Source organism: Ensifer sp. R1-3, assembly GCF_056739175.1.
Genome location: NZ_CP096515.1, coordinates 3,195,001 through 3,251,699 on the forward strand (window position 1 = coordinate 3,195,001; position 56,699 = coordinate 3,251,699).

The 56,699-nt window shown below is 62.9% G+C and carries 51 protein-coding genes, 1 tRNA gene and 2 rRNA genes (2 of these 54 only partly in view); 33 read left to right on the forward strand and 21 right to left on the reverse strand.

Translation table 11 applies throughout. The annotated features are described in order from the left end of the window. From M1D43_RS15180 to M1D43_RS15190, 3 genes are all read left to right on the forward strand, one after another. Positions 1-1,972, forward strand: a 23S ribosomal RNA gene (locus M1D43_RS15180); it begins 889 nt to the left of the window's first position. 223 nt (positions 1,973-2,195) lie between these two features. Beyond that, positions 2,196-2,310: ribosomal RNA gene (gene rrf, locus M1D43_RS15185) — 5S ribosomal RNA — on the forward strand. A gap of 193 nt (positions 2,311-2,503) precedes the next feature. Next, positions 2,504-2,580 (forward strand) — tRNA-Met (locus tag M1D43_RS15190). A 115-nt stretch (positions 2,581-2,695) separates the two neighbouring features. Here M1D43_RS15190 and M1D43_RS15195 read toward each other — a convergent pair. Continuing rightward, positions 2,696-3,643 (reverse strand): sugar-binding transcriptional regulator, encoded by a 948-nt coding sequence (locus M1D43_RS15195; protein WP_153320523.1) that lies wholly within the window; start codon positions 3,641-3,643, stop codon positions 2,696-2,698. Positions 3,644-4,024: 381 nt separating this feature from the next. Here M1D43_RS15195 and M1D43_RS15200 point away from each other — a divergent pair, with 381 nt between their 5' ends. The 14 genes from M1D43_RS15200 to M1D43_RS15265 all read left to right on the forward strand — a co-directional run bounded on the left by M1D43_RS15200 (position 4,025) and on the right by M1D43_RS15265 (position 17,370). After that, entirely contained in the window at positions 4,025-5,653 is a 1,629-nt protein-coding gene (locus M1D43_RS15200; RefSeq protein ID WP_153313497.1) for an ABC transporter substrate-binding protein, read from the forward strand. A 93-nt stretch (positions 5,654-5,746) separates the two neighbouring features. Continuing rightward, entirely contained in the window at positions 5,747-6,760 is a 1,014-nt protein-coding gene (locus tag M1D43_RS15205) for an ABC transporter ATP-binding protein (RefSeq protein ID WP_153320524.1), read from the forward strand. Continuing rightward, entirely contained in the window at positions 6,757-7,755 is a 999-nt protein-coding gene (locus M1D43_RS15210; RefSeq protein WP_003535735.1) for an ABC transporter ATP-binding protein, read from the forward strand. Before M1D43_RS15205 ends, M1D43_RS15210 begins: the two co-directional genes overlap by 4 nt. Then, on the forward strand, positions 7,752-8,678 hold the full coding sequence (locus M1D43_RS15215) for an ABC transporter permease (RefSeq protein ID WP_003535733.1): 927 nt from the start codon (positions 7,752-7,754) through the stop codon (positions 8,676-8,678). Before M1D43_RS15210 ends, M1D43_RS15215 begins: the two co-directional genes overlap by 4 nt. 17 nt (positions 8,679-8,695) lie before the next feature. Continuing rightward, on the forward strand, positions 8,696-9,577 hold the full coding sequence (locus M1D43_RS15220) for an ABC transporter permease (RefSeq protein WP_010970321.1): 882 nt from the start codon (positions 8,696-8,698) through the stop codon (positions 9,575-9,577). A gap of 12 nt (positions 9,578-9,589) precedes the next feature. After that, a complete protein-coding gene (locus M1D43_RS15225) occupies positions 9,590-10,357 on the forward strand; it encodes a glycerophosphodiester phosphodiesterase family protein (RefSeq protein ID WP_153313495.1) in 768 nt (255 codons plus the stop codon). A gap of 67 nt (positions 10,358-10,424) precedes the next feature. Next, positions 10,425-11,339: a TIM barrel protein gene (locus M1D43_RS15230; RefSeq protein ID WP_127595871.1), complete on the forward strand. Its 915-nt coding sequence runs from the start codon at positions 10,425-10,427 to the stop codon at positions 11,337-11,339. Between the two features lie 390 nt (positions 11,340-11,729). Beyond that, positions 11,730-12,557: a transporter substrate-binding domain-containing protein gene (locus M1D43_RS15235; RefSeq protein ID WP_318853664.1), complete on the forward strand. Its 828-nt coding sequence runs from the start codon at positions 11,730-11,732 to the stop codon at positions 12,555-12,557. Between the two features lie 66 nt (positions 12,558-12,623). Continuing rightward, positions 12,624-13,904, forward strand: coding sequence for an NAD(P)/FAD-dependent oxidoreductase (locus M1D43_RS15240; protein WP_003535723.1), 1,281 nt, complete (start codon positions 12,624-12,626; stop codon positions 13,902-13,904). Positions 13,905-13,921: 17 nt separating this feature from the next. After that, positions 13,922-14,893 carry an amino acid ABC transporter permease gene (locus tag M1D43_RS15245; RefSeq protein WP_028004499.1) on the forward strand — a complete coding sequence of 324 codons (972 nt, stop codon included), beginning with the start codon at positions 13,922-13,924 and terminating at the stop codon, positions 14,891-14,893. Further along, on the forward strand, positions 14,883-15,764 hold the full coding sequence (locus M1D43_RS15250; RefSeq protein ID WP_027993765.1) for a DMT family transporter: 882 nt from the start codon (positions 14,883-14,885) through the stop codon (positions 15,762-15,764). The genes M1D43_RS15245 and M1D43_RS15250 overlap by 11 nt, the downstream gene beginning before the upstream one ends. A 14-nt stretch (positions 15,765-15,778) precedes the next feature. After that, positions 15,779-16,534 (forward strand): amino acid ABC transporter ATP-binding protein, encoded by a 756-nt coding sequence (locus M1D43_RS15255; RefSeq protein WP_003535712.1) that lies wholly within the window; start codon positions 15,779-15,781, stop codon positions 16,532-16,534. Between the two features lie 138 nt (positions 16,535-16,672). Further along, positions 16,673-16,918, forward strand: coding sequence for a type II toxin-antitoxin system Phd/YefM family antitoxin (locus tag M1D43_RS15260; protein WP_107608453.1), 246 nt, complete (start codon positions 16,673-16,675; stop codon positions 16,916-16,918). Continuing rightward, complete coding sequence (locus M1D43_RS15265) at positions 16,915-17,370, forward strand: PIN domain-containing protein (RefSeq protein ID WP_127595865.1); 456 nt, start codon at positions 16,915-16,917, stop codon at positions 17,368-17,370. Before M1D43_RS15260 ends, M1D43_RS15265 begins: the two co-directional genes overlap by 4 nt. Before the next feature lie 27 nt (positions 17,371-17,397). Here M1D43_RS15265 and M1D43_RS15270 read toward each other — a convergent pair whose 3' ends face one another. Next, on the reverse strand, positions 17,398-18,210 hold the full coding sequence (locus tag M1D43_RS15270; protein WP_003535707.1) for a fructoselysine 6-kinase: 813 nt from the start codon (positions 18,208-18,210) through the stop codon (positions 17,398-17,400). Between the two features lie 79 nt (positions 18,211-18,289). Further along, positions 18,290-19,303, reverse strand: coding sequence for an SIS domain-containing protein (locus M1D43_RS15275; protein ID WP_153313493.1), 1,014 nt, complete (start codon positions 19,301-19,303; stop codon positions 18,290-18,292). Positions 19,304-19,521: 218 nt separating this feature from the next. Between M1D43_RS15275 and M1D43_RS15280 the strand changes: the two genes are divergently transcribed. After that, on the forward strand, positions 19,522-20,253 hold the full coding sequence (locus tag M1D43_RS15280; RefSeq protein ID WP_003535703.1) for a GntR family transcriptional regulator: 732 nt from the start codon (positions 19,522-19,524) through the stop codon (positions 20,251-20,253). A gap of 191 nt (positions 20,254-20,444) precedes the next feature. Here M1D43_RS15280 and M1D43_RS15285 read toward each other — a convergent pair whose 3' ends face one another. Further along, entirely contained in the window at positions 20,445-22,439 is a 1,995-nt protein-coding gene (locus M1D43_RS15285; protein ID WP_028004498.1) for a putative bifunctional diguanylate cyclase/phosphodiesterase, read from the reverse strand. A gap of 426 nt (positions 22,440-22,865) precedes the next feature. On the opposite strand from M1D43_RS15285, the gene M1D43_RS15290 reads away from it, so the two are divergent. Beyond that, positions 22,866-23,909, forward strand: coding sequence for a class I SAM-dependent methyltransferase (locus tag M1D43_RS15290; RefSeq protein WP_003535701.1), 1,044 nt, complete (start codon positions 22,866-22,868; stop codon positions 23,907-23,909). Positions 23,910-24,013: 104 nt separating this feature from the next. Here M1D43_RS15290 and M1D43_RS15295 read toward each other — a convergent pair whose 3' ends face one another. The 6 genes from M1D43_RS15295 to M1D43_RS15320 all read right to left on the reverse strand — a co-directional run bounded on the left by M1D43_RS15295 (position 24,014) and on the right by M1D43_RS15320 (position 32,237). After that, the gene (locus M1D43_RS15295; protein ID WP_107608448.1) at positions 24,014-25,213 is read right to left on the reverse strand and encodes a tetratricopeptide repeat protein; all 1,200 of its coding nucleotides are present in this window, start codon (positions 25,211-25,213) and stop codon (positions 24,014-24,016) included. Positions 25,214-25,354: 141 nt separating this feature from the next. After that, the gene (locus M1D43_RS15300) at positions 25,355-25,849 is read right to left on the reverse strand and encodes a hypothetical protein (RefSeq protein ID WP_003536777.1); all 495 of its coding nucleotides are present in this window, start codon (positions 25,847-25,849) and stop codon (positions 25,355-25,357) included. A 98-nt stretch (positions 25,850-25,947) separates the two neighbouring features. Then, positions 25,948-27,300 (reverse strand): HlyD family type I secretion periplasmic adaptor subunit, encoded by a 1,353-nt coding sequence (locus tag M1D43_RS15305; protein ID WP_003536776.1) that lies wholly within the window; start codon positions 27,298-27,300, stop codon positions 25,948-25,950. 2 nt (positions 27,301-27,302) lie between these two features. Beyond that, on the reverse strand, positions 27,303-29,390 hold the full coding sequence (locus tag M1D43_RS15310; RefSeq protein WP_192923416.1) for a type I secretion system permease/ATPase: 2,088 nt from the start codon (positions 29,388-29,390) through the stop codon (positions 27,303-27,305). A 103-nt stretch (positions 29,391-29,493) separates the two neighbouring features. Next, positions 29,494-31,548, reverse strand: a complete 2,055-nt coding sequence (locus M1D43_RS15315; RefSeq protein ID WP_153313490.1) for a hypothetical protein — start codon at positions 31,546-31,548, stop codon at positions 29,494-29,496. 137 nt (positions 31,549-31,685) lie between these two features. Beyond that, positions 31,686-32,237, reverse strand: coding sequence for a hypothetical protein (locus M1D43_RS15320; protein WP_010970305.1), 552 nt, complete (start codon positions 32,235-32,237; stop codon positions 31,686-31,688). A gap of 1,010 nt (positions 32,238-33,247) precedes the next feature. Between M1D43_RS15320 and M1D43_RS15325 the strand changes: the two genes are divergently transcribed. Continuing rightward, positions 33,248-34,036: a helix-turn-helix transcriptional regulator gene (locus M1D43_RS15325; protein ID WP_013844875.1), complete on the forward strand. Its 789-nt coding sequence runs from the start codon at positions 33,248-33,250 to the stop codon at positions 34,034-34,036. 92 nt (positions 34,037-34,128) lie between these two features. On the opposite strand, the gene hppD is transcribed toward M1D43_RS15325, so the two are convergent. Continuing rightward, positions 34,129-35,241, reverse strand: a complete 1,113-nt coding sequence (gene hppD / locus M1D43_RS15330) for a 4-hydroxyphenylpyruvate dioxygenase (protein WP_153313489.1) — start codon at positions 35,239-35,241, stop codon at positions 34,129-34,131. Positions 35,242-35,371: 130 nt separating this feature from the next. On the opposite strand from hppD, the gene M1D43_RS15335 reads away from it, so the two are divergent. Further along, positions 35,372-35,851, forward strand: a complete 480-nt coding sequence (locus M1D43_RS15335; protein WP_003536762.1) for an Lrp/AsnC family transcriptional regulator — start codon at positions 35,372-35,374, stop codon at positions 35,849-35,851. A 22-nt stretch (positions 35,852-35,873) separates the two neighbouring features. Here M1D43_RS15335 and M1D43_RS15340 read toward each other — a convergent pair whose 3' ends face one another. Beyond that, positions 35,874-36,320, reverse strand: a complete 447-nt coding sequence (locus tag M1D43_RS15340) for a MarR family winged helix-turn-helix transcriptional regulator (RefSeq protein WP_010970303.1) — start codon at positions 36,318-36,320, stop codon at positions 35,874-35,876. 79 nt (positions 36,321-36,399) lie between these two features. Between M1D43_RS15340 and hmgA the strand changes: the two genes are divergently transcribed. From hmgA to purU, 4 genes are all read left to right on the forward strand, one after another. Further along, complete coding sequence (gene hmgA, locus M1D43_RS15345) at positions 36,400-37,761, forward strand: homogentisate 1,2-dioxygenase (protein ID WP_153313488.1); 1,362 nt, start codon at positions 36,400-36,402, stop codon at positions 37,759-37,761. Positions 37,762-37,841: 80 nt separating this feature from the next. Beyond that, complete coding sequence (locus tag M1D43_RS15350; RefSeq protein ID WP_003536759.1) at positions 37,842-38,858, forward strand: fumarylacetoacetate hydrolase family protein; 1,017 nt, start codon at positions 37,842-37,844, stop codon at positions 38,856-38,858. An 11-nt stretch (positions 38,859-38,869) separates the two neighbouring features. Then, positions 38,870-39,523, forward strand: a complete 654-nt coding sequence (gene maiA, locus M1D43_RS15355) for a maleylacetoacetate isomerase (protein ID WP_318853662.1) — start codon at positions 38,870-38,872, stop codon at positions 39,521-39,523. A gap of 163 nt (positions 39,524-39,686) precedes the next feature. After that, positions 39,687-40,571: a formyltetrahydrofolate deformylase gene (gene purU, locus M1D43_RS15360; RefSeq protein WP_003536756.1), complete on the forward strand. Its 885-nt coding sequence runs from the start codon at positions 39,687-39,689 to the stop codon at positions 40,569-40,571. A gap of 331 nt (positions 40,572-40,902) precedes the next feature. Here the strand turns inward: purU and lpdA are convergent, their stop codons facing one another. Genes lpdA through M1D43_RS15380 form a run of 4 tightly spaced genes read right to left on the reverse strand, consistent with a single transcriptional unit; the run spans position 40,903 to position 45,835 of the window. Beyond that, positions 40,903-42,297: a dihydrolipoyl dehydrogenase gene (gene lpdA / locus M1D43_RS15365; RefSeq protein WP_153313069.1), complete on the reverse strand. Its 1,395-nt coding sequence runs from the start codon at positions 42,295-42,297 to the stop codon at positions 40,903-40,905. Positions 42,298-42,303: 6 nt separating this feature from the next. Next, complete coding sequence (locus M1D43_RS15370) at positions 42,304-43,584, reverse strand: dihydrolipoamide acetyltransferase family protein (protein WP_127595831.1); 1,281 nt, start codon at positions 43,582-43,584, stop codon at positions 42,304-42,306. A gap of 3 nt (positions 43,585-43,587) precedes the next feature. Beyond that, positions 43,588-44,601, reverse strand: coding sequence for an alpha-ketoacid dehydrogenase subunit beta (locus M1D43_RS15375; protein WP_107608431.1), 1,014 nt, complete (start codon positions 44,599-44,601; stop codon positions 43,588-43,590). Position 44,602: 1 nt separating this feature from the next. Beyond that, positions 44,603-45,835, reverse strand: a complete 1,233-nt coding sequence (locus tag M1D43_RS15380; protein WP_027992202.1) for a 3-methyl-2-oxobutanoate dehydrogenase (2-methylpropanoyl-transferring) subunit alpha — start codon at positions 45,833-45,835, stop codon at positions 44,603-44,605. A gap of 180 nt (positions 45,836-46,015) precedes the next feature. Here M1D43_RS15380 and M1D43_RS15385 point away from each other — a divergent pair, with 180 nt between their 5' ends. Continuing rightward, positions 46,016-46,138: a hypothetical protein gene (locus M1D43_RS15385; protein ID WP_267880367.1), complete on the forward strand. Its 123-nt coding sequence runs from the start codon at positions 46,016-46,018 to the stop codon at positions 46,136-46,138. Positions 46,139-46,159: 21 nt separating this feature from the next. Here the strand turns inward: M1D43_RS15385 and M1D43_RS15390 are convergent, their stop codons facing one another. Next, on the reverse strand, positions 46,160-47,497 hold the full coding sequence (locus M1D43_RS15390) for an NAD(P)/FAD-dependent oxidoreductase (RefSeq protein ID WP_153313068.1): 1,338 nt from the start codon (positions 47,495-47,497) through the stop codon (positions 46,160-46,162). Between the two features lie 170 nt (positions 47,498-47,667). Here M1D43_RS15390 and M1D43_RS15395 point away from each other — a divergent pair, with 170 nt between their 5' ends. After that, positions 47,668-48,063, forward strand: a complete 396-nt coding sequence (locus M1D43_RS15395; RefSeq protein WP_014526986.1) for a winged helix-turn-helix domain-containing protein — start codon at positions 47,668-47,670, stop codon at positions 48,061-48,063. Between the two features lie 12 nt (positions 48,064-48,075). Here M1D43_RS15395 and modC read toward each other — a convergent pair whose 3' ends face one another. The 3 genes from modC to modA all read right to left on the reverse strand — a co-directional run bounded on the left by modC (position 48,076) and on the right by modA (position 50,802). Then, on the reverse strand, positions 48,076-49,149 hold the full coding sequence (gene modC, locus M1D43_RS15400; protein ID WP_107608429.1) for a molybdenum ABC transporter ATP-binding protein: 1,074 nt from the start codon (positions 49,147-49,149) through the stop codon (positions 48,076-48,078). Continuing rightward, the gene (gene modB, locus M1D43_RS15405) at positions 49,146-49,838 is read right to left on the reverse strand and encodes a molybdate ABC transporter permease subunit (protein ID WP_003528801.1); all 693 of its coding nucleotides are present in this window, start codon (positions 49,836-49,838) and stop codon (positions 49,146-49,148) included. Before modB ends, modC begins: the two co-directional genes overlap by 4 nt. Positions 49,839-50,016: 178 nt before the next feature. Next, positions 50,017-50,802: a molybdate ABC transporter substrate-binding protein gene (gene modA, locus M1D43_RS15410; protein ID WP_107608428.1), complete on the reverse strand. Its 786-nt coding sequence runs from the start codon at positions 50,800-50,802 to the stop codon at positions 50,017-50,019. A 202-nt stretch (positions 50,803-51,004) separates the two neighbouring features. Here modA and ung point away from each other — a divergent pair, with 202 nt between their 5' ends. The 6 genes from ung (at position 51,005) to M1D43_RS15440 (ending at position 56,263) form a co-directional block, all read left to right on the forward strand. Next, positions 51,005-51,730 carry a uracil-DNA glycosylase gene (gene ung, locus M1D43_RS15415; protein WP_003528805.1) on the forward strand — a complete coding sequence of 242 codons (726 nt, stop codon included), beginning with the start codon at positions 51,005-51,007 and terminating at the stop codon, positions 51,728-51,730. Positions 51,731-51,851: 121 nt separating this feature from the next. Beyond that, on the forward strand, positions 51,852-52,622 hold the full coding sequence (cobF, locus tag M1D43_RS15420; protein ID WP_107608427.1) for a precorrin-6A synthase (deacetylating): 771 nt from the start codon (positions 51,852-51,854) through the stop codon (positions 52,620-52,622). Between the two features lie 125 nt (positions 52,623-52,747). After that, on the forward strand, positions 52,748-54,115 hold the full coding sequence (gene cobG / locus M1D43_RS15425) for a precorrin-3B synthase (protein WP_153313065.1): 1,368 nt from the start codon (positions 52,748-52,750) through the stop codon (positions 54,113-54,115). A 2-nt stretch (positions 54,116-54,117) separates the two neighbouring features. Then, a complete protein-coding gene (locus M1D43_RS15430; protein ID WP_003528811.1) occupies positions 54,118-54,750 on the forward strand; it encodes a precorrin-8X methylmutase in 633 nt (210 codons plus the stop codon). Further along, positions 54,747-55,502: a precorrin-2 C(20)-methyltransferase gene (locus tag M1D43_RS15435; RefSeq protein WP_107608425.1), complete on the forward strand. Its 756-nt coding sequence runs from the start codon at positions 54,747-54,749 to the stop codon at positions 55,500-55,502. Before M1D43_RS15430 ends, M1D43_RS15435 begins: the two co-directional genes overlap by 4 nt. After that, positions 55,499-56,263, forward strand: coding sequence for a precorrin-3B C(17)-methyltransferase (locus M1D43_RS15440; RefSeq protein ID WP_003528817.1), 765 nt, complete (start codon positions 55,499-55,501; stop codon positions 56,261-56,263). Before M1D43_RS15435 ends, M1D43_RS15440 begins: the two co-directional genes overlap by 4 nt. Here the strand turns inward: M1D43_RS15440 and M1D43_RS15445 are convergent. Beyond that, on the reverse strand, positions 56,227-56,699 hold the 3' portion of the coding sequence (locus tag M1D43_RS15445) for a cobalt-precorrin-6A reductase (RefSeq protein ID WP_127595813.1). It continues 328 nt past the right edge of the window; the window shows 473 of its 801 coding nt (coding positions 329-801); the start codon falls outside the window, past its right edge; its stop codon occupies positions 56,227-56,229. The genes M1D43_RS15440 and M1D43_RS15445 overlap by 37 nt on opposite strands.

Genomic DNA, 56,699 nt, shown 5'->3' on the forward strand with positions numbered 1-56,699 from the left:
CAAACTCGGAAATAGCTGGTTCTCCGCGAAAACTATTTAGGTAGTGCGTCGACCGAATACCCTCGGGGGTAGAGCACTGGATGGGCTATGGGGACTCACCGTCTTACTGATCCTAACCAAACTCCGAATACCGAGGAGTACTAGTCGGCAGACACACGGCGGGTGCTAACGTCCGTCGTGAAAAGGGCAACAACCCTGACCTCCAGCTAAGGTCCCCAAGTCATGGCTAAGTGGGAAAGGATGTGAGGATCCCAAAACAACCAGGATGTTGGCTTAGAAGCAGCCATCATTTAAAGAAAGCGTAACAGCTCACTGGTCTAAATAAGGGTCTTTGCGCCGAAAATGTAACGGGGCTGAAGCCATGCACCGAAGCTGAGGATGTGGTCGTAAGACCGCGTGGTAGCGGAGCGTTCCGTAAGCCAGTGAAGGGATACCCGTGAGGGGTCCTGGAGGTATCGGAAGTGCGAATGTTGACATGAGTAACGATAAAGAGGGTGAGAGACCCTCTCGCCGAAAGACCAAGGGTTCCTGCTTAAAGTTAATCTGAGCAGGGTTAGCCGGCCCCTAAGACGAGGCGGACACGCGTAGTCGATGGGAACCACGTTAATATTCGTGGGCCTGGTGGTAGTGACGGATTGCTCAACTTGTCCGGACTTATTGGATTGTCCGGGCGGGGACGCGGTTCCAGGAAATAGCTCCACCGTATAGACCGTACCCGAAACCGACACAGGTGGTCAGGTAGAGTATACCAAGGCGCTTGAGAGAACTATGTTGAAGGAACTCGGCAAATTGCACGCGTAACTTCGGAAGAAGCGTGACCCTTTTCTACGCAAGTAGGATGGGGTGGCACAGACCAGGGGGTAGCGACTGTTTATCAAAAACACAGGGCTCTGCGAAGTCGCAAGACGACGTATAGGGTCTGACGCCTGCCCGGTGCTGGAAGGTTAAGAGGAGGGGTGCAAGCTCTGAATCGAAGCCCCAGTAAACGGCGGCCGTAACTATAACGGTCCTAAGGTAGCGAAATTCCTTGTCGGGTAAGTTCCGACCTGCACGAATGGCGTAACGACTTCCCCGCTGTCTCCAACATAGACTCAGTGAAATTGAATTCCCCGTGAAGATGCGGGGTTCCTGCGGTCAGACGGAAAGACCCCGTGCACCTTTACTATAGCTTTACACTGGCATTCGTGTCGGCATGTGTAGGATAGGTGGTAGGCTTTGAAGCGGGGACGCCAGTTCTCGTGGAGCCATCCTTGAAATACCACCCTTATCGTCATGGATGTCTAACCGCGGTCCGTCATCCGGATCCGGGACAGTGTATGGTGGGTAGTTTGACTGGGGCGGTCGCCTCCGAAAGAGTAACGGAGGCGCGCGATGGTGGGCTCAGAGCGGTCGGAAATCGCTCGTCGAGTGCAATGGCATAAGCCCGCCTGACTGCGAGACTGACAAGTCGAGCAGAGACGAAAGTCGGTCATAGTGATCCGGTGGTCCCGCGTGGAAGGGCCATCGCTCAACGGATAAAAGGTACGCCGGGGATAACAGGCTGATGACCCCCAAGAGTCCATATCGACGGGGTTGTTTGGCACCTCGATGTCGGCTCATCGCATCCTGGGGCTGGAGCAGGTCCCAAGGGTTTGGCTGTTCGCCAATTAAAGCGGTACGTGAGCTGGGTTCAGAACGTCGTGAGACAGTTCGGTCCCTATCTGCCGTGGGTGTAGGAATATTGACAGGATCTGTCCCTAGTACGAGAGGACCGGGATGGACATATCTCTGGTGGACCTGTTGTCCTGCCAAGGGCATAGCAGGGTAGCTATATATGGAAGGGATAACCGCTGAAGGCATCTAAGCGGGAAACCCACCTGAAAACGAGTATTCCCTTGAGAACCGTGGAAGACGACCACGTTGATAGGCCGGGTGTGGAAGTGCGGCAACGCATGAAGCTTACCGGTACTAATCGTTCGATTGGCTTGATCGTTCTTGTTGCCTATGCTCATCGAAGATGAGCATCGCAACTTTCTTTGTCCTCACGCGCGTAGCGCTGCGGACGGCGCGCGCCACAAGGCGCGACGCGCTCTGCGCTTGCGGCCTCACGGCCGGGGCGACAGACAGAAGACGTGTTCAAAAGAAGTGAAAAACTTCACCAGCTTCTCAAAATCGGTTCGAGCCTGCACCGCAGGCTCAATCTTGCGCTTTGCCGACCTGGTGGTTCTGGCGGGGTGGCTGCACCCGTTCCCATTCCGAACACGGCCGTGAAACGCCCCAGCGCCGATGGTACTTCGTCTTAAGACGCGGGAGAGTAGGTCGCTGCCAGGTCTGCAAAACGCAGGATAAACAAAACCGAACATCTTCTCTCACAAGCCGGACCGGCCGATACAGACCGGCCGCCGAACAAGCGGCCTTTCGATCGCCAGACCGAACCAAAACATACGAGATTTGCTTCGCAAAACTCGGCGAGATTTTGGCTCGCAAAACTCAGACGAGATTTTGCTTCGCAAAACTCGGATAACGCGGGGTGGAGCAGCCCGGTAGCTCGTCAGGCTCATAACCTGAAGGCCGCAGGTTCAAATCCTGCCCCCGCAACCAAACACACACACATATACACGCCAAAAGGCCCGCAGCAGCGGGCCTTTTGGCGTTTGAGGGCCTCCCAGCGCCGAAAGGGCGGCCGTTTTGCAGCGTCGTTTCCAGTCGATGTCCATCACCTTTCCTCCGCGCGCTGCAGCATCGCCATGGCGGTCTCGGCGTCGGTGATCATGATCGTTGGCAGCCTTGCCCGTGCCAGGGCCAGGAGAATGTCGTGCTTGTGCGAACCGCCCGAGGCAATGATGCGGCAGGGGATGCGGCGGTAGTCGTCGAACTCGGGCGAGAGCACCTGACGGTTGAGCGGGTGATCGACGGGGTTGCCTTCGGCGTCGATATACCGGCCGAGGAGATCGCCGACCGCACCGCGGGCTATGAGTTCGCTCACCTTCGTCCCTTCCGGAAGGCCATAGCGCACCTGCAGGGAGTGCTGCGACATGTCGCCGGCGCTGAGATAGGATATGTCGACGTCGCAGATCTGGCGGAAGGTCTTGCGGAACACCGACTGCGCAATCAGGGCCTCGCGCGATTGCGGAGTTTCGGCATAGATAGGCGCGACGAAGTAGTGGCATTGCGCCTTCAGCACCTCCGCGAAGCCGCGGACGATCTCGAAGGTGTTGATCTCCGAACCATGCGTCAGCCCGCCCATCATCGATCGGACATCGATCCGGGGTTCGTTGGCGGGCGTCATATGCTGCATCGTCTCGCGTAAGGTCGCTCCCCAGCCAACTCCAATGGAGTGTGGTTTCCGCGTCTGGATCAGGCGATCGAGATAGGCGGCGGCGCCGCGCCCGATGACCGCGTGGAGAAGGCGCGGATCGGCCGGGGTGGGCATGACCACGGCATCATCCAATCCGAAACGGTCGCGCAGCCGCGATTCCAGCTCGACACTCTCGACAAGGGGTGAACTAAAGTTGATCCGGACGATGCCCTGCTCCAGCGCCGCGGCAAGAAGCTCGTTCACCCTCCGGCGTGTGAGACTCATGCGCTCGCCGATCTCGGCCTGCGTCAGTCCTTCCACGTGGTAGAGCCAAGCGGCCTTGGCCATCAGTCTCTGCTGCCCCATGCACCCCCCCTGCAACGCTGCGCGTCTGGTCAGACGCATGTCATCCTTAATCGGGCAAGGCGACATGGAGAAGAGTTACATACGTCACATCAGTGTTACACATGTGAACTAATTGGCGTCTGACGACATTCGGTTGGACGCTTACCCCCAATGACTGCAGCTTCATTCATCATCGCTTTCCACTGCACGCCGACAGGGCGCGGAGTTGCGCAAGCGATGTCTCCTAGGGACCTCTGTCGGCAAGACCGTCCACAGTTTGGTCGTCGAGCCCCTGTCACGAAAGTTTCACCCAAACATCAGGAAGACGACGTCTGGCGGAACTACATCCGACGCTGAACAGCATCCGCGCGGGTGCTCGATTCCATCCAAAAGGAGAGTCTCATGCTTTCAATCAACCGCCGCGCCGCGCTGGGCCTCATGGGCGCGACTGCGGGCAGCTTGGTCCTGCCGCGCTTCGCGTTCAGCCAAGGCAAGCGCCCATCCGTCACCATCGCCGTGCAGAAGATCACCATCAACAATACACTCGACGTCTGGAACGAGCAGTCGAATGTCGGTGAGCGCGTGTTCTTCCCAAACCTCTGGGAGGGTCTGATCCTGCGCGACTGGATGGGCAATCAGGGTCCGGTTCCCGGCCTTGCGACGGAATGGAAGCGTATCGACGACAAGACCCTCGAGCTCAAGCTGCGCCAGGGTGTGAAGTTCCACAATGGCGACGAGCTCACGGCCGACGACGTCGTGTTCAGCTTCTCCGCGCAGCGCGTGTTCGGGGACACCCAGCCCGCAGGCGGCAAGACGGTCTTCGAGGATGAGCACAAGCCGGCCACCGCCAAGGAACTGCCGGCAGTCGTGCCGGGCACCGGGCGCCGCCTCTGGCCGGCGCTTGCCGGCGTCGAGGCCGTCGACAAACATACCGTTCGCTTCCACAACGCGACGCCGGACGTCACCATCGAGGGCCGCCTTTATGCCTTCGGCAGCCAGATTGCCAACCGTCGCGCCTGGGACGAGGCGGCGACCTATATGGACTGGGCACGCAAGCCGATCACCACCGGCCCCTATATGGTCGGCGAACATAAACCGGACGTTTCCTTGACGCTCGTCGCCTTCGACGACTACTGGGGCGGCCGCCCGCCGCTGGAGCAGATTCGCTTCGTCGAGGTTCCGGAGGTTTCGTCGCGCGTCAACGGCCTGCTCTCCGGCGAATACGACTTCGCCTGCGACCTGCCGCCGGACCAGATCGCTGCGGTTCAGGCCGCACCCGGATATGAGGTCCAGGGCTCGACGATCCACAACCACCGCATTTCCGTCTTCAATGTCCAGAATCCGACGCTTCAGGACCCGCTCGTCCGCCGGGCGATGACCCATTCGATCGACCGCCAGGCGATCGTCGATGCGCTCTGGTCCGGTCAGACGACCGTGCCGGCCGGCCTGCAGTTCCCCTTCTACGGTGACATGTTCGTCGAAGGCTGGGCGGTTCCGGAATATAATCCGCAGCTCGCCAAGGATCTCCTGAAGCAGGCCAATTACAAGGGCGATGCGATCCCGTTCCGACTTCTCAACAATTACTACACGAACCAGACTGCGAACGGCCAGATCATGGTCGAGATGTGGAAGCAGGTCGGCCTCAATGTCGAAATCCAGATGAAGGAAAACTGGGGTCAGATCCACGACCCGTCCGGCGCGAAGGGCGTGCGCGACTGGTCGGCCGGCGCCGCCTTCAGCGATCCGGTCTCCTCGATCGTCGCCCAGTTCGGGCCTAACGGCGAGGTTCAGCAGAAGAAAGACTGGGCAAATGCCGAGGCCAACCAGATGGCCCAGATCCTCGAAACGGAAACCGATCATGCGAAACGCAAGAAGGCATTCGCCCGCATGCTCGAGATCTGCGAGCGCGAGGACCCGGTCTACCAGGTGCTTCACCAGAACGCGGTCTTCACCGGCATGAAGTCTTCGTTGAACTGGAAGGCGGCGCCCGCCTTCGCCATGGACTTCCGCGCCGCCAACTGGGCCAGCTGAATTCGACTACGCCGTGTTCCGGCAGCCCGGCGGCTGCCGGAATCCTTTGAGGACCGGGCGGCGATGCCGCGGTCGAAACACCGGGAATGAGAAATGGGCGCTGCCAAGCCGGATCTCGTAGCATTGCGGGACCTGAAGGTCGCTTTCGATGGCGTTCAGGTTCTGCATGGCATCGATCTCAATGTTGCCAAGGGAGAGGCTGTCGGCCTCGTCGGCGAGTCGGGATGCGGCAAGTCCGTGACCTGGCTCGCGGCGCTCGGGCTGCTTCCGGGCAAGGCGGCTGTCACGGGTTCTGTCCGGATCGACGGCCGGGAACTGTGCGGGGCACGCCGCGCCGCTCTCGAGGAGGTCCGCGGCGGGCGGATCGCAATGATTTTCCAGGACCCTTCGAGCTCTCTCAATCCCGTATTGCGCATCGGCCGCCAGATCGTCGAGGCGCTTTACATTCACCGCGGTCTTCGCGGAGATGCGGCGCGCGTCGAGGCCCTGCGGTTGATGGACATGGTCGGCATTCCCGATGCGGCGCGGCGCTTCGATCTTTATCCGCACGAATTTTCCGGTGGGCAGTGCCAGCGCCTGATGATCGCGATGGCGCTCGCGGGCGAGCCGGACCTGCTGATCGCCGACGAGCCGACCACGGCGCTCGACGCGACCATCCAGGCGCAGATCCTCGATCTTCTGAACACGCTTCGGGCCGAGACCGGCATGGCGCTCGTCTTCATCAGCCATGATCTGGGCGCGGTCTCGCAGGTTTGCGATCGCGTATGCGTCATGTATGCCGGCCGGATCGTCGAAGAGGGAAGCGTGGCGCAACTCTTCTCGGAGCCGCGGCATCCCTATACGCGGGGACTGTTCGATGCCATTCCGCGGATCGACGGGCCGCGCGACCGGCTGATCCCTATCCCGGGGACCGTACCGAGCCCGAAACATCTGCCTGCGGGCTGTTCCTTCTCGCCCCGGTGCCCCCGCGCCGTCGATGCCTGCGGGAGCGACTACCCGCATCTCGAGCCCCAAGGCGACGGACGCCGCCTTGCCTGCATGCGCCCCGTGCCAGCGGTCACGCGCGGCGACGCTGAGAGAAGAGTTCCCGAAGGGCTGATGTCGTGACTGCGCTGATCGAAGCGGACGAACTCGTGCGCATCTACGAAGTCCGGCGCGGGCTCTTCGGCCGCCCAAGCCCGGTGCGCGCCGTCGACGGGATTTCGCTCGCGGTCATGCCCGGCGAGACGCTCGGAATCGTCGGCGAATCGGGGTCCGGCAAATCGACATTGGGGCGGATGCTTCTGGGGCTCGATCCGGCGCAGGCCGGCGAGGTGCGCTTCGAGGGAAGCCCTATGCCGAAATACGGTACGGCCGGATGGCGGGCGCTGCGCGCCAAGATGCAACTCGTCTACCAGGATCCGCTTGCGGCACTCGACCGGCGCCTGACGATTGCAGCGCAGATCGGCGAGCCGCTCGATATTCACCGGCTCGTCCCGAAAGAACACCAGGCCGCCCGCATTGCCGAACTGATGGCGGCTGTCGGGCTTCGCTCCGACCAGGCCGGGCGCTTCCCGCATGAGCTTTCCGGCGGCCAGCGGCAGCGGGCCGTCATCGCCCGCGCCCTTGCTTCGCGGCCGAAGCTCCTGGTCTGCGATGAGCCCGTCTCCGCCCTCGACGTTTCGATCCAGGCGCAGGTCGTCAACATGCTGCGCGATCTCCAGGAAAAGAACGGCATCGCCATGATCTTCATCAGCCACGATCTGAAGGTCGTGCGCAACATCGCCGACCGCGTCGCGGTGATGTATCTCGGCCGGATCGTCGAGGAGGCTTCTTCCGACGTGATCTTCCGGGCGCCGCAGCATCCCTATACGAAGGCGCTCGTCTCGAGCGTCCCGGTCCCGGGCAAGCCGCTCGAAGGCCGGGTGATCCTGCAGGGCGAACCGCCGAACCCGGCCGATCGTCCCTCGGGCTGCGCTTTCCATCCCCGCTGTCCCGTTGCGCGCGACATCTGCCGCACGAGCGTGCCTGCGCTTCGCCGGACCGGCAACGGCCGGACGGCGGCCTGTCATGCGGTGGCGGGCGAAACCGCGTCGGTCGAGACCCTTAGGAGACGGGCATGATCCGCTTCGTTCTCGTGCGTCTGATGCGCGCCGTGATTACGATCCTCGCCGTCGTGACCTTCGCTTTCGTCGTGCTGCGCATGTCGGGCGATCCGGCCCAGGTGATGCTCGGTCCCGATGTGCCTCAGGACGCCGTCGACGCGTTCCGCAAAACCTGGGGTCTCGACCAGCCGATCTGGGTACAATACCTCGCCTATATCAAGTCCATCTTCACCGGAGATTTCGGCGTGTCGATGCGCGACAAGGCCTCGGCGCTGCGACTGGTTCTGGAGCGGGTGCCCGCGACGCTGCAATTGACGCTTCCGGCGCTGATCCTGAAGCTGATGATCGGTATCCCCGCCGGCGTCTATGCCGCGCTCCACCGCCAGAGCTTCGCCGACCGCGGCGTGATCACGCTGGCGATCATCGGCTTTACCGTTCCGTCCTTCGTCATGGGCCTCGTGCTCGTACTGATCTTTTCGGTTCTTCTCGGCGTGCTGCCGTCCGGGGGCCAGGATACCTGGATGCATGGGATTCTGCCGACGATCACGATGAGCATCGGCGGGATCGGCATTCTTGCCCGTTTCTCGCGCAGCGCCATGATCGAGGTGCTTGGGCAGCCCTACATCCGCACCGCCTCGGCGAAGGGGCTGAAATGGCGCGACGTCATCTGGAGCCATGCGCTTCCCAACGCCGCAGTCCCGATCGTCACCATCGTCGGTTTCATGGTCGGGTCGCTGATCGCCGGCGCGGTCGTGGTGGAATCGATCTTCTCCTGGCCCGGCATCGGGCGGCTGCTGATCGTTTCGGTCAGCAATCGCGACCTCGCCGTCGTGCAGTGCATTCTGCTGATCATCGCCGCGGCAATGGTGATGTCGAACCTCGTCGTCGATCTGCTCTACGGCTGGCTCGACCCGCGGCTGCGTTCGCATGCCGGGCATTAGATCCAAGGAGATGCGCTATGGCTTCCGTTGATCTGGCAGAGAGATCGCCTCTTGCAGGATGGCTACGAGGCTCCCTTTCCTTCCTTCGGCGCAAATTGCCGCTTTCGGTGGCGTTCGGCTTCCTCTGGCTCGCAGCGATGATCGTCATCGCGCTTTTCGCCGGCTACCTGCGGCCGTATGACATCACGGCGATGGATCTGACGAGCCGGCTGTCGGCGCCCGGAACGCTGAAGCACTGGCTCGGCACCGACGAGCTCGGCCGGGACGTGCTGTCGCGGCTGATCCAGTCGATCCGCGTCTCGCTGATCATCGCCTTCGGTGCGACGGTGCTTTCGGCGGTCTTCGGCACGGCGCTCGGTTTCGCGGCAGCGCGGTTTCGGGGCTTGACCGAGCATCTGGTACTCGCGCTTGCCGATTTCCAGGCGGCCCTGCCGTTTCTCATCATGTCGCTCGCGGTGCTGGCCTTCTTCGGCTCCTCCATGGTGCTGCTCGTCTGTCTCATGGGCTTCTACGGCTGGGAACGCTACGCGCGCATCGCCCGCGGCCTGGCGATCTCGGCCGGGGCGCAGGGCTATGCTGCCGCGGTGGTGCAACTCGGCGCCACTCCGGCGCGGGTCTATCTCCGCCATATCCTGCCCAATGTCGCATCGACGCTGATCGTGTCGATGACGCTGACGTTTCCGGAGATCATCCTGATGGAAAGCGGGCTGTCATTCCTAGGTCTCGGTGTGCAGCCGCCGGAAACGAGCCTCGGCAACATGGTCGGCTTCGGGCGCGAATATCTGACCCGCGCTCCCTGGATCATGCTCGCTCCGGCTGCCGTGATCATGCTCACGACCCTTTCCATCTCGCTTGTCGGCGACTGGCTTCGCGACAAGCTCGATCCCACCGTGCGTTGAGGACCCAATCCCATGACGAAAATCATCGGCCACCGCGGCGCCCGCAATCTCTGGCCGGAAAACTCGCTGACGGGTTTCCGCAATGCGCTGCGGCTCGGCGTCGATGCCATCGAGTTCGACGTGCACTTGACCCAATCAGGAGAGTTGCTCGTCATTCACGACGCCACGCTCGACAGGACCGTACACGCGACCGGACCGGTGCGCCGGCTTTCTCCCGAGAGGTGGCTCGCGACGCGGTTGCGCGATACGGACGAGAGCATCCCGACATTGAGCGACGTGCTGGGCATACTTGCAGCCAGGGACGGACTTCACTTGCACGTCGAGATCAAGTCCGACGAAACGGGAACGCCTTACCCCGGCATCGCCGCCCGAGTAGCGGAGGAACTGCGGCGCTTCGGCGTCGACCGCCGCTCCCATCTCACGTCTTTCGATATATCGGTCCTCGAGGAGTGCCGCCTCCATGCGCCGCATGTCGCGCGTCTCGTCTCCGTCAATGCCGACTGGGCGGCGCGGCAAGGCGGTCTCTCTGCCTTTCTCCCGGCCGCCGACGGCCTCGTGGACATCGTAGCGATCCACCACGAACTGATGGCGGACGAGTGGGAACTCATCCGCAGCTCGGTGCCTATGGAGCGGCTTTGCGTATGGACCCTCAACGAGGAAGCGGGCATCCGCCGCTGGCTCGAAAGGGGAATCGGGCATCTGACCTCGGACAGTCCCGATCTGGCGCTCGGCCTCCGTGACGCCGAAGTCGCATCAATGCGCCTAGAGGAAAAGTTATAGCGGTTTCCGACCGGAAACGCGTATTTTCTAGTCCGGTCGTAGCCGGTCATCTCAATGGGGACAATCAATGAGCAATATCATCGCAACCGGCTTCAGTTCGGGTTCCGTCGACGGCGAACTGGAGAGCCTCGAGGCCGACCTGCGCCGACTGAGGGAACTCGGCGTCGACACGGTCGAGCTTGGCCTGACCAGCATCGACCTCATCGCCGGCGGAAGACTGATCAAGGAGCGCGTGGAGCGGCTTGTGGCGCTGACCCGCCAGTTCCCCTTTCGCTACACGGTTCACGGCCTCGTTTCCTCGAACTTCATGGATCCGGCAACCGCGGCCTATCAGCTGGAGGCGGCAAAGGCGCTGGTCGAGATCTGCGATCGCATCGGCGCCGGCATCATCGTTCAGCACGGCGGTCACCTGCGCGCCGAGCAGCTTTTCGAGCGGGCGGAGTCAGACCGGCGCGAGCGTGACGCTTTGTTCGAGCTCGCGGAATTCGCACGCCCCTACGGCGTGCGCATAGCGCTCGAAAATATCTTTTCAACGGTGCCGGGACAGTATCGCCAGACGCCGGCCGAAATCGCCGAGACGGTTAGGGCCGTCGACCATTCCAATCTGGTGGCGCTGATCGACTTCAGTCATGCCTATATCGAGTCCACCTATCGCGGCTTGAATTTTCGCGAGCAGATCCGCGCCATGGCGCCCGTTGCCGGGCACCTCCACGTCCACGATTCCTTCGGCCGCCCGCAGGCCTTTTATCAGGCGTTCTATCCGCAGGAGGCGACGGCACTCGGTATCGGCGACCTGCACATGCCGCTCGGCTGGGGCGACATCGACTGGGAGGATATTTTCGGTGAACTGGATTTCCTGCCCGAGACAGTGCTGATGATGGAGATCGGGCCGCGCTATCGCAATGAGCAGGCCGAATGCCTGAAGCGTGCTCAAGGGCTGATGCTGCTCAATGGCGGCCGCACCGCAACGGCTGCCGAGTGATCGCGATCTGAAGTTGTCATTGCTGCGAAGGCGGGGCTCTGGCGGATGCCGGGCTCCGCCTTTCCGCGTCCAGCCCTTGGCGCGCTTTCAGGATAGTGTGTAGAGCCTGGCTCCACGCCGTCGCGTTGAACGCCGCCTTATTCCTTCGCACTCCGGCCGAGTCCATCACCGATTCGCATAGTCTCATCATTTCGTTTCATGGCCGCGTGCGCCATGCGGCCTTGACACCGCGTCAGTAGGATTTACTAATTCAGTTGTCAGACATCTTATAACTGGGAGCACGCTGCATGTTCCGTGGATCATGCAGCAAGTCGAAGTGCTACAGCGACCATTGCGCGCCTTGCGAGAGACGCGACGCTGTAGGGCTGGCTTATCGAAGAGGAGGATTACGTGAAAGGACTGTTTGCAAAGCTCGCTATCGGCGTTGCCGCACTGGCGTTCGTAACCGCCGCACAGGCGGGTGAGACGCTCGATCGGGTCATGGGGAAGAAGGCCATGGTGGTCGCCACCAACAGCGGCTGGCCGCCCCAGAGCTATCTGGACGACAGCAACGAGCTGGTCGGTTTCGACATCGACGTCTCCAAGGAGATCGCCAAGCGTCTCGGCGTCGAAGTGAGCTTCGAAACGCCCGACTGGGCGACGTTGACCGGCGGCCGTTGGCAAGGGCGCTACGATCTGGGTGTTGGCTCCGTCACCCCGACCAAGGCGCGTGCCCAGGTCATCGATTTCGCCGGCATCTATTACTTCAGCCCCTATGTTTACGTGCTGCACAAGGACAGCCATGCGAAATCCGTCGCCGACCTGAACGGCAAGATCATCGGGGTCGAAACGGCGACCACGTCGGAAGATTTCATCCGCCGCCAGCTGGAGATCGATGCGCCGGGCCTGCCGCCGATCGAATATAAGATCGAGCCGGGCGAGATCCGCACCTTCGCCGATTCCATGCTGCCCTTCGACGATTTGCGTCTTGGCGACGGGGTGCGCCTCGATGCGGTCATCGCGCCGGAGCAGACCGCGCTCAACGCGGTGAAGAACGGCTATCCGCTGCGCGTCCTCGAGGGCGAGTATGCCTTCAGGGAGCCGCTTGTGGTCATCGCCGAAAAAGTCGATCCGGACTGGACGAAGAAGGTGGGTTCCATCATCGAAGAGATGAAGAAGGACGGCACGCTCGCGACGCTGACCACCAAGTGGTACGGCAAGGACTACAGCGCCGACTGAACCGATACCTGCGGGGGGCGGCTCGCCGCCCCTCCGCTTGCCACCGCGGTCGACGGGCGAGAGAAAATGTCCTATCCCAATACCTATTACAAGCAGACAATAGCCGAAACGAATGTCAGACCGCCCCTCTCCGGGACGGTCGAATGCGATACCGTGGTCATCGGCGGCGGGCTCGCCGGTCTGACGACGGCGTTGCAGCTGGCGCGCGCCGGGCAATCGGTGGTCGTTCTCGAAGCGGAAAGCGTAGGCTTCGGGGCGTCCGGCCGCAATGGCGGTTTCGTCAGCCCGGGTTTTGCCACCGGCAGCGACAACATCGCCCGCATGGCCGGGACCGAGGCGGCGCGGCAGATACACCGGCTTTCGATCGAAGGCGTCGAATTCGTCCGCGAGACGATCGAGGCGCTGAAAATCGACGGCGCACGGCCCCAGCCCGGCATCACGAGCGTGTTGCGCTACGACGACGGAGGCAGCCTGAAAGCGCATGCCGACGAGATGAGGCGCATCTACGGCTATGAGCTCGACTATCTCTCCACCGGCGAAGTCCGTTCGGTGCTGAAGTCGAACCGATATTTCCACGCCTTGCGCGACCCCAAAGCCTTCCACATGCATCCGCTCAACTATCTTCGCGGACTGGCGCGCGAGATCGAACGGCTGGGCGGACGGATCTATGAAGGTTCGGCGGCGACCGGGAGCGTGCTCGACGGTGCCGAGAAGACCGTGTCCACGTCGGGCGGCCGTGTCAGAGCGCGTCATGTCGTGTTCACCACCGGCGGCTATACGGGCCCCCTGAACGGGCGGCTGAAACGTTCGTTCCTGCCGATCGCGACCTATGTCATGCTGAGCGAGGAAGCGCCGGAACTCATTCGTACCGCCATCGCCACCACGGACGCGATCGGCGACAACCGCCGCGCCGGCGACTACTACCGCCTGGTCGAGGGCGGGAAGCGCCTGCTTTGGGGCGGGCGCATCACCACCCGTGCGGCCTCACCGGCAGCCTTGGCCGGGGAACTCCGGCGCGAAATGGTCGGGACCTATCCGCAGCTCAAGGATCTGAAGACCGAGCTTGCCTGGTCGGGACTGATGTCCTACGCGCGCCACCTCATGCCACAGATCGGCGAGATGCAACCCGGCGTATGGCATTGCACGGCCTTTGGCGGCCATGGGCTGAACACGACCGCCATCGGCGGGAAGCTGGTGGCCGAAGGCATCCTTGGTCAGTCCGACCGCTACAAGCTGTTCAAGCCATTCGGGCTCGTCTGGGCCGGCGGCTATGCCGGTCTGGCGGTAGCCCAGCTTACCTACTGGAAACTGCAAGCTCAAGACTGGTGGCGCGAGCGCGCGGCCTGAATGCCGGAGAGAACCAAATGATCGGTCGTATGATTCTGACTTATCCGGATGCAGCGCGGCGCACCGGGACGTTTCTCCTGCTCGCGCTGATAACCCTGACGGTCTACAGCCTGGGTGTCAGCCCTGCCTGGATCGGCCTTGTTCTGCCGACGAGCTCGGAGTGGCTGGCCGCCAATCCCGCGCTCGGACGGTTGGTCGGCGCGGTGATGATCGCGGTGATAGCGGCGCTGAACTGGAAGGCCCTGCGGCAGCTGCCTCGCCGCTGGCAGGTGGCCGGCGTCTGGCTGGAGCTCTTCGCGCTCCTGATGCTCTTCTTCTATTCCTTCAATCTTTCCTTTGCCTTCATCGCCAAGAAGATCAGCTTCCTGATCTCGCAGGGCGTCGTCACCACGCTCTACATTTCGGTGATCTCGATCGCTGTCGCGACCGTCATCGCGCTTGTGGGCGCAATTGCGAAACTGTCGAAGAACGGTGTGATCTACGGTCTCGCCACCTTCTACACGTCGCTCTTTCGCGGCCTGCCGCTCCTGATGCAGATCTATATCATCTATCTCGGTCTGCCGCAGGTGGGTTACGTCATCAGCGCCGTGCCGGCCGGCATCCTTGCGCTCTCGCTCTGCTACGGCGCTTATATGACCGAAATCTTCCGGGCGGGGATCGAGAGCATTCCGCGGGGGCAGACGGAAGGTGCGACCGCGCTCGGCCTGAGCCCGAGCCAGACGATGGGGCTGGTGATCCTCCCGCAGGCGATGCGTGTGATCATTCCGCCGACCGGAAACCAGTTCATCGCGATGCTGAAGGATTCCTCGCTGATCTCCGTCGTCGGCGTCTGGGAACTGATGTATCTCGCCCGCACCCAGGGACAGACCGAGTTCCGTCACATCGAAATGCTGATCACGGCCTCCATGATCTACTGGATCCTTTCGATCGGCCTCGAATATATGCAGTCCCGTGTCGAGGCACGGTTCGGACGCTTCAATGTCCGTTGACGCGACTGTCGCGCCGGCCGCGGGCGGCATGCCGCGCAACCTGCGCGCTGCCGCCCTGGGCTTCCTGGCCTTCGCCGTGTTTTCGGGCACGGATGTGCTGGTGAAGCTTCTCGCAGAGCGCTTCGAGGTGCCGCAGGTGACCTTCATGGTGACGCTTGCAGCGCTCGCGATGCTTGCCGTCTACGCCGGTGTCACCGGCACAACGGCGTCGCTCAGGCCGCGTCATCCGGGGCTCGCGCTCCTGAGGGCGTTCCTGCTCGCCGTCGATACGCTTCTGATCCACTACGCATTTTCGGTGCTGCCGCTGTCGGAAGCCTATCTGCTCGCCTTCCTCACTCCGGTTCTTGTGGCGGTGCTGGCCTTCGCCCTGCTTGCGGAGCGCCTGTCCATGCTTGCCTGGTGTGGCGTGGTCGTCGGCTTCCTCGGCGTTGCGGTTGCGCTCCGGCCGGGGATCGCCCCGCTCAATCTCGGTCACGCCGCGGCGGCGGGGTCGGCTCTCGTCTTCGCGCTCTCGCTCGTGCTGCTGCGCCGCGCCAAGGCGACGGAGAGCGACCTTGCCCTCGTCTCGACGCTGCTCGTGGTGCTCGCCACGGTCGCGCTGGCCGTTGCGTCGATCGGCGGCGGACTGGCGCCGGTCGGGCCGGGCGATCTGCTGATAGCCTTCTTCGCCGGCCTCTTCATGCTCGGCGGTCATCTGCTGCTGGTGCGCGCCTTCCGCATGGGCGACGCCTCGGTGGTTGCGCCTTTCCAATACAGCCAGATCGTCTGGGGCTGCCTCTACGGGGCGCTGTTCTTTGCCGCCCCCATCGAACTGCACACGGTCGCAGGCGCGCTCGTCATCGTGCTTTCCGGCTGGCTCGTCCTGAAATAATCCTGGAGACAACAATGCCAACATCGATCGACATCGCTTCGCCGGAGATCACGCTCAGCGGCGTACACAAGTGGTACGGCCAGTATCATGCCCTTGACGATATCAACCTGTCCATCGCGCCGCGGGAGAAGGTCGTCATCTGCGGACCCTCCGGTTCCGGCAAGTCGACGCTGATCCGCTGCGTCAACCGGCTCGAGGCGCATCAGCAGGGCCGCATCGTCGTCGGCGGCGTCGAAGTCGGCGAGGATGAGCGCAAGGTGGATGCCATCAGGCGCGAAGTGGGAATGGTGTTTCAGCAGTTCAATCTCTTCCCGCACCTGACGATCCTCGAAAACTGCATTCTGGCGCCGATGTGGGTCAAGCGCATGCCGCGCGCCCAGGCGACGGAAATCGCGATGGACTATCTCAATCGCGTGCGCATTCCGGAGCAGGCGAACAAATATCCGGGCCAGCTTTCGGGCGGACAGCAGCAGCGCGTGGCGATCGCGCGGGCGCTCTGCATGAATCCGAAGGTCATGCTCTTCGACGAGCCGACCTCTGCACTCGACCCTGAAATGGTCAAGGAAGTGCTGGACACCATGGTGGCGCTCGCAAACGACGGCATGACGATGGTCTGCGTCACCCACGAAATGGGCTTCGCACGCCAGGTCGCCGATCGGGTGATCTTCATGGACCAGGGCCGCATTGTCGAAGAGGGCGAACCGGACGAATTCTTCGCGCATCCGAAGACGGATCGGGCGAGCCTGTTCCTCAGCCAGCTCCTGCACTGATGCATATGGCAGGATTTGTGCGCACCCATCGCTGCTCGGGCCGAGGCAGGCACTGGCTGGCGATACCGATCATATGACGTTGCGGAGCGCGTCGCCTTCCATTATTGTAGGCAATATAACTACTGATGAGGTATTGCCGTGGAAGAAGCCGTTTCGGCAGCGGATGCCAACCGCAAGTTTTCTCTTATCCTGCGCAGCGTGCGGGAGGGGCACAGCTATGTCGTGACGAGCCACGGACGGCCTGTCGCGCGCATCGTTCCCGCTGCCAAAAGCGATAACGCGGTTTCCGGTGCGCGAACAGCGCTGCTGTCGCGCCTCGAACGTCAGCCCGCCGTGATTGCCGGGCACTGGACCCGCGATGAGCTTTACGAGGACGAGCGGTGAGGGTCGCGCTCGACACCAACGTCCTCGCCTATGCGGAGGGCGTCAACGGTATCGAGAAGCGGGATATCGTTCTGGAACTGGTGCGCAATCTGCCGCAGGAGGCTGCCGTCATTCCCGTTCAGGTGCTTGGAGAACTGTTCAATGTTCTCGTGCGCAAGGCAGGAAGGTCACGGGCCGACGCCCGCGAGGCCATTCTAGGCTGGCGAGACGCCTTTTCGATCGTCGGGACCTCGCCCGAAATCATGGTGGCGGCGGCCGACCTCGCAACCGATCATCATTTCGGCATCTGGGATGCGGTGATCCTTTCCGCCGCCTCGCAGGCCGGTTGCCGGCTGCTGCTGTCCGAAGACCTTCAGGATGGCTTCACATCGGGCGGCGTAACAGTCGTCAATCCCTTTGCGTCTCCGCGTCATACGTTGCTGGAGTCATTGTTGGGAGGGGGCGAGGTATAGGAGTAATCCGTCCCATTCGCCGCGCCGTCAGATCGACTGCGGTTCCTGCGGAAAGCCGCCGACATGCGTGCATGTATCCGCGGCCAGGTCCCTGCCGGCCTCGAGGCATGCGGCAAGGGCGCGCCCTTCCAGGCGGGCGGCGATGAAGCCGGCGATGAAGCTGTCGCCGGCGCCGGTCGTGTCGACGACTTCGACCGCACGAATGCCCGCGGACGCAACCTCGGCGCCGTCGCTCGCGAGCGAGCCGAGCGCACCACGCGTGACCACCGCGAGGCGGGCTCCGCGCGCGAGAAATTCGCCGGTCAGCCTCTCTGCACTCGTTTCGTCCTCGCCGGCCGATCCGAAGGCGATCGAAAGGCCGTCGACTTCGAGATCTGCGGCTGCCGCATTGACCGAGACGTCCTGGGAGACGCTGACGCCTGCGGCAGATAGCGCACGGCGCAACAGGCCGCCGTCGTCCAGCCAGCCGATATGCACATGGTCCATGGTCTTCAGCAGCTCGATCTCGCCGGCATCGGGGCGGTATCCGGCGCAGGCCCCGAAGTCTTCATGGACGAAGATGCGGTCGCCGGCAGGCGTAACGTCGATATCTGTGTAGGCCGTGTTGGTGTCGCGCGCGAGCAGGTGATCGACATTGACGCCGTTTGCAAGCAGCAGGCGGCGAACCTGGGCGCCGTCGGAGTCGCGGCCGACGGCGCCGAAATAGAAGGAGCCGTGGCCGAGCCTTGCAAGTTGAACGGCGACATTGATCGCGTTGCCGCCGACATAGGATTGGCGAAGTGGCGCGCGATAGCGGTCGATGCAATTGTCGCCGACTGCGGCAAATCGGAAGGAAGTCATGGCGATCTCTTGTCCTGCGGCGTCACGGCCGCGAATGCGGAAGCAATTGCGGCCGTGCTAGTTTATCGGGCGTCCATGCTCAATAGGCCACGCGCTTGTAGTAACGCCGCGTCGTCAGCGGGTGGTTGCGCATCACTTCGAGGTGTGCGCTGATGCGCTCGAGCACGGTTGCGAGAACGATCGGCGAGACGAGGCCGCGTACCTCTTGCGAAATGCCGGGCAGCGCAAAGTCGGCCGTGTCGAGCACGGTCAGCCTGTCCGTGTAGTTGGGCGCGAAATTCTGCACCCGGTCGGCAAGCGGCCGCAGCGCGTCCTCGCCCTTGAAGAGGATGACGCTGACGCCCTTTTCCACGAGCTCGAGCGTTCCATGGAAGAAGTCCGAGGCATGGACCGGGCGTGTCCGGATCCACTGCATCTCTTCGAGGATGCACATGCCGTAGTAGAAGGCCTCGGGCCAGGCGTTTCCGGCGCCGGTGACGATGTGGTAGTCGGAGCCCGCCAGAACGCGGGCGAAGGTCTCGGCCTTGCCCTCGTAATCGCGCTTCACTTCGAGGAGAAGCCCAGGAAGTCTTTCCAGTTCACCGGCGATCTGGTCGTAGTTCTCGATCTCGCCGCGGTGACGCATGATCGACAGCGCGATGAACAGGGATTGCAGGTAGAAGGACTCGCAGGACGTGTCGTCTTCGGCAAAGTTGACGAAGGCATGGTCGCCGCCCTTGCCGAGCGGCGTTTCCTCGTGACCCACCAGCGACAGGACCGTCGCGCCGGCCTCCTTCGCCTTTGCGAGAAGAGCCACGCTCTCCTTGGTCGTGCCGGAGAGCGAGGGAATGACGACGATCGACTTTTCCGTCAGGTTGACCGAACCGGTAATGAAGAGCTCAGCCGGCAGGTCGATGAAGGCCGGAAAGCGCGACCTGCGCTGGAGCAACTGGGCGGCCGGCTGCATGAGAATGGCGGCACCGCCGGTCCCGAGGAAAAAGACGTTCTCCGCACCCTTTTCAAGGCAGGAGACGACGACGTCGTCCAGGCGTTGACGCAGGGCGACGGCGCCCGACTGGATGCGTAGGAATCTCTGTTCGTCAAAATTCAGCATGGTTCTCTCTCGACAGGTGGTGGCGATCGCCGGCTGGTGTCAACAATGTTGTAAGACAACTGACAACATCGCATGAAAATGTCAAGGGAGATAATCGGCCGAATGCACCTTCTGCCAGCGAGTTCCAGCAAGGGTATAAGCTAGAAGAGCTGTCCCTTGACCTTCCTGGATTTGTCAGACAAGAAGGATCATATTTTGCCGTCATTGGGAGAGAGGAATTGCCCGAGCCCCTTCGCGACACGCGCACCCTGGTCATACAGCTTCGCGACCGCATCGCCGATCTGATCCGGGAGCAGGGGCTCGCTCCGGGCGACAAGCTTCCGACGGAGGCGCAGCTGACGGAGCGTTTCAGGATATCCCGCCCGGCGCTGCGGGAGGCATTGAAGCTACTGGAACAGGATGGCGTCATCTATGTCGAACACGGCCGCGGCCGGTTCGTTTCGGCGGCGTCTGCGGTCCATGTCGAAAGGCCGATCACCGTCTTCGAGAGCGTCACCGACATGACGCGCCATTACGGCTATGCGACCGTCAACAAGGTACTCTCGATCGCCGAGGAAATGCCCGACGCGGTCACGGCGGGGCAATTGCGGCTCGCAAGCGGCGAACGTGTCATCCGTCTCGAGCGTCTGCGTCTGCACAAGGACGAGCCGATCCTCTATTGTCTCGACTACATCCCGCGCAGCATCATTCCGAGCCGCCTTTATGACATCGAATGGGGCGGCTCGCTGCTCGATCTGCTCGACCAGTATAGACACCGGCCGCGCATGTCCGCTGCTACGGTCACGGCGGTGATGCTTCCGGAGGACGTGGTGGAGCGCAACGATCTGCGGGATTTCGGGCCGGCGCTGCTGATCCGCGAGACCTGTTTCAATGCGAGCGGCGTGCCGGTCGTTTATTCCGTCGACTACCACCGCGGCAGCCATTTTTCCTTCAGCCTCGCGCGGAAATAGCGATCCGGGGTCGCACAGCGGTTGCGAAGATCTTGAGGGAAGCGTCCTTCCCTCCGCCCTTGCCGGTCGGCCCAATCAGAGCGGGATGAGGAAAAGTGTGTGCGGTTTTCCGCCCGCATCCCGCGTCTCCACCTCTTGGAATCGGTCACGTTCATGCTTTTAGGTCGACCCGACCCTAAAAACATCGTGATCTAATGCGGCCTCGCGCGGCTCCGGCGTTTGTCCGTCGGCGGAGGGGTCTGGAAATTTCGCGCAGGCGCGGGTCGCCCCACATGGAAGCCCTGGACGTGGTCGATCCGGAATTGCCGCATGAGCGCGAGCTGTTCCTCCGTCTCGACACCCTCGACCAGGATCTTGTGCCCGCGGTTTCGCACCAGGCCGATAATGTCCCTGAGCATCGCCTTGCCCTTGGGCGTGTCGCAATCGTGAAGGAACGATCGGTCGATCTTCACCGTGTCGAAGTCGATCAGGCGCAGCCATGACAGGCCGGCGAAGCCGGTTCCAAAGTCGTCGAGCCATATTCTGATGCCCAGCGTCTTCAAATCGGCGATGCAACGCAGGATATCGGAATGCATCTCCATCTCGAGCCCCTCGGTGATTTCGAAGGCAAGCCTGCTGCCGGCCACTCCGGTTTCGCCGAGAATGGCCGCGACCGAAGCTGCGAAGCCTGGCGATCTGAGCTGGATCGGCGAGACGTTCACGCTGACGACGGGCACATGCTCGCTTGCCAGGAGTTCCTGGCACACCATGCCTATGACCCAGCGGCCGAGATCGAGAATGGCCCCGGTCCTCTCGGCAATCGGCACGAAGAGGCTCGGAGGGACGGACGTGCCATCCAGCATCTTGAGCCGCATCAATGCCTCGACCGCGTCCACCCGGCCGGTGGCGACGTCACGTATGGGCTGATAGACGAGTGAGACGAGATTCTGGTCGATCGCAATTTTCAGGAGCGCGGCGATGTTCTCGCTTTCGTCGCTGCTTTGCGGGTCGTTCGGATCGAAGAGGCGCGCGCAGTTGCGGCCGTTGGCCTTTGCCCCGTAGAGAGCGCGATCCGCTTCATGGATCAGCCTCTCGAGCTTCGAACCGATCTGGTTCCGGGTGAAACCCGCGCCGACGCTCACCGTCACGATCGACATGCCGTCGCGGCGCTGTTCGTGCGGCAGCGCGAGCGTCTCGACGCTGTGCCGTACGGCTTCCGCCAGATCCGCAGCCTGCTCCCGCGTCTTCAGCCGTGCGAGCACGATGAATTCCTCGCCGCCATAACGGCCGATCGAGCCATCGTAGGGCGCGATCGACTCCTTCAGTGCATTGGCAACGAGAACGAGGCAGCGATCGCCTTCCTGATGGCCGTAAAAGTCGTTGTACCTCTTGAAGAAATCGACGTCGATCAGGATTGCTGCGAAGCTCTTCCCGCCTCTTTGCCAGTCGCTCCAATAGTCCCGGAGCTTCTGGTCGACCGCGCGACGGTTGTCGAGGCCCGTGAGCGAATCGGTATGCGACAGCCGCAGCAGCGCTTTTCCGCGGTCCGAGGCTTCCTTCTGCTGGATCTTCGCCTCGAAGGCATTGAGAAAGACCTTGTAGCGCTCCCGGTTGAGCTTCCAGTTCACATAGGACGTGAAGACGAAGCACGAGACGTAGAAGGTTCCGAAGGCGACCTGATAGGACACGCTTTTCGGTATATAGAAAATCAAGGCGAGAAAGAACGTGGCGAGGACGATTCCCGAGGTTACGACCGACAGGCGAAAGTGAAAACTGAAGAATAGATTGGCGCCCATCATGAATATCGCGCCAAAAATCATGTAATAGGAAATACTCTCGGTCTGGCTGGTCATCAGCGACGGGAACAGCCAACCCCAATAGCCCGCCACGAGTGCCCCTGCGCAGGTGAGATCGAACCACTTCGTCTCGGCATCCAGCCGAAACAATATCTCGATGGCGGCAATCGCCGTAGCGCCCACCGCAAGGCGTGCCAGGATTGCATAAAACGCGACATCCGGAACGAGCAGGATATCCGTGGCCGCGAACAGCAGATAGACGGCCACGGCCACCCAGAGGCCCTGGCGGCTTGCCATCCGGCGCGTGACTTCGCCTTCTCTCCGGTAGAGCGCTTGCAGCTCTACAGATTGCAGTCTGGGCGGCTGCGCCTGCAGATCGATCTCAATTACCTCGGCCAACGTGTGCCTCATGCACCGATCCCAATCGCTTTGCGCCGCCCGCCGCGAGGCTGAAACTCCTTGCGGCGATCGGCGCGTCCTGGATCACGATGATTTAGATCGGATCGACCTGAAACCATGAACGTGATCGATTCTAAAAAGTTGAGACGCGGGGCGCGGGCGGAAAACCGCACACACTTTTCCTTATCCCGCTCTTGTCGTTTCACGCCCCATCCAATCCCAACAAGCCCTACGAAGACAGCCAGAAACATCCGGCACAATAGTCGAGGCAAATTAAGTTTTGCTGAATTGGCAAAGATCAGAAGAGCGTTCAATAGTGTATTGAAACAATCCAATGGCTGTTTTTATTAACCATATTATTCGAAAACTTGAAACCCGGCTGGCGCGGTGCCGCGTCCTGCGCATAATGTTAACAAACAGTTAACGGATGAGTAACGCGTGAGCCAATTTCAGATCGTACTAGACGGCGAGAGCCTCATTACGCCCGCCGCCATCGCAACCGAATTCAATTCCCAGAGAATCGAGTTTTACGAAGAACAGCTGGCGACAGGAAAGGCCGAGATTGCGCTGATTTTGAACATCGCGCAGCAACAGTTCGGACAAAGGCGAGACCCTGCGGAGATAATACATAGGATTGCCGGGTCTCTTCATGAGGCGCGCAACAAGTATCAGCCGAGCGTCTGGCAGGAGCTGATACCACTGGTGCAGAATCACGCGGTATCGGACTTCTTCCTGCAGGACCCGTTTACGCGCTGGTCGTTCGAAAAGCCCCGAGGTTATTCCGGCGACGCCCAGTTGCTCGACTTCATCTATGGACATCCGAGCATTGCCGGGGAGGTCGCAAAGGCCACGCCGCTCGGGCGAGCGCTCTACGATTACACCAAGGAGGCCTCGTCTTCGGTGGCCGTGCGGGAGCGGCGCGACCTGCTGACGCGCCATGTCGATGAGATTGCGGCGACACGGGGAGGGGAGGCCGAGATCCTGACGATCGCGGCCGGGCACCTGCGCGAGGCCAACCGCTCGGCAGCCTTGCGGGAGGGAAGCCTGAAACGGTGGGTCGCCCTCGATCAGGATCCGCTGAGCGTCGGTTCGATCGCGCGCGACTTCATGGGAACACGCATCGAGGCAGTCGACGGGTCGGTCAAAAGTCTTCTCACCAGGTCACAGGAGCTCGGCCAGTTCGATTTCATCTACGCCGCCGGGCTTTACGATTACCTTACCGAAAAGGTGGCGGTGAAGCTCACGCGCAGATGCCTGGAAATGCTGAAGCCGAACGGGGTCTTCCTCTTTGCCAATTTCGCGCGCGACATCCATGTCGACGGCTACATGGAAACTTTCATGAACTGGGCGCTGCTGCTTCGATCGGAGTTCGACATGTGGCAGATCATCCATGCCAGCGCTGACAGGGAAGCCATCGAAGCGCGCGTGCAGTTCGGTGCGAACCGTAACGTCGTCTACGGCATCATTCAAAAGCGTTCATAAGGCAGAGCGGGAGTGCGTGCGGTTTTCTGTTGGACTCGTTCACAGCGACTGCGCGCGCCCCGGCAGGGCGCGCCGCTGTGGCGGGGTGCAAACAGGATCCGGCTTCAGTGCTTCAATTTCGAGGCCTTCCAGCCATATATCGACGGTGTCGCATGCAGATGGGCCGATGAGCCCGCGGGCAGCAGAGGTGTCAGGAGCGGCTGCGCAGCTGCCGTCAACCGATTCGCATCCTCGTGCGCTTGCGTCTCCTGTTCCTGCTCCTCCATGCCGGCGACACCCATCAGGCGGATCAATATCTCCTGTGCCCTTGTCTTGCAGAGGAAGTGGTTCGCGTCATCGGATACGATGTCGTGGAAGCTCTGGAAGGTGGCGATAGCGGCATCCCTTTGGCCTGAAGCCAAGCGCGCGACCGCGAGTTTGTAGCGCAGGATGCCTCGATGCGGATAGCGGGCAAGCAGCTCTTGAAACGTCTTGCCCGCCTTGCGGTAGGATGCCTGCGCCATTTGCGTGTCGCCGAGCCAGTGGAGAACGTCGTCCGCGTTCGGCACCGCCGGCAGCAAAGTGCGATAGAGATGCTCCGCCTCCACATAGTCGCCAACGTCGCTCAAGAGATGCGCAAGGCGACAGCGTGCCTCGATATGTCCCGGAACGGTGCGGATCAGCTGCCGATACCCCGCTTCGGCTCCGTCGAAGTCGCCGAAGGCGTGCAGCGCCACCGCCCGCTCCAATACGATGCCGAGGCTGCGGCGATTGAGACAGTCGCGCAGGTTCCTGCCCGTGAGGGTTCTGAGAAGCATACTGCGGAGGCGACGCCCGCAGGCGTCGATCCTCTCTCCCTCGTCGGCGGTGTCGACGCGCGCAAACTCCCCTTCCGGAAAGGCATCGAGCAACCGGTCGAGCCGCGCCGAGGCCGCGCCGCAACGGTCGAACCGGATGCTTGTCCAGTTTTCGGAAGCGAGGATGCCGGCGAATGCGTCTGCCGCCTCGCTTTCAAGGCCAGGTGTGCAGAGGAAACCGGTGCGTCCGGTTCCGTGATTGCCGATCATCAGGATTTCGTCGACGAAGAGTCCCGTGTCCTCGTCCTGAGAGGTCGCCAGCTCGAGCGGCAAGAACGCGTCGTACCGTTTTCCGGCGGCGCGGTGCTTCCAGGCCAGAATGAGCCACCTCTCGCGGTGCGGAAGGTATTCCTGCAGCCAGGGCCAGGAGAGAAAAGCGTGCGCTTCCGGATCTGAACGATATATCTTGTTCCAGTTTCTATGATTTTTTTTAAATTCTTCGATGCAGTCGATAACGTGGACTGTCATTGTCGCCTCTTTGAGGCAGTATACTCGATACTCGCCAAAATCGTTACGTTAGTGAATAATTGAATATAATAATGCTTCTATTCAGTATACACCGTCCAACTGCGCAGGACAACCACCGAGTGCCGGTATTCGGCTGCTCCCCTATATGGAGCGCTCGTCGAAGTTCGGTCTCGATCGAATGAACGTCCACAGACGTTTGCTGATATCGGTGATCTCGCGGACCGCATTGTCGAGACGCGCCATCTCGCGGGCATCGAGCTGCTCGACCTTGCCGTAGCGCACATCCTTCTCGCCTTCGACGAGCCGCATCAGCTGCGTGCTCGAAATCTCGCCCTGCTCGTCGACGGAGTAGATGCAGTGATTGTACTTGTTGCGCATCTTCGATTGCTGCTTCAGGCGCAGGGTTATGGCGAGCACCTCGTCGCGAGTCGCCACGGGGATCCGCGGCAGCTTCGCCAGACGCTCTGTCAGATCGATACGCGCGCGGGTCGTGTTCAGCGTCAGGAAAACGACGATGGCCGCGTCCTTTTCCACCCCCAGAAGGTGGGCGATCACGTAGATCAGCAGGCTTTCGGTGTTGGTCCACACGTAGTTCAGGCGACCAACGAGCAAAAGCACATCCTGTGCAGCCGCCATGGCGATCTCCAAGCGGTCCCGAGAATGATGCGCCAGGACCGGATTTGCGCAATTGCATTTTCCGCCGATCGAAACCGGCTTCCATCGATGTCCTGCATTCAGGTCTCCTTGAACGCGCGCGACATGCTGTCTGTGATGGGCTTCGTCAGATATTCGAAGAAGGTGCGCTCCGAGGTGGTGATCAGCACCTCGGCCGGCATGCCGGGCACGGGGTGGAAGCCGTGGATGCGTCCGATCTCGCTCGCCGGCACTTCGACGCGCACGATATAGACGTCGCGCTGCTGGCCGCCGGCTACTTCCTCCTCGATCGAATCCGCCGAGACGTAGAAGACCTTGCCTTTCAGCACCGGCGTCGTGCGGCGATTGAGTGCCGAAAGCCGGATCGTCGCGTCCTCGCCGACCTTGAGCTGATCGATGGCGGTACGCAGCAGCTGCGCCTCGATGATCAGCGGCACATTGGCGGGCAGGATCTCCATGATCGGCTTTCCGCTTGCGATGACGCCGCCGGCCGTATGGAAGTAGCTGCGTACGACGGTGCCGTCGACAGGCGAACGGATGGTGGCGCGGCCGAGCACTTCGGACGCCTCCCGAACCTGCTCGCGTACGCTGTCGAGATCGGCCTCGGCCGCTTCGAGGCCGTCGAGCGCCGCCTGCTTGTTGGTATTGACGGCGATGACCGCCTCCTGGCGGTAGCGGTCGATCTGCGTGTAGCTCTCCTTGACCTCGGATTCGAGCCGGCCGATCTCGCCGATCGCGTCAGCGATCGCGCGGTCCAACGCCATGAGTTCCGGGCGCCGGATCAGGCCCTTGTCGGCGAGCTTGCTCTTGGCCTCCCGCTCCTCGTTGAGAATCTCCAGCTGCCGGTTGAACGATGCCTGCTGCAGAGCGTATCCCCTGGCCCGGAATTCGAGCGAACGGATGTTCTGGTCGATCAGGTTCAGCTGGTCGCGCAGCTTGATCTTCTTGCTCTGAAAATTGACGTTCTGGCTTTCCATGATGGCGCGAACGTCGGGATCGTCGGCCTGTCGGGCGACAATTTGGGGTACGCTGAAGGCGTCTTCGCCCACCGCCTCCGCCCTCAACCGCCCGACGACTGCCTCCAGGCGGAGGCGCTTGAGGTTGAGCATACGTGCGTTGGCCCGGGCGACCGTCTGGTCGAGCTTCACGAGAATGTCGCCGGCCTTGACCTTGTCGCCCTCGGCGACCAGCAGTTCCTCGATGATGCCGCCTTCCAGATGCTGGACGATCTTGTTGTTGCCGTTGGCGACGAAGCTTCCCTGCGCGATGATTGCCGCGGCGAGCGGTGCCGCGAAAGCCCAGTAGCCGAAGCCGCCGAAGGAGATCGCGATCAGCGCCAGGCCAAGCAGAGTGTGGAACCGGATCGAACGGGGGACCTCGGCATACCACTCCGCTGGATTTCGAGGTTCGCCGCTCCGCTTGTCGCTTTGCATCGTCACTCTCCGTGAATGCGGGATTGCCCGCGGTCGCCTTCGGCCTTTGCTCCAAGCGCGGCGAGCACCTCGTTTCGGGCGCCGAACATCGCCACGGTGCCTTCGTGCAGCACCATGATCTTGTCGACACATTGCAGGAGAGCAGGGCGCTGCGTGATGGTGACGGTGGTGATGCCCTCCTTCCTGGCATGCAACAGCGCGCGGGCAAGTGCGGCCTCGCCATTGCTGTCGAGGTTCGAATTCGGCTCGTCGAGGACGACGAATTTCGGATTGCCGAAGAAGGCGCGCGCCAGAGCTATGCGCTGTTTCTGACCGCCCGACAGCGGGGCGCCGTCAGCGGCGACCACGGTCTCGTAGCCTTGCGGAAAGGTTGCGATCAGTTCGTGCACGTCGGCGAGCACCGCCGCCTCATAAACCAAGCTGTCGTCGACATCGTCGCGCATGCGGCAGATATTGGCCTTGATCGTACCCGGGAAGAGCTGGACGTCCTGGGGAAGGTAGCCGATGCTTTCGCCGAACTGGCGCTGATCCCAGTTGCGCAGGTCCATGAGATCGAGGCGGACACTGCCGGACGTGGGCAGAATCGAACCGACCAGCATCTTGCCGAGAGTGGTCTTGCCGGAGCCGGAATTGCCGATGACCGCAAGCGATTCCCCCTTTGCCAGCGAAAAGGAGATGCCGTTCAGGATCACCCGCTTCTGCGGCGGCGGGACGAAGAGGATGCGCTCGACGTCGAGCCTGCCTTCCGGCTTCGGCAGGCGCAGCCGCGGGAAGTTCAAGGGCGAGGTGAGCAAGAGCTGCCTGATGCGCTGATAGGCGGCACGCGAGTGATTGAGCTGGTTCCAGCCTTCGATAGCCCCTTCGACGGGCGCGAGCGCACGCCCGGCAATGATCGAAGCGGCGATCACCATGCCGCCGGTCAGTTGCCCTTCCATCGCCAGATGCGCTCCCCAGCCGAGAAGTGCCACCTGGGTGAACATCCGCACGGCCCTGGAGGCGCCGGTGAACATTATGTTGCGGTCCTGAGCGTAGACCTGCGCCTTGAGCGAGGCCGCCGTCTCCTGGCCCCACATCCTCACCGCTTCCGGAATCATCGCCATGGCATTGATGATTTGGGCGTTGCGCGCCATCGAGTCGAGATGAAAATTGGCCCGGCCGAGCGAGGCATTGGCTTCGCTGAACGGTTTTGTGGTCGCCTTCTGATTGAGATAGGCGATGACGAAGAGAACCGTACAGCACAGGATGACGATCATGCCGAGTTGTGGCTGTATGAGGTAGACCACGATCACGAAGAGCGGTGTCAGCGGAGCGTCGAGGAAAGCGGTGAGCGTGCCGGAGGTGATGAAGGCGCGAAGTTGCTGCAGGTCGCCCAATATCTGGTAGTCCCGGCCGCTTCCGTGCAGCGAGGCTCGGGCTGCCGCACTGAGGATCGGTGTGCCGAGCTGGACCTCGATTTCGACGGCGGTGCGCATCAGGATGAAGCGGCGGATCGCGTCGAGAATAACCTGGAGCGCCACGGCGCCGAGCACGGCGATCGTCAGCATGACCAGCGTGTCCTGCGAGCGGCTGGTCAGGACCCGGTCGGATATCTGGAACAGATAGATCGGGATGGCCAGGACCAGGACATTGATGGCCAGGGTGAAAGCGATGACGATCAGCATGTTGCGCCGGACAGCGGCCATGCCGTTGTGCAGGCTGGCGGCGAAGTTCGCCGGTCCCATGCGCTTGTGAAGCGTGCTCCGGCCGCCGCCGTTTTCGCTCGCTTGCCCTTCACCCATTGCGCTCGGTTCAACCGGGCGAAGGTCGCCTTGCTTCATCGGGCCCGGATCATTGTCGATCGTTCGCGGCAGCCCTGGGGGTTGCCGTCGTCCCACCTTGGGAACCTCGCCCTCGTTGCGGCACGCATCGGTCGATGCCGATGCTTGCTCTCGCTCCGAGAAGCTTGCCGCGGCTGCCTTTCCGTCCGACCCTGACCGCTTTCCGAAGCGTGTGACAGCCTCGGCTTCGGCCGTCCCGGGCAGCTCCAGCCGTGCGACATCGTGGCGCTGCGGCTTGCCTCGCCCGGCATACCACTTCGACATGTCGTTCATGCTCGCTCCCCTGCGCTTGCGCTTGAAGTCGTTTCGGTTCGAACCGTCCAACGGGTCTTCCGCTCGAACCTGTGCAGTCCCAAGGGCTCGAAGCGGATCGGCTTCAAGCCAGTATCGTATGCATGACGTCGCTCCACTGGCTCCCGGACTGGTCGGTGCCGACATCGCCGTCCATGTCTTTGCCTTGCTGCGCCGTATCCTCGCCGATAAAGGCGATGAGTTCGGTCGTCAGACCGCCACTTTCCCGCTGAAGGTCCGGCATCCCGTCGACTATTCCCGATTGAATGAGCACCGCGTCGGAATAGGATCCGCCTCCGACATAGGTCGTCCCGCTGGAACCGTCGAAGTCGATGATTTCGGCGACATTGACGACGGCATTGTTTCCCGTATGCACCGTGACCGAGGCGTCCGATCCATCTTCGAGCACCTTGCCGGCGGCATACGAGACGGCATCGGCGTCGCCGAGAATGCTGACCTGTTGGACGATCGTGATGTCGTAGAGATTGCCGGTGATGAACAGGATGTGCAGGTCGGCATAGCCCTCGAAATCATGGTCTCGCAGGAGTTCGTCCGGCAATGTACCGTCGCCCTCGCGCATCTGGTCGGCGGCCTCATGAAAGTAGTCCGGCATTGCCTCGAAGCGGACGCCGGAGCTCACGTTTTCGATCGAGGCCATGTTCCAGACGAGATTGCCGCCCGTGTCCAGCGCGATGCCCTTGCCGGCGGATATGCCTGCGATCTCGTCATTGTCGTAGAGGATGGAGATCTGGCTGATGACGTTGAGATCGACCAGCCGGCCGCCGACGAGGACCAGATCGTAATGCTCGGCAATGCCGAGGAACGATGCGACGTTCACTGCCGTGTTGCCGCCGCTGAGTACGGTCGTCTCCGCACCCGTCCTGGTGACGGTCAGCCTGTCATTGTCGCTGACGAAGTTGTACTGCTCGATCCAATGGACGAGGGAAAGGTCGCCTTCGACGACATTCACCTGCCAGTTTTTTGGGGATGTCGGAGATTCGGCCGGAATCTCCGGTTCCCCGGGAAGGCTCGCCCCGGATTCGCCTCCCCCGAAGCTTGCTATGTTCAGTGCGACGGTCGTGGTCATCGTCGCGCATGTACCGGAGATCGCGCCGTCGAGCGTGTCCCTGTCGGCATAGACGTAGGATTGCGAGATGACATCGATTTGATGGTAGTCGCCCATCACGGCGGTCACGGGTGCGGCCGCGGCAGTGCCGACGACGCTGGCAACATTGGCGACGACATTGGTCCCCGCGTCGATGTCGAGGTCGCCGTTCTGAAGCGGTTTGTCGAGGGGCGTCTCGGCGGGGTGCGCGGTGTGCTCTCGCCCGGGAAGATTGTCGCGCAGTTCCGGCGCGGTCTCGGCGCGGGTGCCGTTGACATAGGTGCCTTCAATGCGCTCTGCGATGAGAACGGCATCGCCCGACTCGTTCTTCACCAGTTCGTCCGGAGAGGCGGCTTGCGGAAGGTTCTCCGGTCCGCCTGTCGCGGGCGCGGCCGGAACGGCCTGTTGGCTGGTGCCCGCCATGGAGGCAAGTGCTTCAAGGTTCGCCACCCCTGCGGCGAAAGAGGCGAGCGCATCGGCGGCGCCGATCTGCGCGAAGGGCGAGGCTTCAAGGGCTTCCGCGAGAAAATCCTCGAGCGTTTGGTCGACATGCGTCAGGTTGCGCGGTTCCACAAGCATGCCGGTCAGGTTCACGACATCGTCGTCATGAAGGGTGCTTGCCTGATAGATATGGCTGAACACCGGGTCGGGACCCGCAGGAGGCATCGTACCCGACGCTTCGGGGCCGTTGCCGGAGATGCCGTGGTCCTCCCGGGACCGGACATCCACCTGTCCGGCTTGCGCCGCGCCGGCCGGTTGGTCGAGGTGATGCCGTGACGGGGCGACATGATCGGCGGAGTCGAGCCGGGCGATGTCGTAAGCCCGGAGTTCGTAGGAGATATCGGGATCGTAGCTTTTCAACGCGAAGTCAGACCGGAAATCAGGCGATTGTACGTAGTCGGAATCTTCCTTTTGCACAGTCTTCGGGGTTTCATATCCCTGCAGGTATTCAAATCTTATACGCGCGTCATCGATAGCCGTGTTGAACAGCCCTATGAAATGCGCAACGATCTCGTTGATCTTCTCCGAGTGCATTGTCCGATCCTTCCCCTTTCCGCAGCAAAGGGTGCCTTCGACCTCTTTTTTTCTTCAAACGGATACGAGTGAAGGAAACGTGCGGGCGTTCGCCCGCGATCGGTCTTCCCCGTTGCACGGCCGGAGCATCCGGTAATTCATTCGACGTCGCCATCCGACCCCGCCGGGATCACGCCCGGATCGCCAACGATGGTGCTGACGTCGGCGTTGCTGAGAAGGTTCGCGCCCTGGACGATTTCGTGGTGGAAGTCCGGATTTACGGGGCCTGGCGGCGTCTCCGTCGAGGGGTGGGACGCATCCTCGCCCTTGAGATCCCAACCATCCGGGGCGAGGCCGTCGGCACCAGGTTCTCCGCTACCTGCGCCGGGATCGGCATTGCCGCTCTTGCTGACGTCATAAGCACGGTCCTGATCGGCGAGGCTATTGGCCTGGGCGAGGCTGAACCCGGCTTCGTAGATGCTGGCGCCATTGCCCAGAACATTGTCGACGTCAAGGGAAAAGGAAAAGCCGTCGCCGAGGGAGAAGGCAAAGTCGCCCCCGGCGGTCTCGGTGAGACTGGTGCTGCCACCGGCAACCGACCTGCTGGACGTGTTCGTCGCTACGCCATCGGCAAGCGCACCCGTCTTCAGCTCGTCATCGGCACTGAAGTTGTCGTGGAGCCCAAGATTCTTCTGTGAGGAATCGGGCATAAGCACTTCCTCATAAGAGGGGGAGCCAGCACCGAAACCCTTCATCTTTTATAGGATTCTTGAGGCGCTGGCTCTTTTGGCGGTTTAGCGGAAATGAAATCTTCCGTCTCTGCTTGCAATGTCATTTTGGCGCGATACTAAGCGCCTAAATTTATACGTATGATAAATTCATAGTCATAAGATTTGGCATATAAACGTAAGTATCTATACTTCCGATCTTCTACGCGAAACAACGACCGAAGACGCACAAAATGTTGGTGCGACCATTGGAGTGTGATCTGGAACGCTGCTGAGTGAAAGCTACCTATTGTGGTTATGAGACTCGGCACCGGCCGCCTCGGAATTTTCGCCTTATATTCGATGCGCCGCAACCGAAGCGCTCGTTTCGAGCGCAGCTCGCGCTTCCCTCGCCATGCCTGTGCATATACATTGATCCAGCCGCTGCGCTAAGAAACTGAAAATACTCGAGAATGTTGATCGGAGTCGTGCAGGTCGTTTGCCGGGGCCCGCTTGGAACGCGGGAGTGAAGGCCGGCTGCAGGAATCCGTGGCGGAAAGTGCGCCGGCCACCTGCGTCAGCACCCGATCGAGTGTATTGGCCGCGGCCCGCATTACCTTCGCGATAATCCGATGTGAGTATCGACCTCGTCAAACGGAGTGGCGAATACTTGTCCGAGTTACTGCGAAGAACTTCGCGGGACTGACGAGGCGTAAGGTGCGGCACCCCTCAAAACCGAGGGCCCGGCGAAAGGCGCGAGTGGCGTTGCCGATCCCGTACGAATTTCGCGGATTCGCCCAAAATTGGTTCGTTCTTGAACGATTTAGACAGGATTGTGGCCGCCACCTAATCCTTTTGGGCGGTTTTACATCCCCCATATTTACGATACATTAGCCAACATAAATTCTTTTTTTCCAGAAATTTTTTTTATCCAAGCAATTTTCACAACGCGGGCCTTTCTCCACATGGGTAAAAAACCCGTAAAAACCAAGGGGAAGTCCGAGGAGGGGATAATGTATCGTGCGAGTTCGGGGTTGGGCGGGTTCGAAGACAGCAAAAGTGTATTACCGAAAAAAAGCAAAATAGTCATGCTAGCCAGGACGGACCTCTTCGCCGAGTGTCTGACCCAGGCGATCGGCGCGCGTTTTCAGGACCGGGAAGTGGTGCGGCTTTCGGACGCCGACAGCCTTCTGGACGGCAACCTCGTAGATGTGACGCTGGTCATGCTCTACCGCGTGCCGACGGCAAACTTTCCGTCGATCATCAGGATGATCCATGAGTTTCATCCGAAAGCGGCGATCGGCCTGCTGGTCGACAACGCGGAAGGGCTCGACGCGTCGGTTTCGCACCTGGTCGAGGAGGGGATGATCCACGGTGTGTTGCCCCTGAATCTCCACCTCGATGTCTGCCTCACCGCCATAGACCTCCTGATGAAGGGCGGCGAACATTTTCCCGCCGCACTGCTCAGGCGCCTCGCGCCGAAGAATCCTGGAGAGCGGGACCTCGCCACCCGGAACGAGACGGCTTCTGAAAATGTCGATCCGGAGCGCAGGAAAGGATTTGGCCAGGTCGTCCTTACGACACGCGAAATCCAGATTCTCGATCTCATCTGCATGGGCACGCAGAACAAGATCATCGCAGATCGCCTCGGACTGTCCGAAAACACCGTCAAGGTGCATGTGCGCAACATCTACAAGAAGATGAACGTGCGCAATCGCACCGAGGCGGCCTCGCGCTATTTCAGAAACGACGGAGGCATGGGCCCTTCCCTCACGCCCTCGCCGACGCGCTGGCGCAACTGACCGTTCGACCCTAAGACAAGGCTGCCGCGCGGCGTCTCTACGGCGCCGCCCGGCAGCTCTATGTTTCCGGCCATACTGGACATCAGCAGCCGCTATTCCGCTGCCTCGTGGCCAAGGACGCCGCGCCGGATCTGGTCGGCTTCGATCGATTCGAACAATGCGCGGAAATTGCCTTCGCCGAAGCCCTCGTCGCCCTTGCGCTGGATGAATTCGAAGAAGATCGGACCGATCACCGTTCGCGAGAAGATCTGCAGCAGGATCTTCGTCATGCCGCCATTCACCACGCCCTCGCCGTCGATCAGGATGCCGTGTGTCCTCATCCGGTCGATCGGCTCGTCGTGTCCGTGAACGCGCTGATGGGACATTTCATAATAGGTTTCCGGCGGCCCCGGCATGAACTTCAGGCCGTTTTCGGCGAGTTTGTCCGTCGCATCGTAGATCGCCTCGGTACCGACGGCGATGTGCTGGATGCCTTCGCCTTTGTACTTCTTCAGATACTCCTCGATCTGGCTCGTGTCGTCCTTCGATTCGTTCAGGGGAATGCGGATCTTGCCGCAGGGCGAGGTAATCGCCCGGCTGACGAGGCCGGTGATGCGGCCATCGATGTCGAAGAAATGGATCTGCTTGAAATTGAACAGTTCGCGATAGAAGGCCCACCACTTGTCCATGTTGCCGCGATAGACGTTGTGGGTCAGGTGGTCGAGATAGTAGAAGCCGACGCCGGCCGGCTTCGGATCACGCTCTCCCAGCCATTCGAACGCGGCGTCATAGGCAGATCCCTTTTCGCCGTAGGCTTCCACGAAATAGAGAAGCGAGCCGCCGATGCCGACGATCGCCGGCACGTCCAGGCACTTGTCGTTGCCGGTATAGGCTTCGGCGCCCTTGGCAACGGCGTGCTCGAAAGCATGCTTCGCGTCGACGACGCGCCAGGCCATCGACGGGGCGCAGGGCCCGTGCTCGCCGACGAAGCGCATGGCATGCGATCCGGCTTCCGCATTCAGGACATAGTTGATGTCGCCCTGCCGCCAGACGGTGATGTCCTTGGTCTTGTGCCTGGCGACCGGCGTATAGCCCATACGGCCGAAGAGCTCCGCAAGCTTCTCCGGCTCCGGGTGGGCGAACTCCACAAACTCGAAACCGTCCGTCCCGGCGGGGTTCTCTGCCGAAATCGCGGGGGGCGGTGCGTCATGTGGGAACGGGCCCATCGTCAGTCTCCTCTTATCCTCCAAACTCTGCTGGATTATGGCGCAGTTTCGATGCATGGTGCTTGTATTCTTGCGCGATTCAGCAGGATCGACGCATGAATTGTGCAGAGAAGCGTTTGAGGGTGCATGAATGGAGCTGCTTGACGGATTCGATCTCAAGATCCTGAGCGAACTGCAGCGCGACGGTCATCTGACCAACAACGAATTGTCCGAGCGCGTCGCGCTGTCGCCTTCGCAATGTTCGCGCCGGCGTACGCGCCTGGAGGCGGAAGGCTTCATCACCGGCTATCAGGCGCAGATCGACCGTCAGAAGCTGGGGCTCGATCTGATGGTGGTGATTTCGGTCACGCTGGCCACGCACAATCGCGACAATGCCAAGCGTTTCGCCAATCTCGTTTCGGCTCTGCCGGAGGTGCTGGAAGCATACGCGCTGACCGGTGAAATGGACTACCATCTGCGCGTCGTGACGCCGGATCTTGCCGGGCTCTCCCGCTTCGTCAACGAGGTGCTCCTGCCGCATGACAGCGTGCAGCACGTCAAGACATCGATCGTACTGGAGACGCTCAAGAGTTTCGAGGGGCTGCCGATACCGGCGCGGATGAAGGGGTAAGCGTTAACCGTCCGCACCTTTGCTAGCGGTCATTGATCGCCCGCTCCACGGCGCCCAGGCCCTGCGAGAGCGCCTCCATATTCTCTGCCCCAAGCACGGAATGCAGCTCCGCCTGATAGTCGCTCGCAAGCTCGGTCAGCTCCCTATAGGCCTGCCGGCCCGCCGGCGTCAGCGCCAGATGCTCGAAACGGCGGTCCCGCCCGTCCTCCTCGCGCTTCAGCCAGCGGCGCTGCTCGAGGCTGAAGACCGCGCGGCTTACTTTCGTCTTGTGCATGGTGGAGTGCGCGCCGATTTCGGTTGCCGTCATGCTGCGGCGGGAGCTGCCGAGTGCCGCAAGCGTTCTCCATTCCGGGCGCGTCAGCTGGTATCGCGCTTTGTATTGTGCGGCAAAACGGAGGGCGACGAATTCCGCCGCCCGGTTCAGCCGATAGGGCAGGAAGTTCTCCAGTTCGAATCGCTCCTCGGCCATGGCTTTCCTTCCTTGATAGTTACAAAACTGACAGTTACGCTTGTAACTAATATAGCGAAGGAATGAGGAGGCTCAAGCCATGTTGGAGAAGGCGGAAAAACAGCGGCGGGCAGGTTCGGGTCAGCAGCGCGCAGCCGGCTATATGCCTGGATTCGGCAACGACTTCGAGACGGAAAGCTTGCCCGGAGCGCTGCCGCAGGGGCAGAACAGCCCGCAGAAATGCAATTACGGCCTTTATGCCGAACAGCTGTCCGGCTCGCCCTTTACCGCGCCGCGCGGCACCAACGAGCGCTCCTGGCTCTACCGGATCCGACCGAGCGTCCGCCACACCGGACGCTTCCGCAGGATCGACTATCCGCATTGGAAGACAGCGCCGCATGTGGGCGAGCATTCCCTGGCGCTCGGGCAGTTGCGCTGGAGCCCTTTGCCGGCTCCCTCGGAAGCGCTGGACTTCCTTCAAGGCATCCGCACGATGACGACGGCGGGCGACGCGCTGACGCAAGCCGGCATGGCCGCGCATGCCTATGCCTTCAATGCCGACATGGTGGACGACTATTTCTTCAACGCCGACGGCGAGTTGCTGATCGTTCCCGAAACGGGCGCGATCCAGGTTTTCACCGAACTCGGCAGGATGGACGTGGAGCCGTCCGAGATCTGCCTCATACCGCGCGGCATGATGTGCAAGGTCACTCGCCTCGGAGAGGAGAAGGTCTGGCGCGGCTACATCTGCGAGAATTACGGCGCGAAGTTCACGCTCCCGGATCGCGGCCCGATCGGCGCCAATTGCCTTGCCAATCCGCGCGACTTCAAGACGCCGGTCGCCGCCTACGAGGACAAGGAAACGCCGTGCCGGGTACAGGTGAAGTGGTGCGGCTCGTTCCATATGGTCGAGATCGGCCATTCGCCGCTCGACGTCGTTGCCTGGCACGGCAATTACGCGCCTTACAAATACGACCTCAAGACCTTCTCGCCCGTCGGCGCGATCCTGTTCGACCATCCCGATCCGTCGATCTTCACGGTGCTGACGGCGCCTTCGGGAGAGGAGGGGACGGCCAATGTCGACTTCGTCATATTCCCGCCCCGCTGGCTGGTCGCCGAACATACGTTCCGCCCGCCCTGGTATCACCGCAACATCATGAGCGAGTTCATGGGCCTGATCTACGGGCGCTACGATGCGAAGGAGGAAGGATTCGTTCCGGGCGGCATGAGCCTGCACAACATGATGCTGGCGCACGGGCCGGACTTCTCCGGGTTCGAGAAGGCTTCCAACGGCGAGCTGAAGCCGGTGAAGCTCGACAACACCATGGCTTTCATGTTCGAGACCCGCTTCCCTCAGCAGCTGACGACGTTTGCCGCAGAGCTCGACACGCTGCAGGACGACTACATGGATTGCTGGTCCGGCCTCGAACGGAAATTCGACGGCACGCCTGGAATCAAGTGACTTCCGCCGCCGAACCGTGACATGCTGCAAATATCCGCGCCGCCCGGCGAGGATCAACAACGCATCGGGAACACCACTCCATGAAACTCGCGACGCTGAAAGATTCCACCCGCGACGGCAAGCTCGTCGTGGTCTCGAAAGACCTGACCCGCTGCTCCGAGGTGGGTCATATCGCCCGCACGCTGCAGGCTGCGCTCGACGACTGGGCGCATGCGGGTCCGCGGCTGGAGCGCGTCGCCGAGGGGATCGAGACCGGGGCGCAGCCGACCATGCGATTCCATGAGCACGACGCAGCCTCGCCGCTGCCGCGTGCCTTCCAGTGGGCGGACGGTTCGGCCTATGTCAATCATGTCGAGCTTGTCCGAAAGGCGCGCAATGCCGAGATGCCGGCAAGTTTCTGGACCGATCCTCTGATCTATCAGGGCGGTTCCGACAGTTTTCTCGGCCCACGCGATCCGATCCTGATGGCCGACGATGCCTGGGGCATCGATATGGAAGGTGAAGCCGCTGTCATCGTCGACGACGTGCCCATGGGTGCGACGCTCGATGAAGCAAAGGCCGCGATCCGCCTAGTCATGCTCGTCAACGACGTCTCCCTGCGGGGCCTCATTCCCGGAGAACTCGCCAAGGGCTTCGGCTTCTATCAATCGAAGCCGTCCTCCGCCTTCTCGCCAGTCGCGGTGACGCCGGAGGAACTCGGCGAAGCCTGGGATGGCGGGAAGCTGCATCTGCCGCTTCACGTCGATCTCAATGGCGAGCCCTTCGGGCGGGCCAATGCCGGTATCGACATGACCTTCGATTTCCCGCAGCTGATCGTGCACGCCGCGCGAACGAGGCCGCTTTCGGCCGGCACGATCATCGGCTCGGGCACCGTTTCCAACAAGCTCGAGGGCGGGCCGGGCAGGCCGGTTTCCGAAGGCGGGGCCGGCTATTCGTGCATCGCGGAATTGCGCATGATCGAGACGATTGAAGGCGGGGCGCCGAAAACGCAATTCCTGAAATTCGGGGATGTCGTCCGCATCGAGATGAAGGATCGCACCGGCCATTCGATCTTCGGCGCCATCGAACAGAAGGTCGGAAAATACGAGCGCGGCTGAGGCCGGGCAGGGTGGAGACGGGTGTGGCGAACGAAACCGTGCTTTACGACTATTGGCGCTCGTCGGCGAGCTACCGGGTGCGGATCGCCCTCAACCTGTGCGGCGAAGCCTATCGCTCCGTCCCGGTCGACCTGCTCGCAAAGGCTCATCGCGCGCCGGAGCATCTCGCCCGGAATCCGCAGGGACTGGTGCCGGTGCTCGACATCGACGGCGAGCGCCTCACCCAGTCGCTCGCCATCATCGAATATCTCGCGGAGACGCGGGATGGGACGGGTCTCCTCCCGGCCCATCCCATCGACCGGCAACGCGTCCGCGCGCTTTCCTATGCCGTGGCGATGGATATCCATCCCGTCTGCAATCTTGGCGTCGTCGCCCATGTGATGGCGGGCGCGGGCGACGGCGAGGCCGCGCGGCGCGAGTGGATGCAGAAATTCATCGGCGAGGGTCTCGCTGCCTTCGAGCGTATGCTGGACCACCCCGCGACCGGTGCATTCTGCCATGGCGATCGTCCGACGATGGCGGATCTCTGCCTTGTGCCCCAGATCTATAATGCGCGGCGCTGGGACGTCGATCTTTCGGCCTGCCCGCTTCTGGTCGCCATAGATCGCCGCTGCGCCGGCATCGACGCCTTCCAGAGGGCGCATCCCGACCGCGCAAAACCTTAGATCCCCGTCGGGATACGATTTCGTCATTCCGGACCTCGTGTGGCCTGTTCCGCCAAGCCGATGTCGCGAATGGATCGGCGGGCCGCAGATCGCCAAGCTAGTTTTTGCGCGACTGCCCGTGTAAGGGGGCGCGTGGGAACACCTCAAAACGAGAGATTCATCGATGAAGAGCTATGTGCTGACCGTCAGCTGCAAATCCACCCGCGGCATCGTCGCCGCCATCACCGGCTATCTCGCCGAAAAGGGCTGCTATATCAGCGACAGCTCGCAGTTCGACGATTTCCAGACGGGCCTGTTCTTCATGCGCCTCACCTTCATCAGCCAGGATGGCGCCAAGCTCGAAGAGCTGCGCGAAGGCTTCGAGCCGGTGATCAAGCGCTTCGAGATGATGATGGAGATCCGCGATTCCGAGGAGCGCATGAAGGTGCTGCTCATGGTGTCGCGCTTCGGCCATTGCCTGAACGATCTTCTCTACCGCTGGAAGATCGGGGCGCTGCCGATCGACATCGTCGGCGTCGTTTCCAACCACTTCGACTACCAGAAGGTGGTCGTCAACCACGACATCCCCTTCCACCACATCAAGGTGACGAAGGAGAACAAGCCCAAGGCCGAAGCCCAGCTGATGGACGTCGTCGAGCAGACCGGCGCCGAACTGATCGTGCTGGCCCGCTACATGCAGGTGCTTTCGGATGCGCTCTGCAAGAAGATGTCGGGGAAGATCATCAACATCCACCACTCCTTCCTGCCGTCGTTCAAGGGGGCGAACCCCTACAAGCAGGCCTATGAGCGCGGCGTGAAGCTGATCGGCGCGACGGCCCATTACGTCACCGCCGATCTCGACGAGGGCCCGATCATCGAGCAGGATATCGCCCGCATCACCCATGCGCAGTCGGCCGAGGATTACGTCTCGATCGGCCGCGACGTCGAAAGCCAGGTGCTGGCCCGGGCCGTGCACGCCCATATCCACCACCGCTGCTTCATCAACGGCAACCGCGTCGTCGTCTTCCCGCCGAGCCCGGGTTCCTACGCCTCGGAACGGATGGGGTGATCGTCAATCCTTGCCAACATTGGCATTACAGCGCCGCGCGTCTTATCAGACGCGCAAAGGTGGCTGTAAACATGCAGTAGCGGTCACCCACCCCCTCAACCGCCTGCCGGCACCTTCTCCCCGCAGGCGGGGAGAAGGGATATGCCGCGCCCGCTCGCTCCCTCGAACGGGCGGGGAATGCGGGATTCAGTTGGCGCCGCTTGTCCCTTCTCCCCGCCTGCGGGGAGAAGGTGGCGGCAGCCGGTTGAGGGGCAATCCCGACCGAAGGAGGTTGAGGCGGTTGGGTCCCCGAGGGATGAAGCCGGCGCGCGGGAGGGGTTCGGGCGTCGCTTCAAATATGAAGGGCGTGCCCCAACGTCTTGAAGGCTGCCTCCTGGAAGGCTTCCGATTGGGTCGGATGCGCATGTATGGTGCCGGCGATGTCCTCCAGCCGCGCGCCCATCTCGATCGCCAGCGCAAAAGTCGCCGAAAGTTCCGAAACGCCATGGCCGACAGCCTGGATGCCGAGGACCAGGTGATTGTCGGCGCGGCCGATGACCCGCACGAAGCCGTCTTCGGAGAGCGTCGTCATGGCGCGGCCGTTCGCCTGGAAGGGAAATTGGCCGATCTTGACGTCGATGCCGGCGGCGCGCGCCTCTTCCGGCGAGAGGCCGGCGCCGACGATTTCCGGGTCGGTGAAGCAGACCGCCGGAATGCAGCGCTTGTCCCAGCTCCGCTTATGCCCGGCGACGATTTCCGCGACCATTTCGCCTTGTGCCATCGCCCGGTGCGCAAGCATCGGCTCGCCGGTCACGTCGCCGATCGCATAGACGCCGCGCATCGAGGTGCGGCATTGGTCGTCGATGCGGATGAAGCGGCCTGAGCGGTCGAGGTCGATTTCCTCCAACCCCCAGCCATCCGTCACGGGCCGGCGGCCGACGGTGACGAGGACCTTCTCCGCCGGGACCTCGAAGGCGCGGCCGTTCTCCTCGGCAAGCAAGCCCCGCCGATCGGCGGAGAGCCGTTTGGCCGCGGTGCGGGTGAAGACCTCCACACCGAGATCGCCGAGCCGCTTCATCACCGGCTTCGAGAGATCGGCATCGTATTGCGGCAGGATCCGGTCCAGCGCTTCGAGCACGGTGACCTTGGAGCCCAGCTTGGCGAAGGCGGTTCCGAGTTCGAGACCGATATAGCCGCCGCCGATGACCGCGAGCGTCTGCGGCACGTCCGTCAGTGCCAGCGCTTGGGTCGAGGAAATGACGCTTCCGCCGAAGGGGAGGTCGGGAAGCTCGACCGGCGCCGAACCGGTCGCGATTACGATTGCTTCCGCCCGAATGCGCTGAAGCCCGGTTTCCGTTTCCACATCCACCGTCTTGCCGTCTACGAATCGCCCTTCGCCGATGACCGCCTTGACGCCCGCCTTCTTCAGGAGCCCCGTGACCCCACCGTTCAGCCGTCCGACGATGCCGTCCTTCCAGGCGATCGTTCGCCTGAGGTCGATCGCCGGAGCACTCAAGGAAAGGCCGAGCGGGCTCTTGCCCGAGGCAGTCGCGCGCAGCCTGTGATATTCGTCCGCCGCATGGATCAGCGCCTTCGACGGAATGCAGCCGACATTCAGGCAGGTGCCGCCCGCCTTCGCTTTCTCGACGATCACCGTGTTGACGCCGAGCTGGCCGGCGCGGATCGCCGCGACATAGCCGCCGGGTCCGGCGCCGAGAACCAGGAGCTTGCAGGAGATTTCCTTCATGGACGCCTATCCTTCAACGAAAATCAGCGCCGGCGTTTCGAGCAGCGTCTTCAGGCGCTGGACGAAGACCGCGGCATCCCAGCCGTCGATGACCCGGTGATCGAAGCTCGACGAGAGATTCATGATCTTGCGCGGGACGAATTGTGCGCCGTCCCAGACGGGACGGACGGCGATCTTGTTGACGCCGACGATCGCCACCTCCGGATGGTTGATGACCGGCGTCGAAGCGATTCCGCCGATAGCGCCGAGCGAGGAGATGGTAATGGTCGAGCCGGTGAGTTCGTCCCGCGTCGCGGTTCCGGTACGGGCGGCGTCCGCCAGCCGGTTGAGCTCGGCCGCGCAGTCCCATATTCCGCGTGCCTCGGCATGGCGCACCACCGGAACGGTCAGCCCGGCGGGCGTCTGGGTGGCGATGCCGATATGGACGGCGGCGTGGCGGTGGATGACGCCGGCATGGTCGTCGAAAGTGGCGTTGACGCCGGGCTGCTCGGCGACGGTCTTTACCAGCGCGCGCATCAGGAAAGGCAGGATCGTGAGCTTGGCCTGCTCGGGCTTGCGGTCGCGGTTCATCGTCGCGCGCAGATCCTCGAGCGCCGTCATATCCACCTCTTCCACATAGGTGATGTGGGGGATGCGTGAGGTGGAGAGCGACATCTTCTCGGCGATCCGGCGCCTGAGGCCGGTCATCCTGACCTCCTCGACGGCGGTCTTGCGGACGAGGCCGGTCTGAGCCGGCAGCGGCTCGGCGCCACGGCTGATGAAGAGATCGAGATCCTCATGGGTGATCCGGCCGGCCGGCCCGGTGCCGGCTACCTGCCTGAGATCGATGCCGCTCTCTCTGGCGCGCAGCCGCACCGCCGGGGAGGCGAGCGGCTTTGCCGAAAGATCCGGCGCTTCGCGCGGCGCCGGTGCGGGTTTCGGCGCAGGCTTTTCAGGCTGCGGCGGCGCCTTGGCCTCGGGCCGGGAGGAGACGGCGACGGGCTCGTCCAGCACCTTTTCGGCCAGCGCCTCCGGGACGCTGTCCGGGGCAGCTTCGCCCGCCTCGCCGGCGGTCTCGATCCTGACCAGCGGCGCCTTCACCGCGACCGTGTCGCCGACCTCCGCCCCGAGCCACAGGACCTTGCCGGTGACGGGCGAGGGGATTTCGACCGTCGCCTTGTCGGTCATGACGGCGGCAAGCACCATGTCTTCGCGCACCGGGTCGCCGGGCTTCACATGCCATTCGACGAGCTCGGCCTCCGCGACACCTTCACCGACATCCGGCATCTTGATGATGAATTCACCCACGGGTCAGCCCTCCATCGCTTCGGCGAGCGCACGCCCGACGCGTGCCGGACCGGGGAAATAATCCCACTCCTGTGCGTGCGGATAGGGCGTGTCCCAACCCGTTACCCGGACGACCGGGGATTCGAGGTGATAGAAGCAGTGTTCCTGAACGAGGGCGGCGAGCTCGGCACCGAATCCCGAGGTCAGTGTCGCCTCGTGCACGACCACGCACCGCCCGGTCTTCTTCGCCGATTGCACGATCGTCTCGAGGTCGAGCGGCAACAGACTGCGCAGATCGATCACTTCCGCGTCGATACCGGTCTCCTCGGCTGCCGCGAGCGCCACATGCACCATCGTACCATAGGCGATGACGGTCACGCCTGAGCCCCTGCGGCGTATCTCGGCCTTGCCGATCGGAATCGTATAGTGACCGTCCGGAACGTCGCCGAGCTCGTGCTTGGACCAGGCCGTGACCGGGCGTTCGTGATGCCCGTCGAAGGGGCCGTTATAAAGCCGCTTCGGCTCCAGGAACATCACCGGGTCCGGGTCCTCGATCGCCGAGATGAGGAGGCCCTTGGCGTCATAGGGATTCGACGGCACGACGACCTTCAGCCCGCAAACATGGGTGAAGAGCGCCTCCGGGCTCTGGCTATGGGTCTGGCCGCCGAAGATGCCGCCGCCCGTCGGCATGCGCACGACGATCGGGCAGGTGAAGTCGCCGTTCGAGCGGTAGCGGATGCGCGCAGCTTCCTGCGTGAGCTGGTCGTAAGCGGGATACATATAGTCGGCAAACTGAATCTCGACGCAGGGTTTCAGCCCGTAGGCGGCCATGCCGATGGCGGTGCCGACGATGCCGGACTCGCTGATGGGGGTGTCGAAGCAGCGCGTCTTGCCGTATTTCGCCTGAAGCCCCTGGGTGCAGCGGAAAACGCCGCCGAAATAACCGACGTCCTCGCCGAAGACGACGACATTATCGTCGCGCGCCATCGACACGTCCATGGCGCTGCGCACCGCTTCGATCATCGTCATTCTGGCCATGTCAGTACCCCGCCTTCTGCCGTTGACGGCGGATATGCGGCGGCATCTCGGCATAGACGCCTTCGAAGATATCCCGTACCGACGGCCTGCCGCCGGCATGCAGCGTTCCGTGGCGTTCCGCTTCCTTCTGCGCCTGTATCACTTCGTCCATGATTTCCGCCTCCGCCTGCGCATGCCGCTCCTCCGACCAGGCGCCGCGCAGGATCAGGTGCTTCTTCAGGCGCAGGACCGGGTCGCCGAGCGGCCAAGCTTCCGATTCGGTTTTCGGGCGATAGGCGCTCGGATCGTCGGAGGTCGAATGGGCGCCGACGCGGTAGGTCACGTATTCGATCAGCGTCGGACCGAGATTGAGCCGCGCCCGCTCGGCCGCCCAGCGCGCCACCGCATAGACGGCCAGATAGTCGTTGCCGTCGACCCTGAGCGCCGGAATGCCGAAGCCCAGACCCCTTGCGGCGAAGGTGCCGGAACCGCCTCGGGCGATGCCCTGGAAAGTGGAGATCGCCCACTGGTTGTTGACGATGTTGAGAATGACGGGCGCCTTGTAGGTGGAGGCGAAGACCAGCGCGGAGTGGAAATCCGACTCAGCGGTCGAGCCGTCGCCGATCCAGCCGGCGGCGATCCTCGTATCGTTCTTGATGGCGGATGCCATGGCCCAACCGACGGCCTGGACATATTGGGTGGCGAGGTTGCCTGATATCGTGAAGAAGCCATGGTCCTTGGAGGTGTACATGACGGGCAGCTGCCGGCCGTGGCAGGGATCGAGCTCGTTCGAGAAGATCTGGTTCATCATCTCGACCATGGGGTAGTCGTCGGCAATCAGGAGCCCCGCCTGGCGGTAGGTCGGAAAATTCATGTCGCCCTTGCGAAGCGCCTTGCGGAAGGCGCAGCTCACCGCCTCCTCGCCGAGATGCTGCATATAGAAGGACGTCTTGCCCTGACGCTGCGCCATCAGCATGCGCGCGTCGAAGGCGCGCAGCAGCATCATGTGCCTGAGACCCGTCAGCAGTTCCTCATCGGAAAGAAAGCCGGCCCAGGGGCCGACTGCCTCGCCCTCGCGGTTGAGCACCCGAATGATCGAATAGGCGAGGTCGCGGATCTCCTCGGGGTCCACATCGACGTCCGGCCGGGGTACCGAGCCCGCCTTTGGTATCTTCACGTTGGAAAAATCGGGCAGATCGCCCGGCCGGACGGCCGGTTCGGGGACATGCAGGCTCAAGCGGCTGAATTCATCCATGCGGGTTCCGGCCTCCCTTCCGGATTGCGCGTCGCGCAACTCGATACCCCGGAAGAACGGCGCCGCCGCCTGGCGGTTCCGGCTGGGGTCCGGGGTTCCTCCGCCCCGCCTGCCATGCCGCTACGGCCTCCCGTTCTCCCGACAGGATATGGGCACAGACTGCCACGAGTCAGGGGCCAGATGAAGGGCTTTCGCCGCGGCGCCCGGCTGCTGCGCGAAGAAAGACAGATTCGTGCCGGCACGCATGCGGCACGCGTTGGCACGCCCATGCCGGTGCTGGTGGCGGGTAATTTTCTTTCGTGAGACCGGCGGGCGACCGGCCCCTCAGACCGGTGGCGCGATCTCTATCGGGCTGCCATCGGCAAAGCGAGAAAGGCGGAACGCGGAGGGATCGACGATCGGCGGGTTTCCGGTGACGAGATCGGCGACGAGATGTCCGGCACCGGGGCCGATGCCGAAGCCGTGACCGGAGAAGCCGGTGGCGATGACGAGGCCCGGCAGCTCTTGCGCGAGCGAAATGACCGGCACGACGTCCGGCGTGACATCGATCAGGCCGGCCCAGATATGCACCGGCTCGACGGTACGGAGCTTCGGAAGGGCCTTTTTTGCTTCCTCGAATGCCTTGAGCACGGATTTCGGATCAGGCCGCGGATCGAGGATGCGGTGGCGCTCGAAGGCGCCAGGCCGATCGAGGGGCACGGATGCGATTTCGAAAAGCTCGCGCCAGCTCTGGGCGCTCAAGCCTGCCTGCACGGCTTCGCCCTCGGCCCGTCTCGCCGCGCGAAAATCGCGGAAGAATGCGAATGTGTCCGGCACAAGCGGATGCAGATTGGCACCCGCGGTGGCGATCGTGTAGCCGCCGTCGATGCGTTTGCGATAGGCGTAAGTCGCCGTTGCGCCTGCGCCGTCCGTGCCGCCCTCGACCGGAGCGGTCCTGAGCACGGTGTTGCGCACCTTCAGCTGCGGCAGCCGAATGCCGAGGCCCTTGCAGAAGAGCCGCGACCAGGCGCCGCCAGCAAGCACCACCGTTGACGTTTCGATGCGGCCCTTTTCGGTGACGACGGCGCTTACCCGACCCGCACTCTTCTCGATCCCCCGCACCGCACAGCCGGTCACGATGCGTGCGCCGGCGCGGCGTGCTCCGGCCGCGATTGCGGGCACCGCTTTCTGCGGCTCGGCTCGGCCATCGCTCGGCGTATAGAGCGCGCCTTTGTAGCGGATCGCCGCTCCGGCCATGCGCTCCCGGGTCTCGTCGGCGGTGAGCTGGCGGCTGTCGACGCCATGCGGCTTCGCGATCGCGAGCCAGGCATCGCGGTTGGCGACGTCCTGCTCCGTTTCGGAAATATAGAGAATGCCGCTCCGGCGAAATCCGGTCTCGCCGCCGACACGCGCATCGAGCGTGTCCCAGATTTTCAGCGCCTCCATCGCCAGGGGAATCTCGCGCCGATCGCGGCCCATGACGCGAACCCAGCCCCAGTTGCGGCTCGATTGCTCGCCGCCGAGAACGCCCTTCTCGCAGAGGACGACCTCCACGCCGCGCTCGGCGAGAAAGAGCGCCGTGCTCACTCCGATGATACCGCCGCCGATGATGACGACGTCGGCGCTACCGGGCAGCGAAGGATCGGTTTCAACGAGGTCGAGAGCGGGGCCGGGCATGGTCATCTCTTGGGTTTGTTCAGCTGTTTCTATCGCTGCATCCAATGTCGGCTTCGATCAAGCCTGCCCGGCCGGTTTCGGGCGGCGATGCACAGTTCCCGCATGCCCGAAGTTCCCGCATGGTCTTTGAGCGGTCGCGCCTTCCCGTCTCCTGCGCGAGGCTTTATGTTCGCTCCATGCGCGACACCGAAGCCGACCTCCGCCCGATCCTCCGCATCGACTTCCCGCCGGACGACCGTCTCGGGCGCGGCAAGATCATGCTTTTGGAACACATCCGCGAGACCGGCTCCATTTCCGCTGCCGGGCGGGCCATGGATATGTCTTACCGGCGTGCCTGGCTACTGGTCGACGCCTTGAACCGTATGTTCAAGGAGCCGGCGGTCGACTCCCAGCGTGGCGGCAAGCAGGGCGGCGGCGCCGTCCTCACCGCTTTCGGCGAGATGCTGATCGAGCGCTTCCGGGCGATGGAGGCCAAGGCACAGGCGGCGATTGCGGACGATCTCGATTGGCTGGACGCCATGCGCGACTGCAATGGTGCTCCGCAAGAGGAGCCAGCTGGAAAGCCGTTCTAACCATTCGCTTCTCTAATAATCGAGCGCGACGGTCTTGACGACGGCGTGCACCTGCTTCCCCGGCCGCAGGTCGAGCGCATCGCGGGAAAGGGTCGTGACTCGCGCGGCAATGACGTTGCCGCCGCAGTCTACGCGCACGTCGATGCTTCCTTGCCGCGGCGAAGAGAGGCCGACGATCGTTCCCGAAAGCACGTTAAGGGCGCTGATGCCTTCCGGGCGGCGGGTCGCCAGCATGACGTCGCGCGCCGCGATGTAGAGGCGAAGTCTCTGCCCGGGCTCGGCGACGAGATGCGGCACGCGGATCAGGCAGTCTCCGGCGCGCACCACAGTCAGTTCGTGGCCTTCGTCATGACTGTCGACGATGCCCTCGATCAACGCGCCGGCTTCTCGCCGGCCGGCGGTGGATGTTGGGAACGGCTCGTTCAGAACGGCCGCCGTTTTGCCGGAGGCCTTGACCCGGCCGTTTTCCATGACGACGACGCGCTCCGCCAGCCGCGCCACTTCAGCCACCGAATGACTGACATAGACGATCGGAATCCGCGTCTCGTCGCGCAGCCGCTCCAGATAGGGCAGGATTTCGGCCTTTCTGGCGTCGTCGAGCGCGGCGAGCGGCTCGTCCATCAAGAGCAGGCGGGGGAAAGCGAGCAGCGCCCGGCCGATGGCGACGCGCTGCCGCTCGCCGCCCGAGAGCTTCGAGGGCATGCGATCGAGCAAATGGCCGATGCCGAGCATTTCGACGATCCTGCCGAATTCGGGCCCTGACCGCGCCGCGCCTGCGAACCAGCGGCCATAGGCAAGATTTCCGCGGACGCTCAGATGCGGAAAGAGGCGGGCTTCCTGGAACACATAGGCAAAGCGGCGGCGGTGGACGGGGGTGAAAAGCCGGCGCTCACTGTCGGCGATCGTGTCGCCGTCGAGCACGACGCGGCCCTGATCGGGCCGGAGGAGGCCGGCGATGATGTTGACAAGCGAGGTCTTGCCGGAGCCGGAGCGGCCGAAAAGAGCGGTCACCCCGCCCTCCGAGCCGAAGGCGGCGTCGATCGCGAAGGAGCCGAGACGAAGGCGCGCTTCGACCTCGAGCCTCATGCCGCCACCGTCCGCCGCGCCGCTGCTGAAGCCATGGCTTCCGAAAGCATCAGCGCCGCCATCGAAATGACGACCGAGATCACGGCAAGGCGCATCGCGCCGGCGTCGCCGCCCGGCACCTGTGTGAAGGTATAGATCGCGGCGGAAAGCGTCTGCGTCTCGCCGGGAATATTGGAGACGAAGGTGATGGTCGCGCCGAATTCGCCCATGGCCTTGGCGAAGGAAAGGACCATGCCGGCGAGAATGCCGGGGAGGATCAGGGGCAAGGTGACCGTCAGGAAGATCCAGGCGGGGCTCGCGCCGAGGGTACCCGCCGCCTCTTCGAGCTTGCGGTCGACTGCTTCGATCGACAGCCGGATGCTGCGGACCATCAAGGGGAAGCCCATTACCGCGCAGGCGAGCGCCGCTCCCGTCCAGCGGAAGGAAAAGACCAGGCCGAAGTTCTCCGCGAGAAATGCACCGACCGGTCCGCGCCGGCCGAAAAGGAGCAGCAGAGCGAAGCCCGTGACTACCGGCGGGAGGATCAGCGGCATATGGACGAGGCCGTTCAGGAGCGACTTGCCCCAGAAGCGGCCGCGCGCAAGTATCATCGAGACGAGGAGCGCAGGCGGGAGGCTCGCAAGCATCGCTACGGTGGCGACCCGCAGGCTCAGGCGGACGGCCGTCCACTCCGCGTCGCTCAATGCCATCCAGTCCAAGCTCGTACTCCCGTTCCTGACGCGCCGTGTCGTGCAATCATTCGCTAGATCACGTTCATTTTTTCAGGTCGAGTCGGCCTGAAAACATGAGCGTGATCGATTCCAAGAAATTGAGACGCGGGATGCGGGCGGAAAACCGCACACACTTTTCCTCGTCCCGCTCCAGTTTCTATTCCAGAACCGTGAAGCCCTCGGCCTGGAAAAGCGCCGCCGCCTCCGGCGAGCGGACGAATTCGAGGTAGGCGGCGGCATCGGCATTCCTGCTGTCCGCGGTGATCGCGACCGGGTAGATGATTGGCGGGTGGCTGTCCTCGGGGAAGGTGCCGACCACTTTCACATTGGCATCGGCTGCGGCGTCGGTTCGGTAGACGATGCCGTAGGGCGCCTCGCCACGCGACACGAGGAGGAGGGCGGCGCGGACGCTTTCGGCGCCGGCGACCTTTCCGGCAACGTTCGGCCACAGCCCAAGCTTTTCCAGCGCGGCCTTGCCATACTTGCCGGCGGGGACGGAATCCACGGCTCCCATGGCCAATAGCCCGTCGCCGAGAAGACCGGCGAGGTCGAGACCCGGCTCGATCTCGACAGCCGGGGCGTCCGACTTGCCGGAGACGAGGACGATGCGATTGCCGAGCAGGTTGGAGCGCGTGTCGGACTTGATCAGCTTCTTGTCGGCGAGATAATCCATCCAGGCAAGATCGGCCGAGATGAACACATCGGCGGGCGCGCCCTGCTCGATCTGTTTCGCCAGCGCCGAACTCGCCGCATAGGACACGATCGCTTCCTTGCCGGTCTGCTTGAGCCATTCGCCGTTGATCGCATCGAGCGCATTCTTGAGGCTCGCCGCGGCGAACACGGTGACCTTCTCCGCCGCCTGGGCCGGTGCAAAGGCCGTTCCCGCCAGGACCACGCCGAGCGCCAGTGATATGGCCTTGAGCCAGTCTCTTCTCGTTGTCACACCCAAGCCTCCCCGTTCGTGATATTTCCCAAGATATAACGCTTCGGTATTTTGGTTACCGCTATATTCGTAGAAATACAATGCGGCCGTTGCGCCGTAATCAAAATCGGTGAACCGATGGGGCGGAGACTACGCGAGCGCTTGCGATAGGCGCCCATGCGTCTAAATTCCGGAACGGGACCCAAGGAGGTGGACGATCCACATGGACGCGACGATCAGGCTGGAAGAAAGCTGGAAAGCCGTTCTGGGCGGAGAATTCCGCCACGGTTACATGGCCGAGCTCAAGCGGTTCCTGCTGGAGGAGAAGCAGCAGGGTCGGCAGATTTTTCCGAGGGGCGTCGAATATTTCCGTGCGCTCGATCTGACCCCGCTCGACAGGGTACGCGTCGTCATCCTCGGCCAGGATCCCTATCATGGCGACGGGCAGGCGCATGGGCTCTGCTTCAGCGTTCGTCCGGGCGTGCGCACGCCTCCTTCACTCGTCAACATCTACAAGGAATTGCAGGAAGACCTCGGCATTCCGCCGGCGCGCCACGGCTTCCTCGAAAGCTGGGCGCGCCAGGGCGTGCTGCTTCTGAACAGCGTGCTGACCGTCGAGCGTGGCCGCGCGGCCTCGCACCAGGGCAGGGGCTGGGAGCGCTTCACCGACGCCGTAATCCGGGCGGTCAACGAGCAGGCGCAGCCCGTCGTCTTCATGCTCTGGGGCTCTTACGCACAACGCAAGGCCGCTTTTGTCGATCGTTCGCGTCACCTCGTGCTCACCGCACCGCATCCGTCACCCTTATCGGCCCATGCGGGGTTCTTCGGATGCCGGCATTTCTCCAAGGCGAACGCGTTTTTAACGTCCAAGGGGTTGGATCCGATCGATTGGCGGTTGCCGGAAGATCCCCCCTTGGCCGTCGAGCGGCAGATGGCGCCGAACTGCTGACGCGGCCGTAGCGTTTGCCGTCGCGAATGGGCCTTGCACCCGCCGCGGCGATCCGTCAAAGACTGCCCGACTATGCGGGTAGGACTGGCCCGGCTATGCGGGTGGCGCGATGGGAGACGGCATGCGACACATCCTGATCATCGGTATCGGTGCGGGCAACCCCGAGCACATGACGGTTCAGGCGATCAATGCGCTGAACCGGGCTGATGTGCTCTTCATCCCGACCAAAGGGGAGAAGAAGACCGAGCTCGCCGAGCTGCGCCGCGGGATATGCGCCCGTTACGTGACGCGGGCCGGCAGCCGCACCGTCGAATTCGCCGTGCCCGTCCGCCGCACCGAAGGCCGCAGCTACGTGGAAAGCGTGGACGACTGGCATGCGGGCATTGCCGCCGCCTACGAGGCGCTGCTGGAGAGCGAGCTTGCGGAAGGGCAGACCGGCGCCTTCCTCGTATGGGGCGATCCGATGCTTTATGACAGCACGATCCGCATCGTCGAACGCGTGAAGACGCGCGGCCAGGTCACCTTCGGCTACGACGTCATTCCGGGCATCACCAGCCTGCAGGCGCTCTGTGCCAGCCATCGCATACCGTTGAACCTCGTCGGCAAGCCGGTGGAAATCACCACCGGCCGGCGGCTCGCCGAAAGTTTTCCGCACAGGAACGAGACGGCCGTCGTCATGCTCGACGGCGAGCAGGCGTTCCGGAAGATCGAGGATCCGGACGCCGAGATCTATTGGGGCGCCTATCTCGGCACGCCCGACGAGATCGTCATTTCAGGGCGCCTCGCCGAGGTGAAAGAGCAGATTCTCGAAGCGCGGGCCGCCGCGCGCGAGCGGATGGGCTGGATCATGGATATCTATCTGCTGCGCAAGGGCGCCGATTTCGAAGAGTAAACGGGCATTGCCGTGCTCTTGGCCGGGGATCTTTGATCTCTCTCGACGCGCCCGCCTGTGATATAGGCTCGATCGATCAGTCCTGCCGTGATGGCTCCGAGACACCGAAGGATCACCGAAGACGAATGACAAGCTGCGCCGCTCCACGAGCCGACCGATCTGCGACCGGCACATCGATGCGCCGCGGGAGTTGTCCCTCGCTGGCGGCGCCGATGCAGACCGGGGACGGCCTGCTCGTGCGGCTGCGACCGGCGGGCGACGGTCTGACGCCGGCGGAGATGAGGGCGATTGCCGGTGCGGCTGCGAGATGCGGCAGCGGGGTCATTGAGGTCACCGCACGCGGCAACCTGCAGATACGCGGCCTGACGCCGGAAAGCGTTCCGGCGCTCGCCGAAGCGATAGGGGCGGCGGAGATAGCCATTGCCGAAGGGGTCGCGATCGAGACGCCGCCGCTTGCCGGATTCGACCCGGACGAAATCGCCGATCCTCGCCCGCTCGCCCGCGCGCTGCGCGTGGCGATCTCCGGCGCGGGTGAGGCGCTCAGGCTTGCGCCGAAACTTTCGATCGTCGTGGATGGAGGCGGCCGCTTTCACCTGGGAAGCCTGACCGCCGACCTGCGTGTCTCTGCGCTCGAGCATGAGGGCGGCGTGCGATGGCTGTTTTCGCTCGGCGGGACGGCGCGTTCGGCAAAGCCCGTCTCGCTCCTGGAATCGAAAGATATCGTCCCGATGGTTCTCGAAATCCTGGGAGATCTCACTGCGCGCGGTCCCGCTTCCCGCGCCCGCGAGCTCGATGCCGATCTTCTTCGGCAGCGCGCGGCTGCCGGCGATGCCCTGCCGCGCGTGGACGGTCCCGTTTTTTCGCCGCCACCGGCGGGCATCCACCACTTCGGCGGCGCCGGCACCGTGCTTGGCATCGGGCTGGCCTTCGCGCAAACCGATGCGGGTAGTCTCGTCGCATTCCTCCGGCAGGCGGAGGAACTCGGCGCAAACGAGATACGCTTGGCACCCCCGCACGGTCTGTTCGTCCTCGGTCTTTCGGGCGAAACGGCGGCCGTTGCGCAACGGCTCGCCTCTGCGCACGGCTTTCTGGTCGCCTCCGACGATCCGCGCAATCACATAGCCACCTGCGCGGGCCTCGCCTGCGCCTCGGCGCGGATGGACACAAAGGCGATGGCGAGGCTGTTGGTGGAAGTTGCACCGAACCTCCTCGACGGTTCGGCGACGGTGCATCTCTCCGGCTGTCCCAAGGGTTGCGCCAGCCCCACGGCGTCGCCGCTGACGCTCGTCGGTGCGCCATCAGGATATGCGCTTGTCGTAAATGGCACTGCTTCCGTCGCGCCGAGTGCCTACAGGGATGAAAACGGAATAGGATCTGCGTTCGGCGCGCTGAACGCGCTCGTGCGGGAAAACAAAGACGCTGGCGAATCGGCGCTGTCCTGTCTTACACGGCTCGGGACCGCGCGCATCGCCGCCGCGTTTGAACAGGGATAGAAATGCCTGATTACGATTACATCCGCGATGGCAACGCCATCTATGAGCGTTCCTTCGCGATCATCCGCGCGGAAGCCGACCTTTCCGGATTTTCGGAGGAGGAAGCCGATCTCGCCATACGCATGGTGCATGCCTGCGGCTCGGTCGAGGCGGTGCGCCAATTCGTGTTCTCGCCCGGCTTCGTCTCCGCCGCGCGCGCGGCGCTGAAAGACGGCGCGCCGATTCTCTGCGACGCCGAAATGGTCGCCCATGGTGTGACCCGCGCCCGGCTGCCCGCCGGAAACGAGGTGATCTGCACGCTCCGCGATCCGCGCACCGCGGAGATTGCGACCGAGATCGGCAATACGCGTTCCGCCGCGGCACTGAAGCTCTGGGGTGAGCGGATGGCTGGCTCCGTCGTTGCGATCGGCAATGCGCCGACCGCACTGTTCTATCTGCTCGAGATGCTGCGCGACGGCGCCCCGAAGCCGGCGGCGATCCTCGGAATGCCGGTCGGTTTCGTCGGTGCGGCCGAATCGAAGGACGCGCTCGCCGAAAATTCCTATGGCGTTCCCTTTGCGATCGTACGTGGCCGCCTCGGCGGCAGCGCGATGACCGCCGCCGCACTGAATTCTCTCGCGAGGCCGGGCCTGTGAGCGGCGTGGAATCAGGCCGGCTTATCGGCGTCGGAACGGGTCCCGGCGATCCTGAACTCCTGACCGTAAAGGCGGTCCGGGCGCTCGGCGAAGCGGATGTCGTCGCCTATTTCGCCAAGGCCGGACGCAACGGCAACGGCCGCGCGGTGGTCGAAGGTCTTTTGAAGCCGGGCATGACCGAATTGCCGCTCTACTACCCGGTGACGACCGAGATCGACAAGGATCATGACGCCTATAAGCGCCAGATCACCGACTTCTACGACGCCTCGGCCGAGGCCGTCGCGGCGCATCTTCTCGCCGGACGAACAGTCGCGGTGCTGAGTGAGGGCGATCCGCTTTTCTACGGCTCCTACATGCACCTCCATGTGCGGCTTGCCGGCCGTTTCCCGGCCGAGGTCATTCCGGGCATCACCGCAATGTCCGGCTGCTGGTCGCTCGCGGGGCTGCCGCTGGTGCAGGGCGACGACGTGCTCTCGGTTCTCCCCGGCACGATGGGCGAGGGCGAGCTTCAGCGCCGCCTTGCCGACACGCAGGCCGCGGTCATCATGAAGGTCGGCCGAAACCTGCCGAAGATCCGCCGGGCGCTGGCGGCGGCAGGCAGGCTCGAGGCGGCCGTCTATGTCGAGCGCGGCACCATGAGGAATGCAGCGATGGTTCCGCTCGGCGAGAAGCCGGACGACGAGGCGCCCTATTTCTCGCTGGTGCTTGTTCCAGGCTGGAAGGACAGGCCCGGATCGGAGGGCAGGGCATGACCGGAAAGCTCTTCATCGTCGGCACCGGCCCCGGCAATCCGGCACAAATGACCCCCGAGGCCGAAGACGCGATTGCGGTCGCTACCGAGTTCTTCGGCTACGGCCCATATCTCGATCGACTGCATCTTCGGGCTGATCAACGGCGCATCGCTTCGGACAACCGCGAGGAGCTCGACCGCGCCCAGGCAGCGCTCGCGCGCGCCGCAGCCGGGGCGGATGTCTGCGTCGTCTCCGGCGGCGATCCCGGCATCTTCGCGATGGCGGCCGCCGTCTGCGAGGCGATCGACAAGGGGCCGCAGGAATGGCGTGAGGTCGATCTCACGATCACGCCCGGCGTCACCGCAATGCTCGCGGTCGCAGCCCGGATCGGGGCACCGCTCGGACACGATTTCTGCGCCATGTCGCTTTCCGATAATCTGAAGCCCTGGGATGTCATCACCCGGCGGTTGAGGCTTGCCGCCGAAGCGGGGCTCGTCATCGCGCTCTACAATCCGATCAGCAAGGCGCGTCCCTGGCAGCTCGGCGAGGCCTTCGAGGTACTGCGGCAGGTGCTGCCGGCCCAAGTTCCGGTGATCTTCGGCCGCGCCGCCGGGCGGCCCGACGAGCGCATCGCGGTCATGCCGCTCGGCGAGGCCGACGCCGGCCGCGCCGACATGGCGACCTGCGTGATCATCGGTTCGCCGGAGACGCGCATCATCGCCCGCGAGGGAAAGCACGACCTCGTCTACACGCCGCGGTCCTTCACCGGAGAAAGCCATTGACGGATGCGTTCGAGCGCCTCGTCACAGTCGCCGACCGATTGAACGTCGGCAGGCTTGTGGCGCTCGACCATCACCACCTCGATCCCGAGCTGACGCGCCGCCGCTATCTTGCCGTAGGTGGCCGCGCCGCCGCTGTTCTTGGCGACGATGACGTCGATCCCGTGACGTTCGAGCAGTTCTGTTTCGTCGGCCTGCGCAAAGGGGCCGGAGGCGAGGATGGCGGTGACATCCGGCAGATCGAGCGGCGGCATCACCGGATCGACGCTGCGCACGACGTAGCTGTGCTGCGGCGCCCTCTCGAAATGGAAAGCCTCCTGCCGGCCGATTGCCAGAAAGACGCGGCGCGGCGCCTCGCCCAATGCGGGAACCGCTTCCGCGACGCTTCCGACGCATGTCCATCGATCGCCGGGTTCTGCAGCCCAGGCGGCGCGGCGGA

Bases quoted from the DNA above. Each gene is read 5' to 3' on its own strand.
- M1D43_RS15350 (WP_003536759.1), top strand. From the start codon at position 37,842: ATGAAACTCGCGACGCTGAAAGATTCCACCCGCGACGGCAAGCTCGTC.
- M1D43_RS15395 (WP_014526986.1), top strand. From the start codon at position 47,668: ATGCGCGACACCGAAGCCGACCTCCGCCCGATCCTCCGCATCGACTTC.
- M1D43_RS15380 (WP_027992202.1), bottom strand. From the start codon at position 45,835: ATGGATGAATTCAGCCGCTTGAGCCTGCATGTCCCCGAACCGGCCGTC.
- M1D43_RS15240 (WP_003535723.1), top strand. From the start codon at position 12,624: ATGTCCTATCCCAATACCTATTACAAGCAGACAATAGCCGAAACGAAT.
- M1D43_RS15340 (WP_010970303.1), bottom strand. From the start codon at position 36,320: ATGGCCGAGGAGCGATTCGAACTGGAGAACTTCCTGCCCTATCGGCTG.
- M1D43_RS15195 (WP_153320523.1), bottom strand. From the start codon at position 3,643: ATGGGGCAGCAGAGACTGATGGCCAAGGCCGCTTGGCTCTACCACGTG.
- M1D43_RS15245 (WP_028004499.1), top strand. From the start codon at position 13,922: ATGATCGGTCGTATGATTCTGACTTATCCGGATGCAGCGCGGCGCACC.
- modB (WP_003528801.1), bottom strand. From the start codon at position 49,838: ATGGCATTGAGCGACGCGGAGTGGACGGCCGTCCGCCTGAGCCTGCGG.
- M1D43_RS15255 (WP_003535712.1), top strand. From the start codon at position 15,779: ATGCCAACATCGATCGACATCGCTTCGCCGGAGATCACGCTCAGCGGC.
- cobG (WP_153313065.1), top strand. From the start codon at position 52,748: ATGACAAGCTGCGCCGCTCCACGAGCCGACCGATCTGCGACCGGCACA.
- hppD (WP_153313489.1), bottom strand. From the start codon at position 35,241: ATGGGCCCGTTCCCACATGACGCACCGCCCCCCGCGATTTCGGCAGAG.
- M1D43_RS15440 (WP_003528817.1), top strand. From the start codon at position 55,499: ATGACCGGAAAGCTCTTCATCGTCGGCACCGGCCCCGGCAATCCGGCA.
- M1D43_RS15430 (WP_003528811.1), top strand. From the start codon at position 54,118: ATGCCTGATTACGATTACATCCGCGATGGCAACGCCATCTATGAGCGT.
- M1D43_RS15205 (WP_153320524.1), top strand. From the start codon at position 5,747: ATGGGCGCTGCCAAGCCGGATCTCGTAGCATTGCGGGACCTGAAGGTC.
- M1D43_RS15285 (WP_028004498.1), bottom strand. From the start codon at position 22,439: ATGAGGCACACGTTGGCCGAGGTAATTGAGATCGATCTGCAGGCGCAG.
- cobF (WP_107608427.1), top strand. From the start codon at position 51,852: ATGCGACACATCCTGATCATCGGTATCGGTGCGGGCAACCCCGAGCAC.
- M1D43_RS15295 (WP_107608448.1), bottom strand. From the start codon at position 25,213: ATGACAGTCCACGTTATCGACTGCATCGAAGAATTTAAAAAAAATCAT.
- M1D43_RS15325 (WP_013844875.1), top strand. From the start codon at position 33,248: ATGTATCGTGCGAGTTCGGGGTTGGGCGGGTTCGAAGACAGCAAAAGT.
- ung (WP_003528805.1), top strand. From the start codon at position 51,005: ATGGACGCGACGATCAGGCTGGAAGAAAGCTGGAAAGCCGTTCTGGGC.
- lpdA (WP_153313069.1), bottom strand. From the start codon at position 42,297: ATGAAGGAAATCTCCTGCAAGCTCCTGGTTCTCGGCGCCGGACCCGGC.
- M1D43_RS15390 (WP_153313068.1), bottom strand. From the start codon at position 47,497: ATGACCATGCCCGGCCCCGCTCTCGACCTCGTTGAAACCGATCCTTCG.
- M1D43_RS15310 (WP_192923416.1), bottom strand. From the start codon at position 29,390: ATGAACGACATGTCGAAGTGGTATGCCGGGCGAGGCAAGCCGCAGCGC.
- M1D43_RS15215 (WP_003535733.1), top strand. From the start codon at position 7,752: ATGATCCGCTTCGTTCTCGTGCGTCTGATGCGCGCCGTGATTACGATC.
- purU (WP_003536756.1), top strand. From the start codon at position 39,687: ATGAAGAGCTATGTGCTGACCGTCAGCTGCAAATCCACCCGCGGCATC.
- M1D43_RS15250 (WP_027993765.1), top strand. From the start codon at position 14,883: ATGTCCGTTGACGCGACTGTCGCGCCGGCCGCGGGCGGCATGCCGCGC.
- M1D43_RS15230 (WP_127595871.1), top strand. From the start codon at position 10,425: ATGAGCAATATCATCGCAACCGGCTTCAGTTCGGGTTCCGTCGACGGC.
- M1D43_RS15200 (WP_153313497.1), top strand. From the start codon at position 4,025: ATGCTTTCAATCAACCGCCGCGCCGCGCTGGGCCTCATGGGCGCGACT.
- M1D43_RS15320 (WP_010970305.1), bottom strand. From the start codon at position 32,237: ATGCCCGATTCCTCACAGAAGAATCTTGGGCTCCACGACAACTTCAGT.
- M1D43_RS15270 (WP_003535707.1), bottom strand. From the start codon at position 18,210: ATGACTTCCTTCCGATTTGCCGCAGTCGGCGACAATTGCATCGACCGC.
- hmgA (WP_153313488.1), top strand. From the start codon at position 36,400: ATGTTGGAGAAGGCGGAAAAACAGCGGCGGGCAGGTTCGGGTCAGCAG.
- M1D43_RS15220 (WP_010970321.1), top strand. From the start codon at position 8,696: ATGGCTTCCGTTGATCTGGCAGAGAGATCGCCTCTTGCAGGATGGCTA.
- M1D43_RS15335 (WP_003536762.1), top strand. From the start codon at position 35,372: ATGGAGCTGCTTGACGGATTCGATCTCAAGATCCTGAGCGAACTGCAG.
- M1D43_RS15275 (WP_153313493.1), bottom strand. From the start codon at position 19,303: ATGCTGAATTTTGACGAACAGAGATTCCTACGCATCCAGTCGGGCGCC.
- M1D43_RS15300 (WP_003536777.1), bottom strand. From the start codon at position 25,849: ATGGCGGCTGCACAGGATGTGCTTTTGCTCGTTGGTCGCCTGAACTAC.
- M1D43_RS15375 (WP_107608431.1), bottom strand. From the start codon at position 44,601: ATGGCCAGAATGACGATGATCGAAGCGGTGCGCAGCGCCATGGACGTG.
- modC (WP_107608429.1), bottom strand. From the start codon at position 49,149: ATGAGGCTCGAGGTCGAAGCGCGCCTTCGTCTCGGCTCCTTCGCGATC.
- M1D43_RS15225 (WP_153313495.1), top strand. From the start codon at position 9,590: ATGACGAAAATCATCGGCCACCGCGGCGCCCGCAATCTCTGGCCGGAA.
- M1D43_RS15385 (WP_267880367.1), top strand. From the start codon at position 46,016: ATGAAGGGCTTTCGCCGCGGCGCCCGGCTGCTGCGCGAAGAAAGACAG.
- M1D43_RS15315 (WP_153313490.1), bottom strand. From the start codon at position 31,548: ATGCACTCGGAGAAGATCAACGAGATCGTTGCGCATTTCATAGGGCTG.
- M1D43_RS15305 (WP_003536776.1), bottom strand. From the start codon at position 27,300: ATGCAAAGCGACAAGCGGAGCGGCGAACCTCGAAATCCAGCGGAGTGG.